Here is a 44,170-nt window from a genome sequence, read left to right on the forward strand (position 1 = left end):
CTTCCGTTGGGGAGAAGAGACCTGGGGCTGGCCACTCGCTCCACCTCCCCTTCTCCCCAACGGGGAGAAGGTGGCCCGAAGGGTCGGATGAGGGGGCTCCGGATTCCATCATATCCTATTGTTTTAATATATAAATCTCTGACATCACAACCAGCAGCCCCCCTCACCCTACCCTCTCCCCGAGGGGAGAGGGGGAGCAAGTGGCCAATCACACCACTCTCCTCCGCACCCGCGCAAACAACCGCCCATCGATCGCTGCCAAGCCGATCGCGATCATCGCCATGCCGATCAGATGCTTGGCCTGCAGCTGCTCCCCAAGGATGGCGGCGCCGAGCAGGATGGCGCTGACGGGGATGAGGAAGGTGACGAGCATCAGGTTGGTGGCGCCGGCGGTGGCGAGGATGCGAAAGAAGAGGACGTAGGCGACTGCGGTCGACAGCAGCGCCAGGCCGAAGAGCGCTATCCAGGTCTCGGCCGAGGGGGCGGCGAGCGTCCAGGGGTGGTCGACGAGGAGGGCGATGGGGAGCATCAGCACGCTGGAGGCGGTGACCTGGCCAGCGGCGGGGAGAAGCGGCGCCATGCCCATCTGGCGGAAGCGGCGGCCGTAGATGCCGGCGAAGGAATAGGATAGTGCGGCGCCAAGAACGGCGAGCTGCGCCAGCACATTGGTTCCCAGATCGCGCAGCGCATCGAAGCCGGTCATATAGGCGACGCCGGCGAAGCCGACGATGACGCCGAGCAGGCGGTTTCCGGTCATCTTCTCATCCGCCGTCAACAGATGCGCAACGACGACACCGAAGAGCGGCGTGGTGGCGTTGAGGATCGAGGCGAGGCCGCTCGCAATATGGGTCTGGCCCCAGACGATGAGGCAGAAGGGGATCATGTTATTGATCAGGCCCATGACGAAGAAGGCCGCCCAGGATTTGCCATCACGCGGCATCGCGTGGCCGGTGGCGCGCACGATCAGGTTCAGCGCGACGGCGGCGATCAGCACGCGGCCGGTGACGATGGTAAACGGCGGCAGGGTTTTCACCAGGATGCCGTTGAAGAGGAAGGAGCCGCCCCAGAGCAGCGACAGCACCAGCAACATTCCCCATTCGGCAAGGCCCATCTGTCTCTGCTGCATCGCTTCTCTCCCTTTTGCGGCATGGCCGGCTTAGCGCTCGGCGCTGGCCTGCGCCACCCGATTCCTGCGCGGCTTGTTATCGTTTGTCGAGTTATTCTTATCCGTTGCGATCAAGCTCTGACTTGGAATGATCGCCTTGATGCATATACTATGGCGGTCAGAGCCATGCGACAAACGAGTCTTTTTCGTTTCATGATTGAGCTGAGCTAAAGCATGAGTGATTTTCTTCCATCGCTTTCGGCGCTCCGCGCCTTCGAGGCCGCCGCCCGGCATCTCAGCATGACGCTTGCCGCGCGAGAACTCAATGTGACGCCGGGCGCCGTCAGCCTGCAGATTCGCGATCTTGAGGCCTCGCTCGGCGTGCGGCTGTTCGAGCGCAAGACGCGCGCGCTGGCGCTGACATCAGAGGGTGCCGATTATTTCACGACGTTGCGGGCGGCGTTTCGGCTGGTGCGCGAGGCGACGGCGGCGATCACGGCGCGAAATCGCGGCACGGTGCTGAACGTGACATGCACCGCAGGCTTTGCGACCTACTGGCTGGTGCCGCGGCTTTCGCGCTTCGAAGCGCTGAACCCGGAGATCGACGTGCGCATCAGCGCCTCGCACAGGGTGATGGATTTCCAGCGCGATGGCATAGACCTCGCCATCCGTCACGGGCTCGGGGGCTATGACGGGCTCGTCAGCGAACGGCTGGTGGATGACGAACTGGTGCCGGTCTGCACGCCGAAGCTCGCCGATGAGCTCGGCCCGGATCCATCGCCCGATGCACTGGCGCCGTTCCAGCTCATCCACGACGTCTACCGCCATGACTGGCAGCTATGGCTGGAAGCGGCGGGCGCGAGCAATGTCGATGCCGCCCGTGGCCCCGTCTTCATGCACGGCAACGGCGCCTACGAGGCGATGAAGGCGGGGCTCGGTTTCGCGCTGATGCGGCGCTCCTTCGTAACGACTGAACTGCAAGAAGGCCAGCTCGTCGCCCCCTTCCCCGTGGGCGTCGCCAGCCGGCTCGCCTTCCATCTCGTCTATCCCGGCCAGGCGCTGGAGCGGCCGGCAGCGGCCGCCTTCCGCCGCTGGCTGCTTTCCGAAGCGCAGCGGTAATCCGGGCTTACTTCGCAACCGGCCGAAAAAGTGGACACCGGCACTCATAAAACACTTTCCTGCCGCGTATTTGCTGATTATCATAGTCAGGATTAAGACGCATACAGGCAAGGCCGAACCTCAGTCATGGCAGTTCAACAGATCGCGCGGACGGCGCCCGGGCTCCCGCAGCCGATCGGCTTGTCCCACGCTTTTTCCGGCGATCACGCGTGGTGTCGCGAGAAGATGATGCTGGCGGATGAGCTGGCCGGTGGCGTCGCCGTCGCAACGTTCTTCGAGGATGGCGGTTTCGAGCGGGCGATCGACCGGTACACCGAGGTCACCAAAGGCACGGATCGCCGCGCCGTCGTCTCCATGTGGTCGCTCTATTACTTCGCCGGGATCAGCATTCCCTATCTGCTCGCCCGCCGCCTGGCCGGCCAGGTGCTGCCGGTGGCATTCGATGAGATGACGATCGCGCTCACCGAGGACGGGCTGCCGCGCGCCTTCGGCCTTTCCCATCGCGGCATGATCGGCGAAGAGACGAGCGGCGACGAATTTTCCGTGGTCGGGCCGTTGATGGCTGACCATCTCAACATGGCCGTCGAGCGCCTGAAGCGCTGCGGGCTCTCGGCAAAGCTCCTGTGGAACAACGCCGCCGTCTACATCGACTATACGCTGCGGCTGACCGATAGCGAGGGCGGCGGGCGTTCCGCTCCCGACCTGCCGCTCTTCGTGCGCGGGTGCCTGCCGGATGGCGGGCCGAACCCGCTCTGCGGCAGCGTCAGACAGGTCGAGGAAGACGGGCAGATGATCCAGCGGCGCAAGCTCTGCTGCCTGCGCTACATGCTTCCCGGGGTCGCCAGCTGCGGCAATCGCTGCGCACTGCCCAGCCAGCGCAATCCGCAACAATAGTGTCCACACCGCCGCCCTGAGAGCGGCGATGTGTCGAAACGCCTGGCCGATCAGGCTCTGCGGGACGCACCCGTCTTGAAGAGGCTGCCGGTTGGCGTCTTCAGGAACATGTCGAGCGGAATGTGCTCCTGGTGCAGGAAGCCGGTTGCGGGCAGCAGGCCGTCACGCACCATCTCGATGACGGCGACGACCGATGCCGAAGTTGTCCAGGCGATTGCCGTGCGGCGGGCGCCTGATATCTCGATCGGGTAATAGGCGCGCACGAATTCCTTGCGGCGCAGGCTGCCGCGCTCGGTGCCTTCGGCAGCGACATGCACGTAGACGACATCGTCATCGACGGGGGGCTTGGCTTCCGTCAGGATCTCGCCGGCGAGCTTGCGCTTGTCGCGCATCAGGAGTTCGTGGAAGAAGAAGTTCATCAGGTCCATGTGGCCGGGATAGCGCATGGTCTTGTAGTCGAGGTTCTCGACCTTGCCGAGCAGCGTGTCGCACATGGTGCCGAGACCGCCGGAGGTCGTGAACGCCTCGAGCTTCACGCCCTCGACGTAGATGGTTTCGAGCCACTCCATCGGCGACACCAGCTTGCGCACGCCGCCTTCGATCACTTCGCAATCGTTCAGATACTCGTTGACGACGCCCTCCGGCGACCAGTTGAAGGCATAGCCCAAGAGGCCCGTCGGATTTTGCGGCAAGGCGCCGACGCGCATGCGGATCGAGCGGCAGCGATCGAAGCCATCGGCAAGGCTCGAGCCGACGATGCCGACGAAGCCCGGGGCAAGCCCGCATTGCGGCGCCATCAGGCCACGTGCGGTTTTCGACAGCTCGATGATGAAGTTGGTGGTGGGCACATCTTCCGTCAGATCGAAATAATGAATGCCGGCGGCATGGGCGGCGCGCGCCAGCCCGATGTTCAGGTGATAGGGCAGGCACGACAGCACCGCATCGACACCCGACAGCAATTCACCGATGACGGCGGGATCTGAGATATCGCCGCTATGGCACTTGAACGGCACCTCGCCCACAGGCAGCTGCGCGTCCACACCCGTGACCTCGAAGCCGCCCTCATGCAAAAGCGTGGCGGCCAGCCGCCCGACCTTGCCCAGACCGAGTACGGCGATTTTCGTAAAGCTCATTTATATCCTCCCAGGGCGCGGCGTTTTCCTCCCGCCGCGCGTATGCTTGAAAGGGCTGTATAAAATAAAGAGCGCATAAAAGGAAACGGCCGGGATTGCTCCCGGCCGCTTAATTTCGATGCTATGATCGCGACTACTCGTTGATCAGGCGCTTCAGCAGCTCGATCTCGTGCGACAGCTTGCTATCACCTGAGATCAGCTCCTCGATCTTGCGCACGGCGTGCAGCACGGTCGTGTGGTCACGTCCGCCGAAGCGACGGCCGATCTCCGGGAAGGAGCGCGGGGTGAGCGTCTTGGCCAGATACATGGCGATCTGGCGCGGCTTGACGATGACGCGCGTGCGACGGTTCGAGACCAGCTCCTGGCGCGACACGTTGTAGTGACGTGCGACGATGCGCTGGATGTCTTCGATACGCACGCGGCGCGGCTCGCCGGAGCCGACCAGATGGGCGAGAAGCTCGTCCACACGCTCGACCGTCAGGTTCGGCTCGAAGGAGCGACGGAAGAGCAGCTGGTTGAAGGCGCCTTCCAGTTCGCGGCCGCTGGCGGTGATGCTGCGGGCAACGTGGTTGAGCAGCTCGCTCGACATTTCCAGCGACGGATCTTCGCCACGGGCGACCTCAAGGCGGCGCTGGAGGATTTCGAGACGCATCTCGTAATCCGGGCCGTCAAGCTCGATCGCCACGCCGCCCTGCAGACGCGAACGAACGCGCGGGTCGAGCGATTCCAGCTCCCAGGGGGCACGATCGGCTGCGACGACGACCTGCTTGGCGCTGTCGAGCAGCATGTTGAGCAGATGGCAGAACTCGTGCTGGATCATCTTGCCCTGCAGGAACTGCATGTCGTCGATGATCAGAAGGTCGATGTTGCGTAGCGAGTCCTTCAGCGTCAGCGCATCATTGTCGCGGATCGCGGTTGCGAAACGCCACATGAAGTATTCGGCCGTCAGGTAGACGACGCGCAGCTGGCGCGGGTTCTGTACGGCTGCATTGGCGATTGCCTGCAGCAGATGGGTCTTGCCGAGACCGACGGTGGAATGAACGAAGAGCGGGTTGAAGCGCACTGCGCCCTGACCGGCTTCGGCAATGGTCTTTGCGGCCGCCAGAGCGACGCGATTGGAGCTGCCTTCGACGAAGGTGTCGAAGGTGAAGCGGTTATCGAGCGGCGAGCCGAAGAGCGGCTGGCCAGAGGTCGCCGGACGCGCTGCAGACGCTGCCGAAACAGCCTGCTGGACGATCTGGCCGGCCTGCTGAGCGACCGGGCGACGGATCGGCGCGACGGACGATACCGGCTCCTGGGTCGCCGTTTCTTCCGGCTTGCTGGTTGCGCGCGCTGCCGTGCGAACCAGGATTTCGACCTTCAGGATTTCAGCGTCTTCCGCCTGGAAGATGCCGGTGATCAGGTCGAGGTAGCGATTGTTGATCCAGGACTTCAGAAAAGTTGTTGGGACCGTCAGCCGTACGACACTCTTGGAGACGGAATGGAGCTTCAGTCGTGCAAACCAGCTTGCGTAGACATCCGGACCGACCTGCGCCTTCAGGCGTGCACTTGCTCGTTCAAAAAGTATGCCATCATTCTTCATGTCTCCCTTTTCCCCCGCCGCGTCTGGGCAAATAGAGCCTAACGTCTGAGATACCTTGTCCGAGTTGTCCAAAGCACTCGCCGCCATCGAATTCATGTGCATCTTGCCGCCTTATAGTTCCATCGGCCGACCTAATCCTGGTCGCCCGATCATTTCCCCGCTTATGACCAGACAGCATCACCCTCATGCTCTGCCGTCGGCCGGTTCACTCAAACGCGTGCCTCTTAACGAGAGGCGACTGTTGGAGGCGAAGCCAACCGCTTCATGCGGTCTTATTGCTTCTTGTCTCCTAGGTGCCCGCTCCTCGTCCAACGAACACCAGCCTGCCTGCGTATGCTTTTTCCATTTCCCGAGATCGCACGCGCTGCGTGCAGCCCTCAAAAATGGCGCACAGATGATCCCGTTCCGCGGCAGCCACAGCCGCGGTCCAATCTGCATCAGTGCGTGAAAATCCGGAGGTCGAAACTTCCGCAACAAAAGACACTAAAGCATCGTCCTGCCGACGTGGCAGTTTCAGACCAAGCCTTAAAACAGGTGATGTCCGAGCCCCTTGTTGGGAGGCATTTAGGCAGGATCGGGGGTGGAGATCAACGGGCATATTTCCGCAAAATTAAGCGTAGCCGGTTGACTCCTGCGGCAGATTTAGGGCGCTGCATTAGCGCAAAAAAAGAATCGCTTTTGAATCAAGGAGATTCCGGAAACCGGCAATTTTGACACGCATAAAAAGAAAAAAAGAAAAAAGCTTCTTGACTCGTTTTAGACGCCGCAAGGGAAGGTCTGAGTCTCTTCGTTCAGGAACAACCTGACACAAGCCTTTGTAATCACTCATTTTTTTGTGTCATTTGCCAGACACGAAATCGTCGCCAAATTAACCATAGTCCGGGCAGTTGGCGGAATCGAAAAAGCCCGACAAAGTTGCCGGGCTAATCATATAGCTGTCTTTATTAACGGAAGCTTAAGCGGTCGCGCCGACCGACAGAGCCTTCACACGAGCTGCGAGGCGCGAGACCTTGCGGGATGCCGTGTTGGCGTGCAGGACGCCCTTGCTTGCTGCGCGGGCCAGTTCCGGCTGCGCGGCCTGGAAAGCTTCCTTGGCCTTGGCAGCATCGCCAGCTGCGAGTGCTTCTTCGACCTGACGAACGAACGTGCGAACGCGCGAGCGACGAGCCTTGTTGACGTCGGTACGGCGGGCGATCTTGCGGGTCGCTTTTTTCGCCGAAGTTGTATTGGCCATGGATGCCTCTCTCAAGAATTCGAACAAATTCCGCTACCGCCGCGGGCCTTGCAGCCACTTCCTACACAGCAATGCGGGAGTATTATCGGAAAACCGGACTGGCTTCCCGAACCTTGGGCGGGCATATAACCCTAAAGCCGACCGGCGTCAACGCGCATTTTCAAGGAACCGTCGCCTTTTCTCTTCAGGGGTCAGCGGTTCTTGAAGGCGGGTTTACGCTTTTCGATGAAGGCTGTCATCCCTTCCTTCTGATCTTCCGTCGCAAAGAGACTGTGGAACAGGCGGCGCTCGAAGCGCAGACCTTCCTCCAGCGTGGTCTCCAGAGCGCGGTTGACGGCCTCCTTGGCCATCAGCACCGAGGGGCGCGACAGGGAGGCGATCTTGGCGGCCGCCTCGAGCGCTTCATCGAGCAGACGATCGGGCGCGACTACACGCGATACGAGTCCCGCGCGCTCTGCTTCCGCCGCATCCATCATGCGGCCGGTCAGTACCATGTCCATCGCCTTGGCCTTCCCGACGGCACGCGTCAGGCGCTGGGAGCCGCCCATGCCGGGAATGACGCCGAGGGTGATTTCGGGCTGGCCGAATTTGGCGGTCTCGGAGGCGATGATGAAGTCGCAGATCATGGCAAGCTCGCAGCCGCCGCCGAGCGCGAAGCCGCTGACGGCGGCGATGACGGGTTTGCGCACCTTGGCGACATCATCCCAGCCGCCGAGGAAATTACGGCGGTAGACATCGGCGAAGTCGAGCGGCTGCATTTCCTTGATATCGGCGCCGGCGGCAAAGGCGCGCTCGGAGCCGGTGAGGACGATGGCGCCGATGGCGTCGTCGACCTCGAATGCGGCATAGGCCTGCAGCAGTTCCTTGAGCACCGTCGAGTTCAAGGCGTTCAGCGCCTGCGGGCGGTTCAGCGTGATCAGCCCCACGGCGCCTCGGGTTTCGACGATCAGCGTTTCATAAGACATGCATTCCTCCCGGTCGGGCCAATGCCCAGGCTATTTTTGACAGGTGGGGCAATAGAAAGTCGAGCGCCCGGCCTGAACGATGCGGGCGATGGTACCGCCGCAATCGGGCGTACGGCAAGGCTGCCCTTCGCGATCATAGACGGAGAAGGAGTGCTGGAAATAGCCGAGCGAGCCATCCGTCTGGATATGATCGCGCAACGAGGAGCCGCCAGCCTTGATGGCGTCGGCGATGACGTCGCGGATCGAGGAGACCAGCAGGTCGAGCTGCTTGGTAGGCTTGCCCGTTGGCGTCACCAAAGTAGCGGCTGGGCGTGTCGGCTTCAGGTGCGAGCGCCACAGCGCCTCGCACACATATATATTGCCGAGGCCGGCAATGTTCTTTTGGTCGAGCAGCGCGCTCTTCAGCGGCTGCGCCTTGCCCTTGAAGCGCTCGGCCAGATAGGCGGCGCTCAGTGCATTGCCCGTCGGCTCCGGGCCGAGCCCATAGAGAAAGGGATTGATGTCGAGCGCCGTTCGATCGGCCATGTCCATGAAGCCGAAGCGGCGCGGGTCATTATAGATGACGCGGCTAACGCCCGACGGCCCCTCCAGATGGAAGATCACGTGATCGTGCTTTTCATCCTTCGAGCGCGGATGATGGAATTCGCCCGGTGTTTCGGAGATGGGGGTTTCCGCGATCGGCCCGGCCTCGATGCGGAAGGAGCCGGACATGCCGAGATGGGCAATGATGGTGGCGCCGCTGTCGAGATCGATCAGCAGATATTTCGCGCGACGACCGAGAGAGACGATGGTGCGGCCGGATGCCTTTTCGCCAAAGGCCTCTGGAAACGGGAAGCGAAGATCGCCTCGCCTAAGCTCCAATTTGACGATGCGCGCGCCCTCCATGGTGGGCGCGAGGCCGCGTTTGACGGTTTCGACTTCTGGCAATTCCGGCATCTTAACCCATCTATATCGAACATGTTTCAACCGCCCGCGATGTGCGCTATAGCGCCATGGTGTCGCGGACCGGACCGTTGCCCACAGATAGCGTCGCCTGCCTGATTTCGCTATGGTCGCCGCGTTGATTTAAGAGATTGGAGTATTCGATGTCAGACAGCCGCACCTCCGCCGACGGCGGCATGGAAACATCATACGGCTTCCGCGAAGTTTCAGGCGGCGAAAAGCAGGGCCTCGTCAACGAAGTCTTCCATAAGGTCGCCAAGCGCTACGACATCATGAACGACGTCATGTCCGTTGGCATGCACCGCGTCTGGAAAGATGCGATGATCGCGGCGCTGAACCCGCGCAAGGAGCCCGGCTACAAGACGCTCGACGTGGCCGGCGGCACGGGCGACATCGCATTCCGCATCATCGAAGCCTCGAACCGGATGGCGCACTCCACCGTGCTCGACATCAACGGATCGATGCTGGCTGTCGGCGCAGAACGCGCCGCCAAGAAGAAGCTCTCCGACAACCTGACTTTCGTCGAGGCGAATGCCGAGGAACTGCCCTTCGAGGCCAACAGCTTCGACGCCTATACGATCGCCTTCGGCATCCGCAACGTGCCGCGTATCGACGTGGCGCTCAGCGAAGCCTACCGCGTGCTGAAGCGCGGCGGCCGCCTGCTGGTGCTCGAATTCTCCGAAGTCGACATGCCGCTGCTCGACCGCGTCTATGAAAGCTGGTCGTTCAACGCCATTCCGAAGTTCGGCAAGGCGATCACCGGCGATGCCGAGCCCTACCAGTATCTGGTCGAATCCATCCGCAAGTTCCCCAACCAGGAGAACTTCGCGGCGATGATCCGCAATGCCGGCTTCTCGCGCGTCAGCTACACCAATTATACCGGCGGTATCGCCGCCCTTCACTCCGGCTGGAAGCTTTAAGCCGGAATGAGCACTGTTTCGGCATATTTCCAGCTCTGGCGGGTTGGTTGGATTCTCGTGCGCGAGGGCGTCGTCTCGGCGCTGCCTTCGGACGAACTTCCGCCCTCGGTCGCGGCTGCCAAGTCCTTCGTCGGCATGTTCGCGCGCAAGCGCGCCAAGACCCAGAAGCGCAGCGACCGGCTCTCCAAGGCCGTCGAGCGGCTGGGGCCTTCCTATGTGAAGATCGGCCAGTTCCTGGCGACCAGGCCCGACGTCGTCGGCGTCGAGTTCGCCGACGACCTGTCGCAGCTGCAGGACCGGATGGCCTTCTTCCCCGAGGCCGCCGCCAAGGCCAATATCGAGGGATCGCTCGGCCGGCCGGTGGATGAGCTTTACGTCAGCTTCGGCGAGCCGATCGCGGCAGCCTCGATCGCGCAGGTGCATCCGGCCGAGGTGATGACGCCGCAGGGACGCAAGAAGGTTGCGGTCAAGGTCGTGCGCCCCGGCGTGCGCCAGCGCTTCACCCACGATCTCGAGGCGATGTATCTCGTCGCCCACTTACAGGAGCGCTTCATGCCCTCCAGCCGGCGCCTGAAGCCGGTGGAAGTGACGAAGACGCTGGAGCAGACGACCAAGGTCGAGATGGACCTGAGGCTTGAGGCAGCGGCCCTTTCGGAGATCGCCGAGAACACGCAAGATGATCCGGGCTTCCGCGTTCCGACCGTCGACTGGGAGCGCACTGGACGCGACGTCATCACCATGGAGTGGATCGACGGCGTCAAGATGTCCGATGTCGAGGGCCTGAAGGCCGCCGGCCACGACCTCAATGCGCTGGCCGACACGCTGATCCAGTCCTTCCTGCGCCATACGCTGCGCGACGGCTTCTTCCATGCCGACATGCATCCGGGCAATCTCTTCGTCGATCCCAAGGGCATGATCGTCGCCGTCGACATGGGGATCGTCGGGCGCCTCGGAAAGAAGGAGCGCCGCTTCCTCGCCGAGATCCTCTACGGCTTCATCACCCGCGATTACATCCGTGTCGCCGAGGTGCATTTCGAGGCGGGGTACGTGCCCGGCCACCACAATGTCGAGAGCTTCGCGCAGGCGATCCGGGCGATCGGCGAGCCGATCCACGGGCAACCGGCCGAGACGATCTCGATGGGCAAGCTGCTGACGCTGCTGTTTGAGGTGACCGAGCTGTTCGATATGGCCGCACGGCCCGAGCTGGTGATGCTGCAGAAGACCATGGTCGTGGTCGAGGGCGTGGCCCGCATTCTCAACCCGCGCTTCAACATGTGGAAGGCATCCGAACCCGTCGTCGGCGACTGGATCCGCAACAATCTCGGACCGAAGCGGATCGCGACCGATATCAAGGACGGGCTGAAGGCCGCCGTGAAGCTCGCCGAGGCCGCACCCGAAATCGCCGCCAAGACCGAGAAGTTCCACCACGAGCTGCTGAGGATGAGCGAGAACGGGCTGCGCTTCGACGCCGAGACGGCCGAGGCGATCGGCAAGTCGGAAGCCCGCCACAGCCGCTCCGGCCGCTGGGCACTCTGGCTGATCGCGCTGACGTTGATCTATATCGCCTGGGTGGTTAGCTGATCGATCGCATGAGCCCGCTCCACTCATAAAAAAGCCCGCCTTGCCGCGGGCTTTTTCTATGTTTGCTATCGGCGCGAAAGCCTTGCTGCGGCGAGTGCCGCGACCATGCCGATCGCCAGTAGGGTCAGGGTGAAGATCACCACCGCGTTCCAGCCATCGGCGCCCCAGAAGTATCCGCCGACGGAGCCGGCGACGCTGGAGCCGATGTAGTAGGACAAGAGATAGAGCGACGAGGCGTGGCCCTTGGTGCCCTTGGCGAGCCGCCCGACCAGTGCGCTTGCGACCGAGTGGGCGACGAAGAAGCCCGAGGTCAGGAGCACGATGCCCAGGATGATCAACGGCAGCGAGGCCGAGAGTGTCAGCGCCACGCCGATCGCTGACAGCGCGATGCCAGATGGCAGCACGACGAAGTGGCCGAAGCGATCGCCTAGCAGGCCGGCGATCCACGAGGCGGCGATGCCGAAGATGTAGACCGTGAAAATCAGGCCGAGCTCGGTCTGGTTCAGATTGTACGGCGCTTCGACGAGGCGGAAGCCGATATAGTTGTAGACCGTGACGAAGGTGCCCATGGCGAGGAAGCCGATGGCAAACAGGAAGGGCAGCGCCGGGCTCCTGATATGGCCGGCCCAGGCACCGAGGTGGAAGCGGGCGTTGAAGCCCTTGCGCGGCGTGAAATTGCGTGAGGCGGGCAGCAGCAGGAAGAAGCCGATGGCCGCCGCAAGGCCGATGGCACCCAGCGTGCCGAGCGCGATACGCCAGGAGAAGAACTCGGCCAGCGTGCCCGTGACGACGCGGCCGGCCATGCCGCCGAAGGCGTTGCCGGCGATGTAGAGGCCCATGGAGGCGCCGAGGCCGCGCGGATCGATCTCTTCAGACAGATAGGCCATGGCGACGGCGGGGACGCCGCCAAGCAGCAAACCTTCAAGGGCGCGGATGACCAGCAGCGCATGCCAGCTCGGGACCAGCGCGCAGGCGATCGTGCAAAGGGCGGCACCGAGCAGCGAGGCGAACATCAGGCTGCGGCGGCGGAAGCTTTCGGAGACAGCGGCGGCGCAGAAGATAGCGAAGGCGAGCAGGCCCGTCGACAGCGACAGAGAGAGCGAGCTTGCCGCCGGGCTGATGCCGAAGTCGCTGGCGAAGATCGGCATCAGCGGCTGGACGCAATAGAGCAGCGAGAAGGTGGCGAAGCCCGAGAGGAACAGCGCGATGCTGGCGCGCCTATAGGCCGGGGTGCCGCGCAGCAGGAACTGCTTTTCCTGCAGATCGGGCGCGGCATTCTCGATGACGGTGAGATGAGGACGGGAGGGGATTTCCGAGGGAACGGACTGCTTGTCTGCGGCGCGTGGCATTGAGGACCAACCTTTCACGCCCTTTGATCTAGCCAACGGATCATCATTTGTCCAATATATGAAACTGGCTTTCTTGATAGGTTTTGGAGATACCGATGGAACTACGCCATATCCGCTATTTCCTTGCGGTGGCAGAGGAGCAGAATTTCACCCGCGCCGCCGCCAAGCTCGGCATCGGCCAGCCGCCGCTCAGCCAGCAGATCCGCGATCTCGAAAACGAGATCGGGGCGGCGTTGTTTCACCGTGTGCCACATGGCGCGGAGCTGACAGAGGCGGGATCGGCGTTTCTGCCGGAGGCGCGCGCCGCGATTGCCTCGGCCGAGAAGGCGAAGCTGGCCGCCCAGCGGGCGACGCGCGGCGAGACCGGGCGGCTGGCTCTTGGTTTCACGGCGTCGTCGGCCTTCAACACCGCCGTCAGCGGCACGATCCGCCGGTTTCGCGGGCAATGGCCGGATGTGAGCCTGTCGCTCACCGAGATGAACAGCAACTGGCTAATGGAAAAGCTGATGCGGCAGGAGATCGACGCCGCCTTCATCCGACCCGGGCTGGAAGACCCTAGAGATGTGCACCTGAAGCGGCTGGCCGACGAGCCCATGCTGATCGCGCTGCCGGCGCATCACCCGCTGGCGAAGCTCAAGACCGTGCCGCTCTCCGCACTCTCGGGCGAACCGTTCATTCTTTTCCCGCGCACCGTCGGCCTCAGCCTCTACGACGACATCCTGCGGGGCTGCCGGGATGCCGGCTTCGAGCTTGTCGTGACGCAGGAAGCGCCGCAGATCCCGTCCGTCATCAATCTCGTCGCGGCCGATCTCGGCGTGTCGATCGTGCCGGGCTCGCTCGCGCATCTCAAACTCGATGGCGTAGCCTATCGGCCGATCGAGGGGCCGCCGCTGGTGGCGCGGCTGGGGCTGGCGATGCTGAAGGCGCGGCGGTCGCGCGTCGTCGGCAATCTTATGAGCCTGATCTGATCAACCAGATGGATCCCAGTAGGGCGGATCGCCGAAGGTCTTGCGCAGATGATCGGCGACGGCGCGCAGCTTGGCGGAGGGATTGCGGCCTTCGGGGTGAGCCATGTAGATGAACTCGGCTTCCGGCCTGTAGCCGACGTCGATCTCGGCGAGCAGCCCCTCGCTCACCGCCGGGCCGGCGATGAAGGCGGGGAGCAGCGCGATGCCGAGGCCGGCCACTGCGGCATCGCGGATCATGTCGCCATTGTTCATGCCGAGCACCTGGCTGGCGCGCACGACGATTGCGCCATCGGGCGTCTGGAAGCGCCAGTCGGAGACGCCGCGATTGGTGTAGAAAATGCCCTTGTGGCCGTCGAGATCGTTCAGCGTCTTCGGCGTGCCGTGTCGCTTGAGATAATCGGGGGACGCGACCAGCAGACGGCGGCTGCGGCTGAGCTTCCAGACGACGAGGCGGGAATCGACGATCGGCCCGTTGCGCACGATGGCGTCATAGCCTTCCGAGGAGACATCGACGCGGCGATCGTCGATATCGAGCACAAGCTGGATCTCCGGGTGCTTGGCCAGAAACGGATAGAGCGCCGGGCCGAGATGCATGCGGCCGAAGGTGACGGGGGCGGCGATCCTGAGCGGCCCGGAGAGCGTGCCGCGCCGCTCGGCCATCTCGGCCGTGGCGTCCTCGATCTCGCGGACGATGCGGGCGGCGCGTTCGAGAAAGGCGGTACCATCCTCGGTCAAGGTCAGCTTGCGGGTGGTGCGATGAAGCAGCATGCCGCCCAGCGAGCGCTCCAGTTCGGCCAGCCTTTCGCTGACCACCGATTTCGACAGGCGAAGGCGCCGCGCCGCCTCGCTGACCGAGCCGGATTCCACCACCGACACGAATGCCGTTATTCCCTCAATCCTGATCATCGTTCGGTATTTCCGAATTCGAGTTCCGCTATTTGGAGACTAATCCGAACAAAAGGAAAATGCCATCTTCCACTCATCGAACGGGGCGGCAAACGCCACCCCAACCCAAAAAGGAGATGGAAGAATGAACCGCTTGAATGGAAAAGTCGCCATCATCACTGGCGCCAGCGCCGGCATCGGCCGCGCAACGGCCAAGCTCTTTGCCGCCGAAGGCGCCAAGCTCGTGGTCGGCGCCCGCCGCCAGGCCGAGCTCGACAGCCTGGTCGAGGAGATCAAGGCCGCCGGCGGAGACGCAGTCGCCGTTGCCGGCGACGTGCGCTCGGAAGATTATCACAAGGCGCTGGTCGCCACCGCAGTCGAACGCTACGGCAAGCTCGATATCGCCTTCAACAATGCCGGCATTCTCGGCGAGGCCGGCCCGAGCACAGGCGTATCCGAAGCCGGGTTCACCGAAGCGGTGACGATCAACCTGACGGCCTCCTTCCTCGCCGCCAAGCACCAGATCGGCCAGATGGAGAAGAACGGCGGCGGCTCGGTGATCTTCACCTCGACCTTCGTCGGCTACAGCTTCGCCTTCCCGGGTGTGGCAGCCTACGCCGCCAGCAAGGCCGGCCTGATCGGCCTGACGCAGGCGCTGGCCGCCGAATACGGCCCGAAGAACGTGCGCGTGAACTCGGTGCTCCCTGGCGCCGTCGATACCGACATGTATCGCGAAATGAACGACACGCCCGACAAGCAGGGCTTCGTCACCAACCTGCATGCGCTGAAGCGCGTGGCAACGCCTGACGAACTGGCCCGCTCGGTGCTCTACCTCGCCTCCGACGATTCCAGCTTCGTGACCGGCACTGCCTCGCTGGTCGATGGCGGCGCCTCGATCACTCGCACCTGATACGCATGGCTCGTCGATCACCTTCGCCTTTCGGAGGGGGTGATCGCAGCCGAACCGCAAGGCATTCTGCCGACCGCCCCCCCAACACATCATGGGCAAGCAGCCCACCCCACAAGGATATCAATCCATGTCACGCCTTCAGAACAAGACTGCCCTTATCACCGGCGGCACCAGCGGCATCGGCCTTGAAACCGCCCGCCAGTTCATCGCCGAGGGCGCCCGCGTCGCCATCACCGGCAGCAGCGCCAACAGCGTCGCGGCCGCCCGCGCCGAACTCGGCGACAAGGCCATCGTCATCCAGGCCGATGCCGGCAATGTCGCGGGGCAGCAGGTCGTCGCCGAAGCCATCAAAAACGCCTTCGGCCATCTCGACATCCTCTTCGTGAATGCCGGCGTGGCCGAATTCGGCCCGGTCGAGCAATGGAGCGAAGCCGCCTTCGACAAGTCGATCGCGATCAACGTCAAGGGTCCGTTCTTCCTGATCCAGGCGCTGCTGCCGATCTTCTCCAAGCAGGCCGCGATCGTGCTCAACACCTCGATCAACGCGCATATCGGTATGCCGAACTCCAGCGTCTATTCGCTGACCAAGGGCGCGCTGCTGACGCTTGCCAAGACGCTGTCTGGCGAACTGATCGGCCGCGGCATCCGCGTCAACGCCGTCAGCCCCGGCCCGATCGCCACGCCGCTCTACAGCAAGCTCGGCGCATCGGAAGCGGATTCCAAGGCGATGGCCGATCATATCCAGTCGCAGATCCCGGTCGGCCGCTTCGGCGACGCGGCAGAGGTCGCCAAGACCGTGATCTTCCTCGCCTCCGACGAGGCCGCCTACATCGTCGGCAGCGAACTCGTCATCGATGGCGGGATGAGCAATCTCTGAGATCGAGTGTCTGATTGATATGGAAAGGCCGCGGATGTTTCGTCCGCGGCCTTTCGTTTGTGTCAGGCGGCTTCGACCAGCCGGCGAATGGCTGTCTCCAGCGTGGTCGTTCCGATTTCGGGCTGACCTTCGAAGCAGATCCAACCTTCGTTGAAACCGTCGATCATGCGGATGCGCGGCGTGGGGTTGCGCATGCCCTGCCCCTTGAACAGCGCCTCCCAGCTGTCGCGCGCGACGATTTCCGCGCTGACCGGCTTGCCGAGAACCTTGGAGAAGGCGGCGGCGATTTCGGCGGGCGTTACCTTCTCCGGCCCCTGCAACTCGACGATGCGCTTGCCGGTCCAGCTCTCCCGCAACAACGACGCGGCCCTTTCGCCGACATCGGCGACCGAAACCATCGGATAGGCCCGGTCGAGCGGCTGGAGAAAGCTTGCGATGACGCCGGCCTCGCGCGCGGCCGCCACGTCCCAGGCGGCGTTCTCCATGAACCATGCGGCGCGGAGGAAGCCGATCGGTAGCGGCAGGCTCGACAGCTCCTGCTCGACGAGACCCAGCTGGCTGAGAAGGTTCGGCTCCTTGGCCTGCGCGCCGATGGTGGAGAGGCAGACGACCCTTTCTGGCCGCGCCCGCAGCAGCGCCATCTTCAAGGCGGCAATGACGGCGCGGACTTCCGGGAAGCCGGGTGTCGGGTCGAAGGTCGGCGGGATCAGCAGGAAGACGCCCTCCGCACCGGTGAAGGCGGCGGTCAGCGCATCGGCGTCGGTCATTTCGGCCAGCGCCAGTTCGGTGCCCTTCTCGCGCCAGGCCTTGCCTTTCTCCGCATTGCGAAGGATGGCGCGGACCGGCAAGCCGGTCTGCAGCAGCTGTGTGGCGACGATGCCGCCGACCTGTCCGGTTACTCCTGTAATGGCGAACATTGGAAACTCCTTTGGTTCAGTTTTCCGTTCGCCCGCAAAATGGTCCTTTCCGATCTTTGATTGAAGTGCGCATATGTCATGGTATTGGTGACTCAAAATCACGGATGGATCGATGTTCGACGGACGATTGCTGAACGGGGTGAGCGTGCTGGCGGCGGTGATCGAAAGCGGCAGCTTCGCGCGGGCGGCGGATGCGATGGGTCTGTCGCCATCAGGCGTCAGTCGCGCCATCGCCCGGCTGGAAGGCCGCATCGGTCTGCGGCTGCTCGACCGCACCACCCGCACCATGCGCCTGACCGACGACGGCGCCCGCTTCTACGAGCAGGTGGCGCCACTGCTGAGCGGCATAGAGGAGGCAGCGATGGCGGCCTCGGGCGTGGCGCAGGCGGTGCGCGGGCGGCTCAGGGTCAATGTCGACCCGTATTTCTCGCGGCTGGTTCTGGGACCCAAGCTTGGCGCGTTTCTCGATCTCTATCCCGAGCTGCAGATCGAAATCATCACCCGCAACGAGATCGGCGATCTGGTGGCCGACGGCATGGACGTGGCGGTGCGCTTCGGCGATCCCGCACAGACCACGCTGATCTCGCGGCTCCTGATGCGCACGCGGGTGATCACCATCGCGGCGCCTGCCTATCTCGCCAAGCATGGACGGCCGACCGCGCCAGGCGATCTTGCCGACCACACCTGCATCCAGTTCCGGGATTCACTCACCGGCCGGCCCTTCGAGTGGGAATTGCGGCGTGGCGCCGAGGTCGTGCCGATCGAGACGCGCGGGCGCATTCTCGTCAACGACGCCGGGACGACGCTCGCCACCTGCCTTGCCGGGATCGGCATCGCGCAGGTGTTTTCGCTTGGGATGCAGGACTATCTGGAAAGCGGTCAGCTGATCGACCTGTTTCCGGATTGGCCCGACGAGACCTTCCCGCTCTACGCCTTCTATCCTTCCCGCCAGCATGTGCCGGCGAAGGTCAGGGCATTCATCGATTTCTGTGTCGGGATCGTTCAGGAATAGGGAATGAGGAGGCATCGACGATGCCTCCTCATGGCTTTCAGATCGATCGACGGCGACGGGTTCTCACATAGATCCAGTCGAGCGCCAGCATGACGACGAGCGACAGGCCGACCAGCGGGAAGATGATGCCGCCGATGGCGAGGATGGCGATCAGACCGCGAAACACCCGTTTGTCCGAAGGCATGGGCGGGACGCCGAGGGAGCCTGCCGGGCGGCGCTTCCACCACATGACACCGGCGGATACCGCAAGCACCGCAATGCCGATGCAGGCGGCGAACAGGACGAACTGGTTCGCCAGTCCGAACTCCTGCCCCATGTGGACGTTAACGCTCCACTCCAGCGCCTTGCCGAGCGGGCCGTAATCGGCGTAGCTCATGTCGATCAGCGGTTTTCCCGTGAATTGATCGAGATGGACGACGCGCTGCTCGGCAAGATCGTCAGGATAAACGGAGCCGGTGTAGACGCCCATCGCATCCACGGGGATGTTGACGGCGTAGCCACGGTGCAGGCCGAGGCGATCGAAAGTGGCGACGGCTTCATCGAGGCTGATCGGCATCGCGCCATGCTGATGGGCCGGGGATTGCGGGACCTGCGCCTGCTCGAGCGACCATGTGGTCTTGGCGATGTGGTCGATGTGTTCGTCGGACATCGGCACGGCGACGCGCACGCCGGCCGGATAACCGAAGTTGTTTCCGTTCGCCCACTCGTTGACCTTGGCGCCCCAGACGCCGGACCATGGCATGCCCGTGACGGCGAGGAAAACGATGAAGCCACCGACGAAAAGGCCGAGGACCGCGTGGGTATCGCGCCAGAACACCCGCTTACGCGGCGTGCCGCGAATGCTGAGAACACCACCGGTCTGTTTGCGCGGCCACCAGAGATAGATGCCGGTGCCGACGAGCAGGATGGCCCAGCCGGCCGCGATCTCGATCAGCGAGCGGGTGACGGAGCCGAAATATTTGAGGCTGTGGAGATAGCGCACCGTCCACATGATCGTGCCGCGATCGGGCAGCGCACCGAGCACCTTGCCGCTATAGGGATCGACATAGACGGCGATTTTACCGTCACCTGCGGTGTTGATGGTGATTTCCGCCGACGCGCCGGGATCAACAGGATCGGTGAACTTGATGGCGGTGCCCGGATGGGCGGCAAGGGCGGCATCCACCATGGCGGATGGCGGTCGCGTTGCCTGCTCGCTGATCGCGACGCGCTTCAGATCGGCATGGACGATATTGTCGATCTCGTCCTTGAAGAGATAGAGCGCACCGGTAACGGCGAGCGAAAGCATGAAGGGCAGGACGAGAAGACCCGCGTAGAAATGCCAGCGCCAGACGGCGCGGTAGAGATCGGACGGGGAACGCACGGCAGCGCTCGCACCTTCCCGACCGATGGTGAAATCGGACATGATATGTCTCCTGATGATGAAGATTGGGGCCGGCACTGAGAGCGCCGGCAATCGGACGTCAGGAGATTCGTGGTGGCGCGCGCGGTTGGCCGATCAGGCCTCGCAGCGTGGGCGTGATGGCGCTTTCGGCGGTGATGACGATCGCGGTCGCGCCGACGGCATCGACGTGGAGGATCGTTGGATCCGCACCGAGGATGGCCGGCATCGCGTGGGCGGCGAGACGGCAGAGCGTGCAGCAGGGGCAATCGGCGGCCTTGCCATGCGATCGATCATGCGATGTGCCGTCGCTGGTGGTTTCGGCATGATCGACATGGTCGATGACGCTTTCGCCTGCCATGGAGCAGATCGACTGCAGGGGATTCATGGCGGCGCTCGCCATCGATCCCTGTGCCTGGCCTGACAGCAGGCCCTGGATCAGCAGCAGGAGGGCGGCGAGCAGCGTGATGGCGCTTGCCGATACCCTGTCCCCCAAAACTGTCCTGATCATCCCCATATCCGCTGCATGCCACAGCGCGCGGACAATGTCACGCTGTCGGCCGGCGACGCCAAAGATGCATTCCTTCCATTTAATCATCAACTTAGGCGATTGATGTCGGGACATGCGACCTTTGGCCACTTCACGCCCGGATCATTCACGGACGATTTGCGATCGTGACCTGTCCCCTTCCCGCCTGTGCCATGTCGTTGGTGGACACTTGCGCGCGTGCGATATCAGGCATAGTGGCATTTCTAGCTCTTCGATTACCCCCGATTCCTTCCCATTTCCTGCGGCTCTATCCGTTCCGGAGACCTCCATGCTGTTCGGCATTCTCTGCGGCATCGCAACCTGCGCCTTGTGGGGGCTGACCTTTGTCGTGCCACGCGCCATCGCGCCGTTTACGACGCTCGACCTCACCGTGGCGCGGTACGGGCTGTTCGCACTGACCAGCGTGGTGCTGATGGTTCATCCGCGTTTCCGGCCGCGCGGCATCAAGCTCAAGCCGATGATCACCGCGCTGCTGCTCGGCGGTATCGGCTATGTCGGCTATTTCATCAGCGTTGCCTATGCGGTGCGGTTCGCGGGCGCCGCCATTCCGCCGCTGGTGATCGGGACGATGCCCGTGATCCTGGCGATGATCGCCAACTTCCGCGACCGTTCCGTCTCGTGGCGGCTGCTCGCGCTGCCGCTGATGCTGATCGCGGCTGGGATCGCTTGGGTCAACGTCGCCGTCTTCGCATCGACCCCGACAGGCGACCGGGTGATGATCGCCTACGGGATCGCGTCCGCGGCGATCGGGCTCGTTCTCTGGGTCGTCTACGGGCTGGCCAGTACCGCCACCATGCAATCGCCCGATGCGCCCGACATCCTGCAATGGACGGGCCTGCAGGGCATCGGCGCCGGGCTCGGCAGCCTTGTGCTGATCCCGCTGACATCGCTGAACACGCCGATCGTCTACACCGATATCGACCTCATGCGCTTCCTGCTGTGGTCGCTGATCATGGGGCTTGCCGGCGCATGGCTGGCCACGCTCTTGTGGATGATCGCCTCCAAGAGGCTGCCATTGGCTTTGGCCGCCCAGCTGATCGTCGCCGAAACGGTCTTCGGCCTGATCTTCGGCTTCGTCTTCGAACAGCGGCTTCCGACGCTTGCCGAGGCCGGTGGCTCGTTGCTGCAGCTGGCGGGCGTCGGCATGGCGATCGCGATCTTCAGCCATGTCAGGCAACAGCAACACGCGTGAGCGGCGGCACGAACCGCTCGCGTCGATTGCTTATTATCCGCCAAAGGCTTAGGGTTCTACCAGTCAATTCCAGCTTGGACAAGCGGCATGGTTCTCGGCGGCAAACGCATCCTCCTCATCATCTCCGGCGGCATCGCGGCCTATAAGAGCCTCGACCTGATCCGGCGCCTTCGCGAGCACGGCGCCTCGGTCCGGCCGGTGATGACAGCGGGCGCGCAGCAGTTCGTCACGCCGCTTGCCGTTGGGGCACTCGCGGCCGACCATGTGTTCACCGACCTGTTTTCACGGCAGGACGAGCAGGATGTCGGCCATATCAGGCTGGCGCGCGATTGCGACCTCGTGCTGGTGGCGCCTGTCACCGCCGACCTGATGGCGAAGATGGCCAACGGACTGGCCGACGATCTCGCCTCAACGGTGCTGCTCGCCACCGACCGGCCGGTGCTTCTGGCGCCGGCGATGAACCCGCATATGTGGAGCAATGCAGCAACCAAGCGGAACGTCGCGACGCTCAATAGCGACGGCGTCCATTTCATCGGGCCGATGTCCGGCGAGATGGCGGAAAGCCGCGAGGCGGGCGTGGGCCGCATGGCCGAACCGCTCGACATCGTCGCCTCGGCGGAGCGCTTGCTCGACACCAGCCCTAAGCCGCTTGCCGGGCGCAAGGCGATCGTCACATCGGGGCCGACGCATGAGCCGATCGATCCGGTGCGCTATATCGCCAACCGCTCTTCCGGCCGACAGGGCCACGCGATCGCTTCAGCGCTTGCACGACTTGGCGCGGATGTGACGCTGGTCTCGGGACCGGTGACCATCGCCGATCCCGCCGGTGTGAAGACCATCCATGTCGAGCGCGCCGAGGAGATGCGCGACGCGGTACTGACCTCGCTGCCCGCCGATATCGCGGTGATGGTTGCGGCCGTCGCCGACTGGCGCGTGGCATCCGCGTCCGATCAGAAAATCAAGAAGCATCCCGGTGAGTCCATTCCGACGCTGGCGCTGACCGAGAACCCCGACATCCTGAAGACGATCGGGCATCACACGTTGCGGCCGAAATTGGTGGTCGGCTTCGCCGCCGAGACGCAGGATGTCGACAGCAACGCGAAAGCCAAGCTGGAGCGCAAGGGCGCCGACATGATCGTCGCCAACGACGTCTCGCCGGCAACCGGCATCATGGGCGGTGTGCGCAACCGCGTGAAGATCGTCACCCGAGATGGCATCGATCAATGGCCTGATATGGCCAAGGAGGATGTCGCGACCAAGCTTGCGGAGATGATCGCCGAACGGCTCAGGCGGGGATAGCGACGGGAGCTGATTTTGCCGGCGCCGCGACTGGCTGGAACGGCGTGACGTCAAGGCCGCTATCGGTCAGCGTCACCGCGCTGCCATCCGGAATTTCCGCCCAAGCGTCGACATCATCATTGAGCGGCTCGGAGACGAGGCAATAGCCTTTGCCGACCGGAGACCCATAGAGCGTCGGCGCCTTGCGATCGGTCGCGTAGCGGATGGCATAGAGCGCGTTGCCATCGGAAAAGGCAGCCGTATAGCGCACCAGCGCGGAGCCGAGGATGTTTTCCGACAGACCCTCGACGAAACGGATCATTTCCGACATGGCCGCGATCGGCGTCTGGCGCAGGCCGAACTGGAGCGCCAAGAGGAACATCAGCTCGGAATCGGTGGTGCCGCCCCGCGCGTTGAAAAGATCGTCGTCGAGCATCGCCTCCATCGACCGGCGCAGGCGCTCGAAGCCCGCTATCTGGCCGTTGTGCATGAAGGACCAGTTGGCGAAAACGAAGGGATGACAGTTGTCGCGCCGCGTGCCGCCGCCGGTCGCGGCGCGGACATGGGCCAGGAACAGCGGTGAGCGGATCTGCCGCGCAATGCTTTTCAGGTTGCAATCCGACCAGGCCGGCAGCGTGTCGCGGTAACGGCCGGGCTCGGGGTGATCGCCGTACCACGCGATGCCGAAGCCATCGCCGTTCGTCGCTGTCTTGGCGCGGGTGGCGCAGTGGGATTGTTCGATCAGAGAGTGCGCAGGCGACGAGACGAGCTCCTCCAGATAGAGGGGTTCTCCGCGATAGGCTGCCCAGCGACACATGCTATTCACTCCGCAACCCGCCCTGATCGTGGCGGGACAATGCTGAAACGCATCGACGATTGTCGAATCCGATGGTTAATAAGAACTAAACAAGCATGTGGCTTGCAACCCGAACATGACGTTTTTCTGACATTGACGGCGATCAACTTCCGCAATGCAGCATTTTGTTTTGTGAACGGGGTTTTGAGCGGCCTGCGCGAACCGGGTGCGCACTGCCAGCATTGCGGGCGGTGTCTTGATGAAAATGAGGGAATGGCTTATATTCAAGGAGTGGAAGGCAGGTTGGCGCCTGCCTTCCACTTGCTTAGGCTTTGAAGTTGACCCGGACCTCGAGCGACCAGCTGGTCCGGGTTTTTCTTACCCTAAACGTGATGCTAAGTGGAGACCACATAGCTCACCTCCTTGTGAGAGGGCGAGGCCGATCGCCGCGGTCGAGGTTGCCCATCTTCCCCGATCCCGCCGGCTGGCGCGACGGACGCTGCTTTGCCACTCACGCTGCAAGCAATATCATCCCTTGGTTGCAATCTCCATTACCACCAAATTAGGCCTTGCATCCCGCTGAAATGCTCTTACCTTTCTTCTATCGGAAACAGAACGAAAGGAAGGTGATCCAATGTCTAATGAGATTTCGGACCTCGTAACGGGCTTGGAAGTGGTGATGAAGGCGAGGCAGCCCTCGCTCTGAAACCCGCCTTCCTGGGATCGCCATAGCGGTCCGGCCGGTTTTACAGGCCAAAACTCATGGAAAGGGTCGCTAGCGCGGCCCTTTTTCCGTTTCAGGTCGCTAATTGACCAAAGGCAATTCCATCGCTATTCATAAAGTCATCAGATGACTTTATGAGGCGCCTATGCAGCCGCTTTCGAAAACCAATCTCGCGGAAACCGCGACAGAGGCGATCCGTACCGAGATCCTTGCCAAGCGCTGGGCCGTCGGTGACAAGCTGCCGAACGAGGCGGCGCTGTCCGCCATGCTCTCCGTCAGCCGCGGCACGGTGCGCGAGGCCGTGCGTGTGCTCGTCTCGCAAGGCCTGCTTGAGACGCGGCAGGGATCGGGCACTTATGTGCTCTCGACCACCGACACCGCATTGCCGCTGACCATGGCGCGACGCGCCGGGCTTCGCGATATCTTCGAGGCGCGGTGCGCACTCGATGTCGAGGCCGCGAGATTGGCTGCACTACGCCACACACCACAGACGATCACGACGTTGCGCAAGCTGCTTGTCAGCCGCGGCAATTTCGACGGCGGCGACAAGATTGCCTTCATCGAGCGCGATCTTGCCTTCCACAAGGCGGTGATCGCCGCTTCCCAAAACCGCGCGATGATCGAGATCTACGACTTCTTTTCCGCCTCGATCGCCGAGACCATCGAGGCGACCCTGGGCGAGGATATTCCCGAACCCGACATGCAGGCCCACGCCGCCATCATCGACGCGATCGCCACAGGCGACGCCGGAAAAGCCGATGCGGCGGTGCGCGCCTTCATGGCTCCCGTAATTACAGCTCTCGACCGGATGATCCTTTCATGACCACGCCTTCGCAAGACGCCGCCCATCTTTACGATCACGCCGAGGAGCAGTTGATCGATGCGGAAGCAGACAGCGTGCCGCAACCGCAGCCGCCGATCGGAACGAGCGCGACGGGACGGTTCGTGCTCGGCGCCAGCCTGGTGTCGATCGCGTTCAACCTGCGGCCGCTGTTTTCCAGCGCCTCGACGCTGCTGCCCGAAATCCGCAGCGAGCTTGGACTGTCGGCGCTCGGCACCAGCCTGCTCACGACATTGCCGGTCGTCTGCCTCGGCGCCTTCTCGCCGCTGGCGCCGAAGCTCGCGCAGCGTATCGGCGCCGAGCGGACGCTGCTCGGCGTGCTCCTGCTGCTGGCGCTCGGAACGGCGCTGCGCGGTCTATCCTCCATCCCGCTTCTGTTTATCGGCTCGGCGCTTGCCGGCGCCTGCATCGCGGTCGGCAATGTGCTGCTGCCTGGTCTGGTGAAGCGTGATTTCGCCGATCGTGCGGCGCTGATGACGGGTTTCTACACGATGGCGCTCTGCGCGGGTGCGGCTGGTGCGGCGGGGTTCACGCTGCCGCTTGAGCGCGCCTTCGGCGGCTCTATGGCGGCGGCACTGGCGATCTGGGCGCTGCCTGCACTCGTCGTCGGCCTGATCTGGCTGCCGCAGGTGCTGTCGACGAAAGCGCAGGTGAAGCGCAGCGGCTTCTCCGTCGAGGGGCTGTGGCGGGACAGGCTTGCTTGGCAGGTGACGCTTTTCATGGGGCTGCAGTCGGCGCTTGCCTACTGCGTCTTCGGCTGGCTGGTGCCGATCCTGCGCGAGCGCGGCATGGATGGCGTCACCGCCGGCGCGATCGTTTCCGTGTCGGTTATGGTGCAGGCGGCGTCATGCTTGGTCGCGCCGCAGATCGCGGTGCGCGGCAAGGATCAGCGGGTGATCAACGCGGCGCTTTGCGGCATTGCCGTGGTCGCTTTGCTGGGTCTGCTCTTCGCGCCGCTTTCGACAGTCTGGCTCTGGGCGGTGCTTCAGGGGATCGGTCAGGGCGGGCTGATCGCGGCGGCGATGACGACGATCGTGCTGCGCTCGCGCGATCCGCATGTGGCGGCGCATCTTTCCGGCATGGCGCAATGCGTCGGCTATCTGCTCGCCGCCATCGGCCCACTCGTCGTTGGCCTTATCCGCGGCTGGACCGGGAGCTTTGCCTGGTGCGCGGTGCTGTTCGTGGCGCTCGGAGCGGGGGCCGCCATCAACGGCTGGAACGCCGGGCGGGCGATGCATGTGAATGCGCGAACGGTCGAGAAAGCCGCCGATTGAGGCCTTCACCATCTGTTGATGCCATTTGCGGCTGCGCCGATGCTAGGCTCCGCGCAAAGATGGCATCCGCGGAGGAACAGTCGTGCGCTTTCGATCCATTGTCCTGGCCACCGGGCTCACCGCCGCACTCGGCCCATCCCTGATTTATGCGCAAGACGCGGCGCGGCCATCCGCCGGATCGCGCGAGGGCGTGCTGAAGCTGCTGCCGGCGGATTCCGTTACCGAGCATGAGATCACTCTCGATGGCCGCAAGCTCGCTCATATCGCGACGGCCGGTACGCTCGACATGTTCGGCCAGGATGGCGCGCAGACGGCGGCGATCTTCTATACCGCCTATGTCAAGAAGGATGGCGGGGCCAACCGGCCGCTGACCTTCGCCTTCAACGGTGGCCCGGGCGCTGCCTCGGCCTTCCTGCATCTCGGCCTCGTCGGCCCCCGGATCGTCGACTTCGGACCGAAGGGCGATGACGGCGCGGAAGCTCGGCTGGTCGACAACCCGAACAGCTGGCTCGACTTCACCGATCTCGTGCTGATCGACCCTGTTGGTACCGGCTGGAGCCGGACGGTGAAGCCCGACGACGCCTCGAAATACTACAATGTGAACGCCGATGCGGAGAGCGTGGCCAAGGCGATCGCGCTTTATGTCACGCACAATAACAGGGCTTCCTCGCCAAAATATCTGCTCGGCGAGAGCTATGGCGGGTTCCGGGCGGCGAAGGTCGCGAGCGCGCTCAAGGACACGCAGGGCATCATCGTCTCCGGAGCGGTGATGCTGTCGCCGCTCCTTGAGGGGCAGCTGATGTTTGGCGCCGACGAGTTCGCGCTCGGCGCGGCGCTGGAACTGCCATCGCTGGCGGCAGCTCAGATGGATCGGCAGAAGGCATTCGACGAGGCGAAACAGCGTGAAGCGGAGCGGTTCGCGCTTGGCGACTACCTGACGACACTGGCGGGCGCGGCACCCACAGGCGATGCAGCAAAGGCGTTCTATTCCAAGCTCTCTGCCATGACGGGCATACCCGAGGATGTGGTCGAAAAGAACCGTGGCTTCCTCGGCAACGCCTTCGCCAAGGAGGTCGGCAAGAGCGATGGGCTGGTCGCGAGCCCCTATGACGCGGCCTTTACCACTCCCGATGCCTTTCCCGAGACCGCCGACGCAAGGGGTGACGACGCCATCCTTGACGGCTTCACCCGCGCCTATGGCGGCGCCTTCGCCGACTACGCCCGCAACGAGCTCGGCTTCAAGACGGAGATGACCTACTCGCTGCTCGACAGCGACATAAACCGCCAGTGGGAATGGGGTCGTCGCGGCGGCGGTTCGCGGCTTCAGGCAAGTGTGACCGGCGATATCAGGCAGTTTCTCGCCGCCGTTCCGAGCTTCCGGCTGCTGATCGCGCATGGCTATAGCGATCTCGTCACCCCCTATGGCGTCAGCCGCTATGTCGTCGACCATCTGCCGGCTTCGCTTGCCGCCAACCGGGTGGGGCTGAAGGTCTATCAGGGCGGGCACATGTTCTACACACGCAACGATCAGGGCGCCTTGTTCACCCGCGACGCGAAGGCCTTCTATGCGGCCAATGCCCCTGTGATGCCGGGAGATTGAGTGGCCTCGAATGTTCGCGCGAGCCGCCGCGAAGAGACCGCGATGACTTTTTAGGGTTGTCATCGGGCTTTGCTGCCACATTTAGACCACATGTCCTATCCAGCGCAGCCATCCCGAACCCTGAAGCCGCAGCAGGTTTCCGGGACCTCGTTTCTGTTCAATCTGCTCCGGTCCTCGGCCGCCGATTGGGCGCTGTTTCTCGATATCGACGGCACCTTGATCGATCTCGCCGACACGCCCGATGGCATTGTCGTGCCCCCTGCCCTGCCGCAGCAACTCGATCAGCTGTCGCGCAAGCTCGGCGGCGCCGTGGCGCTGGTAACCGGGCGAGCGCTCCCCTATGCCGACAAGCTGTTTACCCCCTACCAGTTTCCGATCGCGGGTCTGCATGGAGCGGAGCTGCGCCGCGCGGATGGACGGATCGAGCAGGCCGAGCCGACGGCGCAGTTCGAGACGCTGAAGGCCGAACTGCGCAAGGAAACGTCAGGCTTCGATGGCGTGCTGATTGAGGACAAGGGGGCAGCGGTTGCCGCCCACTACCGGCTCGCGCCGCAGCGACAGGCCGAGCTCGAGCCGTTGATGGAGACGTTTCTTGCCAAGGCCGGCGAGAACTGGACGCTGCAGCGCGGCAAGATGGTGCTCGAAATTCGTCCCGCCAGCGCCGACAAGGGGCATGCGGTGGAAACCTTTCTCTCCGAGGCGCCGTTCGCTGGCCGCCGACCGATCGCCATTGGCGACGACATCACCGACGAGGCGATGTTCCACGTCGCCAACCGGCTGGGCGGGCATTCGATCCGCGTCGGCGCACCTCTCTCCGGCACGGCCGCACAGCTGACGCTGCCGACCGCGGTCGCTCTCAGGGAACTCATCGCGCATCTCGCCGTTTGATGATCGCCACCTATCGATTGCCATTTTTGCGTACTGCCGTTTTTGAAAGGAATATTGCGTGAGCCGTCTTGTCATCGTTTCCAACCGTGTGCCCGTTCCTGAAAAGGGCGGAGCGGCAGCGGCGGCCGGCGGGCTTGCCGTGGCGTTGCAGGCCGCGCTCCAGCAGCGCGGCGGCATCTGGATGGGCTGGTCGGGCAAGTCGAGCGGCGACACCGAGCCGGGTCCCTTGCAGATCAGCGAGGATGGCCGGATCACTTATGCGCTGACTGACCTCACCGAAAAGGATGTCGAGGAATATTACTTCGGGTTCGCCAACCGCGTGCTCTGGCCGATCTGCCACTACCGGCTGGATCTGGCGGAATACGGCCGCAAGGAGATGACAGGCTACTTCCGCGTGAACCGTTTCTTCGCGCACCGCCTGGCGCCGATGCTGGAACCAGACGACACGATCTGGATCCACGACTACCACCTGATCCCGCTTGCCGCCGAACTGCGGCAGATGGGGGTGAAGAACCGCATCGGCTTCTTCCACCACATCCCCTGGCCGCCGGCGGACGTGCTTTTCACCATGCCTGTGCATGAGGAGATCATGCGCGGGCTTGCCGCCTACGATCTCGTCGGCTTCCAGACCGACCACGATCTCGAGAATTTCGCCGGCTGCCTGCGTCGCGAGGAGATGGGCGATGCGCTGGGAGACGGCCGCTTCAACTCCGGCGACAAGATCTTCAAGGGCGGCGCCTATGGGATCGGGATCGAGACCGAGGCCTTCGCCAAGTTCGCCCGCAAGGCCGTCAGCCACGCCATGGTGCACAAGGCGAAGGAGAGCATCATCGGTCGTGACCTGATCATCGGCGTCGACCGGCTCGATTACTCGAAGGGGCTGACGCAGCGCATCGACGCATTCGAGCGCTTCGTGCTCAACAACCCCGCCCACCAGCGCAACGTGACCTATCTGCAGGTAACGCCGAAATCGCGCTCGGAGGTTCCCGAATACGAGCAGATGCAGCGCACCGTGGCCGAACAGGCAGGCCGGGTGAACGGCGCGCTCGGCACCGTGGACTGGGTGCCGATCCGCTATATCAACCGCTCGCTCAGCCGGCCGATTCTGGCCGGGCTCTATCGCCTCGCGCGCGTGGGCCTCGTGACGCCGCTGCGGGACGGGATGAACCTCGTGGCCAAGGAATATGTCGCGGCGCAGGATCCCGAAGATCCGGGCGTTCTCGTGCTGTCGCGCTTCGCGGGTGCCGCCCGCGAACTGAAGGGCGCTCTTCTGGTCAACCCTTATGACATCGAGGGGACAGCCAACGCGATAGCGCGGGCGCTGAACATGTCGCTCGAGGAGCGCAAGGAGCGGTGGCAGCGGATGATGGACTATCTCACGGTCCACGACGTTTCGCGCTGGTGCGACGACTTCCTGCAGGATCTGGCCGCCTGATCTTCTGCCGCCTGAAAATAGCGATGTCAGAGACCGGCTTCGGCCAGCATCCAGGCGCCGAGCTCATCGCTCCCGGGCGTGCGGCCTTTCGGCTGCAGCAGAAAATAGCCGCGATCCGGCGCTTCCAGCGTCGGGCCGGCCAGAGAAAGAATGCCCGTGGACAGCAGCGTGTCGACGAGGCCCATCCAGCCGAGCGCCAGCCCCTGCTCGCCAAGCGCTGCCTGCACCACCAGCGAATAGGTGTTGAAGCTGAGATCGCCCTGCCCGGCAAAGGCCTCGCGCCCGACACCGAGTTCGGCGAAATAGCTGCGCCAATCGAACCAGGGCGATGGCACTGCCGTGTCGAGGTAAATCAGCCTTTTGCGGGCGAGATCGGCGGGCGTCTCAAACGGCCCGTTGCGCTCGATGAAGCCGGGGCTGCAGACGGGCGCCACCTTTTCCGGCAGCAGAAGCTTCGCGTCGCGGCCGAATTCGGCGCGAGTGCCGAAGACGACGGAAACGTCGCCTTCGCCCGAGCGATGCCGCTCCATGCGCTGCGTGGCGATGATCTGAATGTCCGTATCCGGATGGACCAGCCGAAACGCGTGCATGCGCGGGATCAGCCAGAGCGCGGAAAAGGCGTAGTCCGTATGCAGCCGGATCGAAGGACGCTCCTTTTCGCTGCGCAGCCTGCGGGTCAGCTGGTCGATCTCATCGACGCTTCTTGCGACCAGATCGAAAAGCCGTTGCCCCTCCGGCGTGAGCTCGACGCCGCGGTGCTGGCGCTTCAACAAGGTCACGCCGATCTGCTCTTCCAGCCTGCGGATCTGGTAGCTGACGGCGGGCTGGGTGAGGCCGAGCGCGCCAGCTGCAGCCGACAGGCTGCCGGCGCCGCCGATCTCAGCGAAAATGCGCATCCATCCGAGGTCGATCGGCCGCTCTGCCATAAAAAATCCTGTTGGGAACCATCGAAAAAAGCTGCCTTCACAGGGACGATGCTAGTGTTGTTCAATAAAACTATCAAATGACAAAAAAGGGGAAATGAGATGACAGCAGCTTCCATGATCCGCCGTCTTGCCGCCGGCGTTGTGCTTTCCGCTCTGGCCGTTGGGTCGGCCGCTGCCGCCGACGATGCATCGTGCAAGACGATCCGCATGTCCGATCCAGGCTGGACCGACATCACCGCCACCAATGGCGTGACTTCCGTGATCCTGACTGCGCTCGGCTACGAGCCCGACGTCAAGACGCTCTCGGTACCGATCGGCTACCAGTCGATGAAGAACGGCGAGATCGACGTCTTTCTCGGCAACTGGATGCCGGCGCAGAAATCCTTCATCGACGACCTCAATGCCGCCAAGGCGGTCGAGGTGATGAACAAGAACCTCGAGGGCGCGAAGTTCACGCTCGCCGTGCCGACCTATGTCGCCGACAAGGGCATCAAGGATTTCGCCGACCTGCAGAAGCATGGCGACGAATTCGGCAAGCAGATCTACGGCATCGAGCCGGGCGCGCCTGCCAACGGCAATATCCAGAAGATGATCGACGCCAACGACTTCGGCCTCAAGGACTGGAAGCTGGTGGAATCCGGCGAGCAGGCGATGCTGGCGCAGGTCGAGCGCGCCTCCAAGGACAAGGGCGCTGTCGTGTTCCTCGCCTGGGCGCCGCATCCGATGAACGAGAAGTTCCAGATCACCTACCTCTCCGGCGGCGATGCCTATTTCGGCGCGAACTTCGGCGGCGCCGAGATTTATACCCTGGCCCGGACCGGCTGGTCGGCGAAATGCCCGAACGCGGCCGCGTTCATGAAGAACCTGAAGTTCGACCTCAGCATGGAAAACGTACTGATGGGCTCGATCCTCGGCGGCGAGGATCCGAAGGCCGCGGCGACCGCATGGCTGAAGGCCAATCCGACCGCTATCGATCCGTGGCTGTCGGGCGTCACGACGCTTGACGGCAAGCCCGCCGCGGACGCAGTAAAAGCGTCTCTCGGCCTCTGATACCTCAAGGACACTAGAACAGCATGTCGCGCCCGAATTTTCTCATCCTGATGGTCGACCAGTATAACGGGACGCTGTTTCCCGACGGGCCGGCCGAGTTTCTTCATGCGCCGCATCTGAAAGCCCTGGCGAAGCGCTCCGTGCGCTTTGCCAACACCTACACGGCAAGTCCGCTCTGCGCGCCGGCGCGGGCTTCCTTCATGTCCGGGCAGCTGCCGAGCCGCACTCGCGTCTACGACAACGCCGCCGAATTCGCCTCCGATATCCCGACCTTCGCGCATCACCTGCGCGCGGCCGGCTATCACACCGCGCTCTCGGGCAAGATGCACTTCGTCGGCCCCGACCAGCTGCACGGCTTCGAGGAGCGGCTGACGACCGATATCTATCCGGCCGATTTCGGCTGGACGCCTGATTACACCAAGCCCGGCGAGCGCATCGATTGGTGGTACCACAATCTGGGCTCGGTGACGGGCGCTGGCGTGGCCGAAATCACCAACCAGATGGAATATGACGACGAGGTTGCCTACAACGCGACCCGCAAGCTCTACGACCTCTCGCGCCGGCAGGACGATCGCCCGTGGTGCCTGACGGTGAGCTTCACGCATCCGCACGACCCCTATGTGGCGCGCCGCAAGTTCTGGGATCTCTATGAGGATTGCCCTCACCTCGATCCTGAAGTCGGCACGATCCCGTTCGAGGAGCAGGACCAGCATTCGCAGCGGCTCTTGAAGGCCTGCGACTACGACGCCTTCGAGATCACCCGCGAACAGGTGCGCAACGCCCGGCGCGGCTATTTCGCCAACATCTCCTATATCGACGAGAAGGTCGGCGAGCTCATCGACGTTCTTGAGCGCGGGCGGATGGCCGAGGATACCGTCATCCTCTTCGTCTCCGACCATGGCGACATGCTGGGCGAGCGCGGTCTCTGGTTCAAGATGTGCTTCTTCGACGGCTCCGCGCGGGTACCGCTGGCAATCGCAGCGCCCGGCTGGGAGCCGAAGCTGATCAGCCAGCCGGTCTCGACGCTCGACGTGACGCCGACGCTGGCGGCGCTTGCGGGCATCGACATCACCAAGCTCAAGCCCTGGACCGACGGCGAGGATCTGACGCCGCTCGCCACGGGAACCGGCGGACGCGGGCCGGTGCCGATGGAATATGCGGCCGAGGGCTCGATCGCACCGCTGGTCGGCCTTCGCGACGGCAAGTTCAAGCTGACGCTTTGCGACAAGGACGCGCCTATGCTGTTCGACCTCGACGCCGACCCGAAGGAATTGAAGAACCTCGCGAATGATCCCGCCTATACGGATACGCTGGCGCATCTGACCGCGCAGGCGGAGAAGCGCTGGAACCTTGCGAGCTTCGACGCCGCCGTGCGCGAGAGCCAGGCGCGGCGCTGGGTGGTCTACGAGGCGCTGCGCAACGGCGCCTATTATCCCTGGGACTACCAGCCGCTGCAGCGCGCCTCGGAACGCTACATGCGCAATCACATGGACTTGAACGTGCTGGAAGAAAACCAGCGCTATCCGCGCGGCGAGTAAGACCCAAGAAAGAGAATCGAGCGCACGGGACCCAGAAGGATGAAATTTTAGCGATTATGTAGCGAAACAAAACAGATACTTGCGGTATCCATGGCGCCGCCAACCGCTCTATCCACCCTCGGATCAAAGGGCGTTTCATTCATAGCTAGTCATGGATTTGAGCCGACATGGATACGTTTGTAAGTTTTATTCAGAAAATTTTTCCGTGGTTCTTGAAAGAACCCACATTCCTGGGTGCGATCGGCCTTCTATACATTGTTTTCAAAGCACTGAATCAAACTGATCTCTCCTTCAGAGCGAAGGCATTGGAAACTGAGGGAGGATTGCCAAAACTTTATCGATTGCACGACAATATCTACCTGTTTTGCTTCCCGGTCATGTTGACCGTTGTCACGCTCGCAGTTGGGCTTAAACTTTCGGCACCTTTCACCGAAACGATCGCCGCAGCAATCACAGGTGGAATTCTAGCCTTTATACTCATACTAATGGCCACAACAGCTGGGCCCTCCGGCAGCAAAAGAAGATTGCTCGTTCTCGCAGCTTTGTTTTTGATCGGGCTGCTTATCGACCTGTATCTGTACGGCGGAATTGAATTTTTACTCTGGTTGCTTGTTCCAGCATCTATAATAGGCCTTGCAGGGGCAATCCTCTATCGACGAATTTCAAAAGTCTATCAAATTTACAAAAACAAACAGGAGCTTATCCTTGTATTAGGCGCACTTTACAACATGGCGATTTTGGGCCTCATTCTTTATATGTGCGCGTTGTGGTTTCACGCATCGGTCCAGCAATAACAGGCAAAGCCCATCCTACTTTGAAGATAAACAGCCCGCCTATCACGCCGCCTTGGCGACGTGATATTCCTTGATGGCGACCATCTTGATCGCGGGGAAGCGTTCAGATTCGTAGCGCAGCGAGAAGCTGTCCTGCGCCAGGAAGACCGGGTCGCCGTCGAGGTCGCGGGCGATATCGCCGCGCTTGACGTTCAGGAATTTGTCGAGCTCGGCCGGCTGGTCAGACGAGATCCAGCGGCAGACGGAGAAGCGCGACATTTCGAACGAGACCGGCAGCGTGTATTCGGCCGACAGGCGCTCCTTCAGAACATCGAGCTGCAGAGCGCCAACGACGCCAACGATAGCCGGCGAACCATCTTCCGGAGAGAAGAGCTGCACGACGCCTTCTTCCGCCATCTGCTGCAGGGCTTCCTTGAGCTTCTTGGCCTTCATCGCGTCTTCCAGGCGCACGCGGCGTAGGATTTCCGGCGAGAAATTCGGCACGCCCTGGAACACCAACGCCTCGCCTTCGGTCAGCGTATCGCCGATCCTGAGCGTCCCGTGGTTCGGGATGCCGACGACGTCGCCGGCAAAGGCGGTGTCGGCCAGCTGGCGCTGCGAGGCGAAGAAGAACTGCGGCGCTGTGAGGCCGAGCTGCTTGCCGGTGCGGGCAAGCCTTGCCTTCATGCCGCGCTCCAGCTTGCCGGAGCAGATGCGGGCAAAGGCGATGCGGTCGCGGTGGTTGGGGTCCATGTTGGCCTGGATCTTGAAGACGAAGGCGGTCATCTTGTCTTCGGCGGCGTGGACGGTTCTGATATCGGCGACCTGGTCACGCGGCGGCGGAGCGAAGTCGCCGAGCGCGTTGATGAGATCGCGGACACCGAAATTGCGCAGCGCCGAGCCGAAGAAGACAGGCGTCAGGTGGCCTTCGAGGAAGGCCTTGCGGTCGAATGGACGGCAGGCTTCGATCGCCAGTTCCGTCTCCTCGACGAAGGCCGAGCGCTCGTTTTCCGGCAGCCGGTCGGCGACCGCCTGCGGGCCGTTGACCTTTGTGGGCGTCACTTCCGTATCGGAGCCGCGCACGGTGTTGTCGGCCAGGTGATAGGAGCCGCAGAAGGTCTTGGAGCGGCCGATCGGCCAGGTGACCGGGGCGGTATCGAGGGCCAGCTTCTCCTCGACCTCATCCAGGATCTCGAAGGGATCGCGGCTTTCGCGGTCCATCTTGTTGATGAAGGTGATGATCGGGATGTCGCGCATGCGGCAGACTTCGAAGAGCTTCAGCGTTCTGGGCTCGATACCCTTGGCGGCGTCGATGACCATGACGGCCGCATCCACCGCCGTCAGCGTGCGGTAGGTGTCGTCGGCGAAGTCTTCGTGGCCTGGCGTATCGAGAATGTTGAAGACATTGCCTTCATATTCGAAGGTCATCACCGAGGTGACGACCGAGATGCCGCGCTCGCGCTCGATCTTCATCCAGTCCGACCGGGTCTGGATGCGATCCTTCTTCGCCTTGACTTCGCCGGCGAGCTGAATGGCGCCGCCGAACAGCAGCAGCTTTTCGGTCAGCGTCGTCTTGCCCGCGTCGGGGTGGGCGATAATAGCGAATGTGCGGCGGCGGGAAACCGCCTCGGCGAGACTTTCGGCCATGCTATGAATCCTGTGGAGTTGCGGCGTATCTAGCGATTTAGGCGCCGCTTTGCAATTGACCTTGGCCTTGCGGGGGCAAAGTAATGGCGCATGACCATTCACACCGATACCCGCCCGACCCTCAATCTCCTGCGTCTCACCCATGGCGAAGGCATCGAGCTGCCCGCCTATGAAACCAAGGGCGCCGCCGGCATGGACCTGCGCGCCGCCGTAGACGACGGTGCGCCGATGGTGCTTGCGCCGGGCCAGCGGGCGCTGGTGCCGACGGGACTGATCTTCGAGATCCCCGAGGGCTTCGAAGGCCAGATCCGCCCGCGCTCCGGCCTCGCCTTCAAGAACGGCATCACCTGCCTCAACACACCAGGCACGATCGACAGCGATTATCGCGGCGAAGTGAAGGTGCTCCTGATCAATCTCGGCGAGGAGCCGTTCGAGATCACCCGCCGCATGCGCATCGCCCAGATGGTGATCGCGCCGGTGACGCAGGCGCGCGTCGCCGAGATCACCGAGGCGAGCACCACGGCGCGCGGCGCCGGCGGCTTCGGCTCCACGGGCGTGTGATGGAAAAGGCGACCGATAGCTCCGGCCTCACCTTTCGGCAGGACTATTTTGCCGACGACAAGGCTTGGTCGGCGCTGGTGTCGCTGCTCTCTGATACATTCGGTATCGATCTCGACCCGCTGAAGCGCCTCGGCGGCGCCGATCCCACCAGCATGCCCTTCGGCTGGTTCGACGAGACCGGTCTTTTGGCCGCCAATCTCTCTGCCTTCGCCATGCCTATTGTCATCAACGGCCGCGAAATCAACGCCGCCGGCCTGCAATCGGGCGCCGTGCGGCCGCCCTGGCGTGGGCGCGGGCTTTATCGCGACGTGACCCGAAAGGCGCTCGACTGGTGCGCGGTCCAGGGCTTCGAGGCTATCGTGCTCTATACGGACAAGCCTGATCTCTACACGCCCTATGGCTTCCGCTCGCTGCCGATGCATCTTTATGCCGGCGCGGCGCCGGAGCCTGTCATGAGCGCCCAGCCGGCGCGGACGCTCGACCCATGGAATCCCGAGGATCTTGCGCTGCTGCAGCGGACGCTGAAATCCCGCACGCCGGTGTCAGACGCTCTGGCGGTCTGCGAGAGCGCGGCGATGTTCCTGATCAACACGCAGTTCGATCCGGATGTGCGGCTGAGCTGGCTGGAGGACCGGCAGGCGGTGATCGCCTGGAAGGTGGGGGACGACAACACATTCGTGCTGTCGGATGTGATTGCTTCGACCATTCCGCCGCTTGGGGCCATCCTCGGCGGACTCGGCATTGCGCCTCTAGCGGTCGAGGTTCTGTTTTCGCCGGACAAGCTCGGCTGGCAGGGCGAGGCGCGGCTGATCGACGGCGGTACGCAATTCATGATCCGCACCGATCTCGACATCAGTCTCGACCGGCCGGCGATGCTTTCGCCGATGGCGGATTTCTAGGCTTTCAGCTCAGCGGCGGCAGGCGGCGCTTTACCGGCGAGGCCTTCACCATCGACGTGCTGGTCTCGGCCTTTTCCGCGACCTTGTCGAGGATCGTGTCCAGCTGCGCCATGGAGCGGACGACGAGGCGGGCGACGAAGCAATCATCACCGGTGACCTTGTCGCATTCGACGAACTCCGGCGTCTCCTGAATGATCCGCTCCACCACATGCAGCTGCCCCGGCAGCGGCCGGACGCGGACGATCGCCTGCAGCGGATAGCCGAGGGCCGTGGGATCGATATCGACGGTGAAGGCGGAAATGACGCCGCGCTCCTCCAGCCGGCGCAGACGCTCGCCGGCACTGGGCGACGAGAGACCGGCTGCCTGCGCCAACTCCTTCAGCGACATGCGCGCATCGGCGGCCAGCGCCTCGAGAATGCGGCGATCAATATCGTCGAGATCATTGTTAGGTTGAACGCTCATTTCGCCTCACGATGAAAGGTGAAATCCGCCATCTGACGCTTCACGATTATATAAATGGTGTCGCCGTCGCAATATCCTTGCTCTCAATAACGGGAGACGGGAATGCAACAGGATATCCGCAGCGGCAGCATGCAGATGACAGCGGCGATGCTGATTTCGGGGACGATCGGCTGGTTCGTCGTGATGTCGGGCCAACCGGTCAGCGGCGTCGTCTTCTGGCGCTGCCTGTTCGGGGCGATCAGCCTGCTTGTCGTCTGCGCGGCGATGGGATTGCTGAAGCCCGGGACGATCGGGCTGCGTGCCTTTACGATCGCGGTGTTCGGGGGTGTCGCCATCGTGTTCAACTGGCTGCTGCTCTTCGGCGCCTATGGGCATACGTCGATCTCGGTCGCGACCACCGTTTACAATACGCAGCCCTTCATGCTGCTCGGGCTCGGCGCCCTGTTTCTCGGCGACCGGATCACCGCGGCGAAGCTGTTCTGGCTGGTACTGGCATTCATCGGCATGATCGGGATCGTCGAGGGCAAGCCGCAGGTGGCGGGCGCGGGCGGCGATTATGCCATCGGCATCGCCATGGCGCTGGGCGCGGCCTTCTTCTACGCACTGGCGGCGCTGGCCGCGAAATGGTTGAAGGGCACGCCGCCGCACCTTATCGCGCTGATCCAGGTTTCGGCCGGCGTGGTGATGCTGGCGCCGATGACGGACTTCTCCGCCCTGCCCTATGACAGCGCGACGTGGTCGCTGCTGGTGACGCTGGGCGTCGTGCATACGGGGCTGATGTATGTGCTGCTCTACGGCGCGATCCAGAAGCTGCCGATCCACCTGACCGGCGCGCTATCCTTCCTCTACCCGATCGCGGCGATCGTCGTCGACCGGGTCGCCTTCGGCCACGCGCTGCAGCCGCTGCAGATCGCCGGCGCCGCCATCATTCTTCTGGCGGCGGCGGGCATGAATCTTGGCTGGACGCCGGCACGGCTGAAAGGTGCACTGCGGGGCGTCCGGGCCTGAGCCTTGGACCAGAAAGCGGCGATTATTTCGCCTGGCGGGTGATCTCGAAGAGGAACCAGTGGCGGCGCTCCGCCTCGTCGATCCAGTTTTCGAGAAGGCTTGTCGTGGCGACGTCGTTGTGTTCGGAGCAGACGTCGTGGGTCTCGCGCATCAGCGAGATCAGTTGGCGGTTATCGTCACGCAGTTCGGCCAGCATGTCCTCCGGCGTCACGTAGTCGGCGTCGTTATCGGCCAAGCGCTGCAGGCGGCCGATGTGGCCGATGGAGCGCAGCGTCGTGCCGCCGATCTTGCGGGCGCGCTCGGCCATCTCGTCGGTGATGGCGAAGATCTGCTCTGCATGCTCGTCGAGCAGCAGGTGATAATCGCGGAAATGCGGGCCGGACATGTGCCAGTGGAAATTCTTGGTTTTGAGATAGAGCGCGAAGGTATCGGCCAGAAGCGCTGCCAGCGCGCCCGAGATATCCTGGATGGCGTTGCTCTTCAGATCGGTCGGGGTTGCGAGGGCCGCGGTCTTGCGCTTTTCGACGGGTGTCGACATGAAATTTTCTCCTTCGCCAGATCGGCGTGATACGGGTGCCGGAACGGGTTGCGTCCCCCATGTGGCCGACAATTCCGGCTCCGGCTGAGGCCAGACATCCGCCACCAACCGAGAACTAGAACCGCGACCCGAGGCGTCAATAGCAGACGCCCGTGACAGAATGCCCGCGCCGGAAATCCGCCCCGTTGAGGCTACCCAACGGCCTGTTGAAACGGCCCGGCAAGAGGCGTAGAACACAGCCGATTGGGAGGCTCACATGTCGTTCACCGCACTCTTCGCCTATGCCGCGGCGCTGTTCATCGCCGCCGCCATTCCCGGCCCCGGCATCACCGCCATCGTTGCCCGCGCGCTGGGCTCGAACTTCCGCGAGACCTTCTTCATGGGCCTTGGGCTGGTGCTCGGCGACATGACCTATCTCACCGCCGTGATCCTTGGCCTCGCCTTCGTGGCGCAGACCTTCACCGAGGTGTTCATCGTCATCAAGATTCTCGGCGCGCTCTATCTCGGCTATATCGCCTACAAGCTCTGGACCGCGGGCCTCCTGCCGCAAGACATCGCCGCGAAGAAATCCAGCAATATCGGCATGAGCTTTCTTTCCGGCCTGCTGGTGACACTCGGCAACCCAAAGACGATGCTCTTCTACGTCGCGCTGGTGCCGACGCTGATCAGCATCGACAGCGTCGGGATGCGCGAATACGGCCTGCTGCTTTTGACCACTTTCGTCGTGCTTCTGGTGGTGCTGATCCCCTATATGCTGCTGGCATCGCGGGCGCGCACGCTGCTGAAGCAACCACGGGCGCTGCAGGCGCTGAACAGGGTGGCGGCGAGCATCCTGGCGGGCACCGCGGCCTTCATCGCCACCCGCGCGGCCTGAAAAAATCATCCGCTAAACCGTGGTTCGCAAAGGGTTTTTTCTCTGAACCACAGGGTTGGCGGGTGAAGCTACTCTGGCCGACCACCGGCTTAGACCCTATTCTCACTCTATATTTCATCAAGGGAGCCTTATCATGTCGAAGAAACCGGGCCGCGGCCGCATCTACTCCTCGATCACGGAAACGATCGGCGATACCCCGATCGTTCGACTGGACAAGCTCGCGAAGGAAAAGGGCGTGAAGGCCAACCTTCTGGCCAAGCTCGAATTCTTCAACCCGATCGCCTCGGTCAAGGACCGCATCGGCGTGGCGATGATTGAATCCTTGGAAGCGCAGGGCAAGATTTCGCCAGGCAAGACGACGCTGGTCGAGCCGACCTCGGGCAACACCGGCATCGCGCTCGCCTTCGCCGCCGCCGCCAAGGGCTACAAGCTGATCCTCACCATGCCCGAGACCATGTCGGTCGAGCGCCGCAAGATGCTGGCGCTGCTCGGCGCCGAGCTGGTGCTGACCGAGGGGCCGAAGGGCATGAAGGGCGCGATCGCCAAGGCCGAGGAACTTGCCGCGACGCTGCCCGACGCGATGATTCCGCAGCAGTTCGAAAACCCCGCCAACCCCGAAATCCACCGCAAGACGACCGCCGAGGAGATCTGGAACGACACGGATGGGACGGTCGATATCCTGGTATCGGGCATCGGCACCGGCGGAACGATTACCGGCGCCGGCCAGGTGCTGAAGTCGAAGAAGCCCGAGATCAAGGTGATCGCCGTCGAGCCGGAGGAATCACCGGTTCTCTCGGGCGGCCAGCCGGGTCCGCACAAGATCCAGGGCATCGGCGCTGGCTTCGCGCCCGCCATCCTCGACACCCACATCTATGACGAGGTAGTCACCATCAATAGCGCGACCGCGCTCGAAACCGCCCGCCACGTCGCCCGCCTCGAAGGCGTGCCGGTCGGCATCTCCTCGGGCGCGGCCCTTGCCGCCGCGATCAAGATCGGCTCCCGCGAGGAAAACGCGGGCAAGACTATCGTCGTGATCATCCCGTCGTTCGCCGAACGCTACCTCTCGACGGCACTGTTCGAAGGCCTCGGCGGCTGAGGATCGGGCTGAAGCGTGTCGCGGTTCCCAGCATCCGCACTTCACGCTTTACTTCGTTATCAAAAGGGCGCTTCGGCGCCCTTTCCACTGTCGCCCCCCGCCAACCTCCTAACGTAAGCAAGCCACCCTATGCTGTTGATCGTCGGAACCATCCGCCTCCCCCATGAGAACCTCGCGCTCGCACGCCCCGTGATGCAGCGCATGGTGGAGATGAGCCGCGCCGAAGACGGCTGCCTGGATTATTCCTACGCTGAGGACGTGCTCGAGCCCGGCCTCGTTCACGTCACCGAACGCTGGCGCGACCAAGCCTCGCTCGACCGCCATTTCCAAACCGCGCACCTAAGCGACTGGCGCGCCGCATGGCCAGCACTCGGCATTCATGACCGCAAGCTCCAGAGCTACGAGGTCGGCGCACAGCGCGAGACCTGAGGCACCGGACTACTGCGCTCCGGCAAGGCAGCGACGACGTTCCGACTGCCCGTCCGCTTTCGCTCGCCCCCTCTCCTTCATGCCACCGCCGTCAACCGCTCGCCCGCCATGCGGTAGGAGATCGCCTCGGCCAAGTGGATGCGGCCGACCATCTCCTGGCCGTCGAGATCGGCAAGCGTGCGGGCGACCTTGAGGACGCGGTGGTAGCCGCGGGCGGAGAACTTCATCTTTTCGGCGGCGTCACGCAAAAGCTGCAGGCCGGATGCATCGGGGGCCGCGTAGGTCTCGATCATGGCGGTGGAGCAGCGAGCATTGGTGCCGGTCTCGCCGAGGCCGGCGGCGCGGAAGCGGTCTCGCTGCAGATCACGGGCGCGGGCGACACGGCGGGCGACGTCGGCGCTCTTTTCGGCCGGCGCCGGGCGGATCAGGTCGAAGGCGGAGACGGCGGGCACGTCGATCCTGATATCGATGCGATCCATCAGCGGGCCGGAGATGCGGGCCTGGTAATCAGCCATGCAGCGCTGACCACGGGCGCAACTATGGCCGGGCTCACCCGCCATGCCGCAGCGGCAGGGGTTCATGGCCGCCACCAGCTGGATCGTGGCGGGATAGCTGACGCGGTGATTGGCCCGCGCAATGATGCACTCGCCGGTTTCCAGCGGCTGGCGCAGCGCATCCAGCGCCTGCGGCGAGAACTCGGGAAACTCGTCCAGAAAGAGCACGCCGTGATGGGCAAGCGACGCCTCGCCAGGACGCGCTCGGAAACCGCCGCCGACAAGGGCCGCCATGGTGGCGGAATGGTGCGGGGTGCGAAACGGCCGTCGATCGGAGAGCTTGCCGCCGGAGAGCTGGCCGGCGATCGAGTGGATCATCGAGACTTCAAGCAGCTCGGCGGCCGAGAGCGGCGGCAGGATCGACGGCAGGCGGGCGGCGAGCATCGACTTGCCGGAACCTGGCGGCCCGACCATCAGCAGATTGTGCCCGCCGGCGGCCGCCACTTCCAGCGCTCGCTTGGCGCTCTCCTGGCCCTTGATATCGGCGAGATCGGGAAGATTGGCGGCGGTGGCGCGGATCGACGGCTCGGGGCGCGAGAGCACTTGGGTGCCACGGAAATGATTGGCGAGCGCGATCAGGCTGCGGGGTGCCAGAATATCGAGCTCGGCGCCGGCCCAGGCGGCCTCGGGGCCGCTTTCGGCCGGGCAGATCAGGCCTTTCCCCATCGCGTTGGCGCCGATCGCGGCCGGCAGCGCGCCGTTGACGGCGGCGATCGTGCCGTCGAGATTGAGTTCGCCGATGACGACATAGCCTGAAAGCGCGTCCGCCGGAATGGCGCCGAGGGCTGCCATCAGGCCGAGTGCTATGGGAAGATCGAAGTGGCTACCTTCCTTGGGAAGATCGGCGGGGGCGAGGTTGACGGTGATGCGCTTGGCGGGGAGCGCCAGGCCGGAGGCATGGAGTGCCGCATGCACCCGCTCGCGGCTTTCGGCCACCGCCTTGTCGGGCAGGCCGACGATCTGGGTGATCAGCTTGCCGGGCGCGACCATGACCTGGACCTCGACCGGAACCCCTTCTATGCCCTGGAATGCAACCGTGCTGACGCGTGCCACCATGCCCAACCCCTCGGCCCAGATCCCTGTGGTGCAACCCCTTGCACCTGAAACCGCGACCCATCATGGTCGCGGATTGCAATCTGGCATAGAAATTGGAATGAAACAAGAACAATAAATGAACAATTGCGCGCCATTGATGTGGCGTGGTTGTGGCGGGTTGTATGGGTGGAACAAAGGTGGGGAGGAAGAGGATCGCGACGGCAGTTTCGGCGTTTGGGGCTACGGGGCCAACGTAGTGCGAGTGATCCACGCACGTCGAACTCGTTGCGGCGTGCTTAGATGCTCGGGACAGGCCCGAGCATGACGGTGGAGGGTTGGGTGGACGTCGCCTCCCCAACACTGAAATGGCGCTAAGCGACTGAAGAGTAAAGGCTTTCCTCAGTCGCGGCGTCATCCTCGGGCTCGT

The 44,170-nt window shown here is 63.3% G+C and carries 42 protein-coding genes; 25 read left to right on the forward strand and 17 right to left on the reverse strand.

Going from position 1 to position 44,170, the window contains the following annotated elements; translation table 11 throughout:
- Positions 1-208: 208 nt before the first annotated feature.
- Entirely contained in the window at positions 209-1,126 is a 918-nt protein-coding gene (locus B3605_RS13805; protein WP_296434508.1) for a DMT family transporter, read from the reverse strand.
- Between the two features lie 213 nt (positions 1,127-1,339).
- On the opposite strand from B3605_RS13805, the gene gcvA reads away from it, so the two are divergent.
- Both gcvA and fhuF read left to right on the forward strand, forming a co-directional pair.
- Entirely contained in the window at positions 1,340-2,224 is an 885-nt protein-coding gene (gene gcvA, locus B3605_RS13810) for a transcriptional regulator GcvA (protein WP_112945238.1), read from the forward strand.
- A gap of 126 nt (positions 2,225-2,350) precedes the next feature.
- Positions 2,351-3,118: a siderophore-iron reductase FhuF gene (gene fhuF / locus B3605_RS13815; protein ID WP_112945237.1), complete on the forward strand. Its 768-nt coding sequence runs from the start codon at positions 2,351-2,353 to the stop codon at positions 3,116-3,118.
- Positions 3,119-3,168: 50 nt separating this feature from the next.
- On the opposite strand, the gene B3605_RS13820 is transcribed toward fhuF, so the two are convergent.
- The 5 genes from B3605_RS13820 to mutM all read right to left on the reverse strand — a co-directional run bounded on the left by B3605_RS13820 (position 3,169) and on the right by mutM (position 8,968).
- Positions 3,169-4,251, reverse strand: a complete 1,083-nt coding sequence (locus B3605_RS13820; RefSeq protein ID WP_111563246.1) for a saccharopine dehydrogenase family protein — start codon at positions 4,249-4,251, stop codon at positions 3,169-3,171.
- 133 nt (positions 4,252-4,384) lie between these two features.
- Entirely contained in the window at positions 4,385-5,935 is a 1,551-nt protein-coding gene (gene dnaA / locus B3605_RS13825; RefSeq protein WP_112945236.1) for a chromosomal replication initiator protein DnaA, read from the reverse strand.
- Positions 5,936-6,788: 853 nt separating this feature from the next.
- Positions 6,789-7,067, reverse strand: a complete 279-nt coding sequence (gene rpsT / locus B3605_RS13830; RefSeq protein WP_111563244.1) for a 30S ribosomal protein S20 — start codon at positions 7,065-7,067, stop codon at positions 6,789-6,791.
- Between the two features lie 191 nt (positions 7,068-7,258).
- A complete protein-coding gene (locus B3605_RS13835; protein ID WP_112945235.1) occupies positions 7,259-8,032 on the reverse strand; it encodes an enoyl-CoA hydratase in 774 nt (257 codons plus the stop codon).
- Between the two features lie 30 nt (positions 8,033-8,062).
- Positions 8,063-8,968, reverse strand: a complete 906-nt coding sequence (gene mutM, locus B3605_RS13840; RefSeq protein WP_112945234.1) for a bifunctional DNA-formamidopyrimidine glycosylase/DNA-(apurinic or apyrimidinic site) lyase — start codon at positions 8,966-8,968, stop codon at positions 8,063-8,065.
- Between the two features lie 149 nt (positions 8,969-9,117).
- Here mutM and ubiE point away from each other — a divergent pair, with 149 nt between their 5' ends.
- Positions 9,118-9,894: a bifunctional demethylmenaquinone methyltransferase/2-methoxy-6-polyprenyl-1,4-benzoquinol methylase UbiE gene (gene ubiE, locus B3605_RS13845; RefSeq protein WP_047507000.1), complete on the forward strand. Its 777-nt coding sequence runs from the start codon at positions 9,118-9,120 to the stop codon at positions 9,892-9,894.
- Between the two features lie 6 nt (positions 9,895-9,900).
- Positions 9,901-11,475 carry a 2-polyprenylphenol 6-hydroxylase gene (gene ubiB / locus B3605_RS13850; protein ID WP_112945233.1) on the forward strand — a complete coding sequence of 525 codons (1,575 nt, stop codon included), beginning with the start codon at positions 9,901-9,903 and terminating at the stop codon, positions 11,473-11,475.
- A 65-nt stretch (positions 11,476-11,540) separates the two neighbouring features.
- On the opposite strand, the gene B3605_RS13855 is transcribed toward ubiB, so the two are convergent.
- Positions 11,541-12,824: an MFS transporter gene (locus tag B3605_RS13855; protein ID WP_112945232.1), complete on the reverse strand. Its 1,284-nt coding sequence runs from the start codon at positions 12,822-12,824 to the stop codon at positions 11,541-11,543.
- 95 nt (positions 12,825-12,919) lie between these two features.
- Between B3605_RS13855 and B3605_RS13860 the strand changes: the two genes are divergently transcribed.
- Positions 12,920-13,792, forward strand: coding sequence for a LysR family transcriptional regulator (locus B3605_RS13860; protein ID WP_112945231.1), 873 nt, complete (start codon positions 12,920-12,922; stop codon positions 13,790-13,792).
- Here B3605_RS13860 and B3605_RS13865 read toward each other — a convergent pair whose 3' ends face one another.
- Positions 13,793-14,698, reverse strand: a complete 906-nt coding sequence (locus tag B3605_RS13865) for a LysR substrate-binding domain-containing protein (protein ID WP_112945230.1) — start codon at positions 14,696-14,698, stop codon at positions 13,793-13,795. It abuts the gene before it with no gap.
- Between the two features lie 124 nt (positions 14,699-14,822).
- On the opposite strand from B3605_RS13865, the gene B3605_RS13870 reads away from it, so the two are divergent.
- Positions 14,823-15,587 (forward strand): SDR family oxidoreductase, encoded by a 765-nt coding sequence (locus B3605_RS13870; RefSeq protein ID WP_112945229.1) that lies wholly within the window; start codon positions 14,823-14,825, stop codon positions 15,585-15,587.
- 127 nt (positions 15,588-15,714) lie between these two features.
- Positions 15,715-16,464 carry an SDR family oxidoreductase gene (locus tag B3605_RS13875; protein WP_047506987.1) on the forward strand — a complete coding sequence of 250 codons (750 nt, stop codon included), beginning with the start codon at positions 15,715-15,717 and terminating at the stop codon, positions 16,462-16,464.
- 62 nt (positions 16,465-16,526) lie between these two features.
- On the opposite strand, the gene B3605_RS13880 is transcribed toward B3605_RS13875, so the two are convergent.
- Positions 16,527-17,381, reverse strand: coding sequence for an NmrA family NAD(P)-binding protein (locus B3605_RS13880; protein ID WP_112945228.1), 855 nt, complete (start codon positions 17,379-17,381; stop codon positions 16,527-16,529).
- A gap of 112 nt (positions 17,382-17,493) precedes the next feature.
- Between B3605_RS13880 and B3605_RS13885 the strand changes: the two genes are divergently transcribed.
- Positions 17,494-18,393, forward strand: coding sequence for a LysR family transcriptional regulator (locus B3605_RS13885; protein WP_112945227.1), 900 nt, complete (start codon positions 17,494-17,496; stop codon positions 18,391-18,393).
- Positions 18,394-18,430: 37 nt separating this feature from the next.
- Here the strand turns inward: B3605_RS13885 and B3605_RS13890 are convergent, their stop codons facing one another.
- On the reverse strand, positions 18,431-19,798 hold the full coding sequence (locus B3605_RS13890) for a PepSY-associated TM helix domain-containing protein (RefSeq protein ID WP_112945226.1): 1,368 nt from the start codon (positions 19,796-19,798) through the stop codon (positions 18,431-18,433).
- Positions 19,799-19,856: 58 nt separating this feature from the next.
- On the reverse strand, positions 19,857-20,285 hold the full coding sequence (locus B3605_RS13895) for a DUF2946 family protein (protein WP_296434518.1): 429 nt from the start codon (positions 20,283-20,285) through the stop codon (positions 19,857-19,859).
- 307 nt (positions 20,286-20,592) lie between these two features.
- Here B3605_RS13895 and B3605_RS13900 point away from each other — a divergent pair, with 307 nt between their 5' ends.
- Together B3605_RS13900 and coaBC are read left to right on the forward strand one after the other, a co-directional pair.
- Positions 20,593-21,516 (forward strand): DMT family transporter, encoded by a 924-nt coding sequence (locus B3605_RS13900; RefSeq protein ID WP_111563230.1) that lies wholly within the window; start codon positions 20,593-20,595, stop codon positions 21,514-21,516.
- Between the two features lie 87 nt (positions 21,517-21,603).
- Positions 21,604-22,815 (forward strand): bifunctional phosphopantothenoylcysteine decarboxylase/phosphopantothenate--cysteine ligase CoaBC, encoded by a 1,212-nt coding sequence (gene coaBC, locus B3605_RS13905; protein ID WP_112945225.1) that lies wholly within the window; start codon positions 21,604-21,606, stop codon positions 22,813-22,815.
- Here coaBC and B3605_RS13910 read toward each other — a convergent pair.
- Complete coding sequence (locus B3605_RS13910; RefSeq protein ID WP_112945224.1) at positions 22,802-23,611, reverse strand: class II glutamine amidotransferase; 810 nt, start codon at positions 23,609-23,611, stop codon at positions 22,802-22,804. The genes coaBC and B3605_RS13910 overlap by 14 nt on opposite strands.
- Positions 23,612-23,650: 39 nt before the next feature.
- Here B3605_RS13910 and B3605_RS13915 point away from each other — a divergent pair, with 39 nt between their 5' ends.
- The 6 genes from B3605_RS13915 (at position 23,651) to otsA (ending at position 30,352) form a co-directional block, all read left to right on the forward strand.
- Positions 23,651-23,926: a hypothetical protein gene (locus tag B3605_RS13915; protein ID WP_162725192.1), complete on the forward strand. Its 276-nt coding sequence runs from the start codon at positions 23,651-23,653 to the stop codon at positions 23,924-23,926.
- Positions 23,927-24,459: 533 nt separating this feature from the next.
- Complete coding sequence (locus B3605_RS13920) at positions 24,460-25,137, forward strand: FadR/GntR family transcriptional regulator (protein WP_112945223.1); 678 nt, start codon at positions 24,460-24,462, stop codon at positions 25,135-25,137.
- Positions 25,134-26,429 (forward strand): CynX/NimT family MFS transporter, encoded by a 1,296-nt coding sequence (locus tag B3605_RS13925; RefSeq protein ID WP_296434522.1) that lies wholly within the window; start codon positions 25,134-25,136, stop codon positions 26,427-26,429. Before B3605_RS13920 ends, B3605_RS13925 begins: the two co-directional genes overlap by 4 nt.
- Before the next feature lie 82 nt (positions 26,430-26,511).
- Positions 26,512-28,029 carry a S10 family peptidase gene (locus B3605_RS13930; RefSeq protein WP_296434524.1) on the forward strand — a complete coding sequence of 506 codons (1,518 nt, stop codon included), beginning with the start codon at positions 26,512-26,514 and terminating at the stop codon, positions 28,027-28,029.
- Between the two features lie 90 nt (positions 28,030-28,119).
- Positions 28,120-28,917 (forward strand): trehalose-phosphatase, encoded by a 798-nt coding sequence (gene otsB / locus B3605_RS13935; protein ID WP_112945220.1) that lies wholly within the window; start codon positions 28,120-28,122, stop codon positions 28,915-28,917.
- 58 nt (positions 28,918-28,975) lie between these two features.
- On the forward strand, positions 28,976-30,352 hold the full coding sequence (otsA, locus tag B3605_RS13940) for an alpha,alpha-trehalose-phosphate synthase (UDP-forming) (protein WP_112945219.1): 1,377 nt from the start codon (positions 28,976-28,978) through the stop codon (positions 30,350-30,352).
- 26 nt (positions 30,353-30,378) lie between these two features.
- On the opposite strand, the gene B3605_RS13945 is transcribed toward otsA, so the two are convergent.
- Entirely contained in the window at positions 30,379-31,278 is a 900-nt protein-coding gene (locus B3605_RS13945; protein WP_296434527.1) for a choline sulfate utilization transcriptional regulator, read from the reverse strand.
- A gap of 99 nt (positions 31,279-31,377) precedes the next feature.
- Between B3605_RS13945 and B3605_RS13950 the strand changes: the two genes are divergently transcribed.
- The 3 genes from B3605_RS13950 to B3605_RS13960 all read left to right on the forward strand — a co-directional run bounded on the left by B3605_RS13950 (position 31,378) and on the right by B3605_RS13960 (position 34,660).
- Entirely contained in the window at positions 31,378-32,328 is a 951-nt protein-coding gene (locus B3605_RS13950; RefSeq protein WP_112945217.1) for a choline ABC transporter substrate-binding protein, read from the forward strand.
- A gap of 23 nt (positions 32,329-32,351) precedes the next feature.
- Positions 32,352-33,866: a choline-sulfatase gene (betC, locus tag B3605_RS13955; RefSeq protein ID WP_112945216.1), complete on the forward strand. Its 1,515-nt coding sequence runs from the start codon at positions 32,352-32,354 to the stop codon at positions 33,864-33,866.
- 167 nt (positions 33,867-34,033) lie between these two features.
- Entirely contained in the window at positions 34,034-34,660 is a 627-nt protein-coding gene (locus tag B3605_RS13960) for a hypothetical protein (RefSeq protein WP_112945215.1), read from the forward strand.
- Positions 34,661-34,702: 42 nt separating this feature from the next.
- On the opposite strand, the gene B3605_RS13965 is transcribed toward B3605_RS13960, so the two are convergent.
- Positions 34,703-36,286, reverse strand: coding sequence for a peptide chain release factor 3 (locus B3605_RS13965; RefSeq protein ID WP_112945214.1), 1,584 nt, complete (start codon positions 36,284-36,286; stop codon positions 34,703-34,705).
- 90 nt (positions 36,287-36,376) lie between these two features.
- Between B3605_RS13965 and dut the strand changes: the two genes are divergently transcribed.
- Together dut and B3605_RS13975 are read left to right on the forward strand one after the other, a co-directional pair.
- Positions 36,377-36,847, forward strand: a complete 471-nt coding sequence (dut, locus tag B3605_RS13970) for a dUTP diphosphatase (protein WP_296434530.1) — start codon at positions 36,377-36,379, stop codon at positions 36,845-36,847.
- Positions 36,847-37,746 carry a GNAT family N-acetyltransferase gene (locus B3605_RS13975; RefSeq protein WP_112945212.1) on the forward strand — a complete coding sequence of 300 codons (900 nt, stop codon included), beginning with the start codon at positions 36,847-36,849 and terminating at the stop codon, positions 37,744-37,746. The genes dut and B3605_RS13975 overlap by 1 nt, the downstream gene beginning before the upstream one ends.
- 4 nt (positions 37,747-37,750) lie before the next feature.
- On the opposite strand, the gene B3605_RS13980 is transcribed toward B3605_RS13975, so the two are convergent.
- Entirely contained in the window at positions 37,751-38,209 is a 459-nt protein-coding gene (locus B3605_RS13980) for an Lrp/AsnC family transcriptional regulator (protein WP_112945211.1), read from the reverse strand.
- A gap of 102 nt (positions 38,210-38,311) precedes the next feature.
- Between B3605_RS13980 and B3605_RS13985 the strand changes: the two genes are divergently transcribed.
- On the forward strand, positions 38,312-39,217 hold the full coding sequence (locus tag B3605_RS13985) for a DMT family transporter (RefSeq protein ID WP_112945210.1): 906 nt from the start codon (positions 38,312-38,314) through the stop codon (positions 39,215-39,217).
- A 22-nt stretch (positions 39,218-39,239) separates the two neighbouring features.
- Here B3605_RS13985 and B3605_RS13990 read toward each other — a convergent pair whose 3' ends face one another.
- Entirely contained in the window at positions 39,240-39,755 is a 516-nt protein-coding gene (locus B3605_RS13990; RefSeq protein ID WP_018902719.1) for a Dps family protein, read from the reverse strand.
- A gap of 256 nt (positions 39,756-40,011) precedes the next feature.
- Between B3605_RS13990 and B3605_RS13995 the strand changes: the two genes are divergently transcribed.
- From B3605_RS13995 to B3605_RS14005, 3 genes are all read left to right on the forward strand, one after another.
- Positions 40,012-40,629 carry a LysE family translocator gene (locus B3605_RS13995; RefSeq protein WP_047506924.1) on the forward strand — a complete coding sequence of 206 codons (618 nt, stop codon included), beginning with the start codon at positions 40,012-40,014 and terminating at the stop codon, positions 40,627-40,629.
- Between the two features lie 133 nt (positions 40,630-40,762).
- Positions 40,763-41,725, forward strand: coding sequence for a cysteine synthase A (cysK, locus tag B3605_RS14000; protein ID WP_112945209.1), 963 nt, complete (start codon positions 40,763-40,765; stop codon positions 41,723-41,725).
- 129 nt (positions 41,726-41,854) lie between these two features.
- Positions 41,855-42,154 (forward strand): putative quinol monooxygenase, encoded by a 300-nt coding sequence (locus B3605_RS14005; protein ID WP_112945208.1) that lies wholly within the window; start codon positions 41,855-41,857, stop codon positions 42,152-42,154.
- Between the two features lie 77 nt (positions 42,155-42,231).
- Here B3605_RS14005 and B3605_RS14010 read toward each other — a convergent pair whose 3' ends face one another.
- On the reverse strand, positions 42,232-43,764 hold the full coding sequence (locus B3605_RS14010; protein WP_113168694.1) for a YifB family Mg chelatase-like AAA ATPase: 1,533 nt from the start codon (positions 43,762-43,764) through the stop codon (positions 42,232-42,234).
- Between the last annotated feature and the right edge of the window lie 406 nt (positions 43,765-44,170).

The organism is Rhizobium sp. UBA1881 (genome assembly GCF_002338015.1).
Lineage (GTDB): Bacteria > Pseudomonadota > Alphaproteobacteria > Rhizobiales > Rhizobiaceae > Rhizobium.

Coding starts and splice junctions, on each gene's coding strand:
- B3605_RS13820 (WP_111563246.1), bottom strand. CDS start 4,251: ATGAGCTTTACGAAAATCGCCGTACTCGGTCTGGGCAAGGTCGGGCGG.
- B3605_RS13995 (WP_047506924.1), top strand. CDS start 40,012: ATGTCGTTCACCGCACTCTTCGCCTATGCCGCGGCGCTGTTCATCGCC.
- B3605_RS13965 (WP_112945214.1), bottom strand. CDS start 36,286: ATGGCCGAAAGTCTCGCCGAGGCGGTTTCCCGCCGCCGCACATTCGCT.
- B3605_RS13975 (WP_112945212.1), top strand. CDS start 36,847: ATGGAAAAGGCGACCGATAGCTCCGGCCTCACCTTTCGGCAGGACTAT.
- B3605_RS13860 (WP_112945231.1), top strand. CDS start 12,920: ATGGAACTACGCCATATCCGCTATTTCCTTGCGGTGGCAGAGGAGCAG.
- gcvA (WP_112945238.1), top strand. CDS start 1,340: ATGAGTGATTTTCTTCCATCGCTTTCGGCGCTCCGCGCCTTCGAGGCC.
- B3605_RS13805 (WP_296434508.1), bottom strand. CDS start 1,126: ATGCAGCAGAGACAGATGGGCCTTGCCGAATGGGGAATGTTGCTGGTG.
- ubiB (WP_112945233.1), top strand. CDS start 9,901: ATGAGCACTGTTTCGGCATATTTCCAGCTCTGGCGGGTTGGTTGGATT.
- B3605_RS14005 (WP_112945208.1), top strand. CDS start 41,855: ATGCTGTTGATCGTCGGAACCATCCGCCTCCCCCATGAGAACCTCGCG.
- ubiE (WP_047507000.1), top strand. CDS start 9,118: ATGTCAGACAGCCGCACCTCCGCCGACGGCGGCATGGAAACATCATAC.
- betC (WP_112945216.1), top strand. CDS start 32,352: ATGTCGCGCCCGAATTTTCTCATCCTGATGGTCGACCAGTATAACGGG.
- B3605_RS13990 (WP_018902719.1), bottom strand. CDS start 39,755: ATGTCGACACCCGTCGAAAAGCGCAAGACCGCGGCCCTCGCAACCCCG.
- B3605_RS13945 (WP_296434527.1), bottom strand. CDS start 31,278: ATGGCAGAGCGGCCGATCGACCTCGGATGGATGCGCATTTTCGCTGAG.
- B3605_RS13885 (WP_112945227.1), top strand. CDS start 17,494: ATGTTCGACGGACGATTGCTGAACGGGGTGAGCGTGCTGGCGGCGGTG.
- B3605_RS13880 (WP_112945228.1), bottom strand. CDS start 17,381: ATGTTCGCCATTACAGGAGTAACCGGACAGGTCGGCGGCATCGTCGCC.
- B3605_RS13980 (WP_112945211.1), bottom strand. CDS start 38,209: ATGAGCGTTCAACCTAACAATGATCTCGACGATATTGATCGCCGCATT.
- B3605_RS13900 (WP_111563230.1), top strand. CDS start 20,593: ATGCTGTTCGGCATTCTCTGCGGCATCGCAACCTGCGCCTTGTGGGGG.
- dnaA (WP_112945236.1), bottom strand. CDS start 5,935: ATGCACATGAATTCGATGGCGGCGAGTGCTTTGGACAACTCGGACAAG.
- B3605_RS13915 (WP_162725192.1), top strand. CDS start 23,651: ATGCTGAAACGCATCGACGATTGTCGAATCCGATGGTTAATAAGAACT.
- B3605_RS13890 (WP_112945226.1), bottom strand. CDS start 19,798: ATGTCCGATTTCACCATCGGTCGGGAAGGTGCGAGCGCTGCCGTGCGT.
- coaBC (WP_112945225.1), top strand. CDS start 21,604: ATGGTTCTCGGCGGCAAACGCATCCTCCTCATCATCTCCGGCGGCATC.
- B3605_RS14010 (WP_113168694.1), bottom strand. CDS start 43,764: ATGGTGGCACGCGTCAGCACGGTTGCATTCCAGGGCATAGAAGGGGTT.
- rpsT (WP_111563244.1), bottom strand. CDS start 7,067: ATGGCCAATACAACTTCGGCGAAAAAAGCGACCCGCAAGATCGCCCGC.
- B3605_RS13855 (WP_112945232.1), bottom strand. CDS start 12,824: ATGCCACGCGCCGCAGACAAGCAGTCCGTTCCCTCGGAAATCCCCTCC.
- otsB (WP_112945220.1), top strand. CDS start 28,120: ATGTCCTATCCAGCGCAGCCATCCCGAACCCTGAAGCCGCAGCAGGTT.
- fhuF (WP_112945237.1), top strand. CDS start 2,351: ATGGCAGTTCAACAGATCGCGCGGACGGCGCCCGGGCTCCCGCAGCCG.
- B3605_RS13865 (WP_112945230.1), bottom strand. CDS start 14,698: ATGATCAGGATTGAGGGAATAACGGCATTCGTGTCGGTGGTGGAATCC.
- dut (WP_296434530.1), top strand. CDS start 36,377: ATGACCATTCACACCGATACCCGCCCGACCCTCAATCTCCTGCGTCTC.
- B3605_RS13875 (WP_047506987.1), top strand. CDS start 15,715: ATGTCACGCCTTCAGAACAAGACTGCCCTTATCACCGGCGGCACCAGC.
- cysK (WP_112945209.1), top strand. CDS start 40,763: ATGTCGAAGAAACCGGGCCGCGGCCGCATCTACTCCTCGATCACGGAA.
- B3605_RS13870 (WP_112945229.1), top strand. CDS start 14,823: ATGAACCGCTTGAATGGAAAAGTCGCCATCATCACTGGCGCCAGCGCC.
- B3605_RS13895 (WP_296434518.1), bottom strand. CDS start 20,285: ATGATCAGGACAGTTTTGGGGGACAGGGTATCGGCAAGCGCCATCACG.
- B3605_RS13925 (WP_296434522.1), top strand. CDS start 25,134: ATGACCACGCCTTCGCAAGACGCCGCCCATCTTTACGATCACGCCGAG.
- B3605_RS13920 (WP_112945223.1), top strand. CDS start 24,460: ATGCAGCCGCTTTCGAAAACCAATCTCGCGGAAACCGCGACAGAGGCG.
- B3605_RS13960 (WP_112945215.1), top strand. CDS start 34,034: ATGGATACGTTTGTAAGTTTTATTCAGAAAATTTTTCCGTGGTTCTTG.
- B3605_RS13835 (WP_112945235.1), bottom strand. CDS start 8,032: ATGTCTTATGAAACGCTGATCGTCGAAACCCGAGGCGCCGTGGGGCTG.
- B3605_RS13910 (WP_112945224.1), bottom strand. CDS start 23,611: ATGTGTCGCTGGGCAGCCTATCGCGGAGAACCCCTCTATCTGGAGGAG.
- B3605_RS13985 (WP_112945210.1), top strand. CDS start 38,312: ATGCAACAGGATATCCGCAGCGGCAGCATGCAGATGACAGCGGCGATG.
- mutM (WP_112945234.1), bottom strand. CDS start 8,968: ATGCCGGAATTGCCAGAAGTCGAAACCGTCAAACGCGGCCTCGCGCCC.
- B3605_RS13950 (WP_112945217.1), top strand. CDS start 31,378: ATGACAGCAGCTTCCATGATCCGCCGTCTTGCCGCCGGCGTTGTGCTT.